Annotated in this window: 39 protein-coding genes and 5 pseudogenes (1 of these 44 running past the window's edge); 25 read left to right on the top strand and 19 right to left on the bottom strand. The window is 42.1% G+C overall.

Annotated elements, in window-relative coordinates; all coding sequences use genetic code 11:
• The 13 genes and pseudogenes from BSAG_RS26145 to BSAG_RS17520 all read left to right on the top strand — a co-directional run.
• Positions 1–145, top strand: a 145-nt coding sequence (locus BSAG_RS26145; protein WP_410491976.1) for a hypothetical protein, incomplete at its 5' end; no start/stop codon positions are given.
• A gap of 101 nt (positions 146–246) precedes the next feature.
• Positions 247–681: pseudogene (locus BSAG_RS25475) on the top strand (conjugal transfer protein TraG); the annotation flags it as partial.
• A gap of 20 nt (positions 682–701) precedes the next feature.
• A complete protein-coding gene (locus BSAG_RS17495) occupies positions 702–1,334 on the top strand; it encodes a DUF4141 domain-containing protein (RefSeq protein WP_004318720.1) in 633 nt (210 codons plus the stop codon).
• 24 nt (positions 1,335–1,358) lie between these two features.
• The gene (gene traJ / locus BSAG_RS17500) at positions 1,359–2,378 is read left to right on the top strand and encodes a conjugative transposon protein TraJ (RefSeq protein WP_004313646.1); all 1,020 of its coding nucleotides are present in this window, start codon (positions 1,359–1,361) and stop codon (positions 2,376–2,378) included.
• Between the two features lie 21 nt (positions 2,379–2,399).
• Positions 2,400–3,023, top strand: a pseudogene (gene traK / locus BSAG_RS0222710) (conjugative transposon protein TraK).
• A gap of 12 nt (positions 3,024–3,035) precedes the next feature.
• The gene (locus tag BSAG_RS17505) at positions 3,036–3,296 is read left to right on the top strand and encodes a hypothetical protein (RefSeq protein ID WP_004318726.1); all 261 of its coding nucleotides are present in this window, start codon (positions 3,036–3,038) and stop codon (positions 3,294–3,296) included.
• The gene (locus tag BSAG_RS0222705; protein WP_004308045.1) at positions 3,296–3,484 is read left to right on the top strand and encodes a hypothetical protein; all 189 of its coding nucleotides are present in this window, start codon (positions 3,296–3,298) and stop codon (positions 3,482–3,484) included. Before BSAG_RS17505 ends, BSAG_RS0222705 begins: the two co-directional genes overlap by 1 nt.
• Entirely contained in the window at positions 3,485–4,603 is a 1,119-nt protein-coding gene (traM, locus tag BSAG_RS0222700; RefSeq protein WP_008771112.1) for a conjugative transposon protein TraM, read from the top strand.
• A 33-nt stretch (positions 4,604–4,636) separates the two neighbouring features.
• Entirely contained in the window at positions 4,637–5,536 is a 900-nt protein-coding gene (gene traN, locus BSAG_RS17510) for a conjugative transposon protein TraN (RefSeq protein WP_004313783.1), read from the top strand.
• 2 nt (positions 5,537–5,538) lie between these two features.
• On the top strand, positions 5,539–6,123 hold the full coding sequence (locus BSAG_RS0222695) for a conjugal transfer protein TraO (RefSeq protein ID WP_004308048.1): 585 nt from the start codon (positions 5,539–5,541) through the stop codon (positions 6,121–6,123).
• A 10-nt stretch (positions 6,124–6,133) separates the two neighbouring features.
• Positions 6,134–6,622: a hypothetical protein gene (locus tag BSAG_RS0222690; protein WP_004308049.1), complete on the top strand. Its 489-nt coding sequence runs from the start codon at positions 6,134–6,136 to the stop codon at positions 6,620–6,622.
• 51 nt (positions 6,623–6,673) lie between these two features.
• Complete coding sequence (locus BSAG_RS17515) at positions 6,674–7,138, top strand: TraQ conjugal transfer family protein (RefSeq protein WP_004308050.1); 465 nt, start codon at positions 6,674–6,676, stop codon at positions 7,136–7,138.
• An 11-nt stretch (positions 7,139–7,149) separates the two neighbouring features.
• The gene (locus BSAG_RS17520; protein WP_004318733.1) at positions 7,150–7,635 is read left to right on the top strand and encodes a hypothetical protein; all 486 of its coding nucleotides are present in this window, start codon (positions 7,150–7,152) and stop codon (positions 7,633–7,635) included.
• A 78-nt stretch (positions 7,636–7,713) separates the two neighbouring features.
• On the opposite strand, the gene BSAG_RS17525 is transcribed toward BSAG_RS17520, so the two are convergent.
• The 5 genes and pseudogenes from BSAG_RS17525 to BSAG_RS17535 all read right to left on the bottom strand — a co-directional run bounded on the left by BSAG_RS17525 (position 7,714) and on the right by BSAG_RS17535 (position 10,381).
• The gene (locus BSAG_RS17525) at positions 7,714–8,487 is read right to left on the bottom strand and encodes a phage antirepressor KilAC domain-containing protein (protein WP_004308051.1); all 774 of its coding nucleotides are present in this window, start codon (positions 8,485–8,487) and stop codon (positions 7,714–7,716) included.
• Positions 8,488–8,535: 48 nt separating this feature from the next.
• The gene (locus tag BSAG_RS26025; protein WP_240346886.1) at positions 8,536–9,252 is read right to left on the bottom strand and encodes a hypothetical protein; all 717 of its coding nucleotides are present in this window, start codon (positions 9,250–9,252) and stop codon (positions 8,536–8,538) included.
• A pseudogene (locus tag BSAG_RS26020) lies at positions 9,134–9,601 on the bottom strand (DNA cytosine methyltransferase); the annotation flags it as partial. The pseudogene BSAG_RS26020 and the gene BSAG_RS26025, both read right to left, overlap by 119 nt.
• A 99-nt stretch (positions 9,602–9,700) precedes the next feature.
• Positions 9,701–10,048, bottom strand: a complete 348-nt coding sequence (locus tag BSAG_RS17530; protein ID WP_004313787.1) for a hypothetical protein — start codon at positions 10,046–10,048, stop codon at positions 9,701–9,703.
• 12 nt (positions 10,049–10,060) lie between these two features.
• A complete protein-coding gene (locus BSAG_RS17535) occupies positions 10,061–10,381 on the bottom strand; it encodes a helix-turn-helix domain-containing protein (protein WP_004308054.1) in 321 nt (106 codons plus the stop codon).
• Between the two features lie 642 nt (positions 10,382–11,023).
• On the opposite strand from BSAG_RS17535, the gene BSAG_RS17540 reads away from it, so the two are divergent.
• Positions 11,024–11,674, top strand: coding sequence for an HAD family hydrolase (locus tag BSAG_RS17540; RefSeq protein WP_008018244.1), 651 nt, complete (start codon positions 11,024–11,026; stop codon positions 11,672–11,674).
• Between the two features lie 23 nt (positions 11,675–11,697).
• Here BSAG_RS17540 and BSAG_RS17545 read toward each other — a convergent pair whose 3' ends face one another.
• The 4 genes from BSAG_RS17545 to BSAG_RS17560 all read right to left on the bottom strand — a co-directional run bounded on the left by BSAG_RS17545 (position 11,698) and on the right by BSAG_RS17560 (position 14,594).
• Positions 11,698–12,099: a HEPN domain-containing protein gene (locus BSAG_RS17545; protein ID WP_004313789.1), complete on the bottom strand. Its 402-nt coding sequence runs from the start codon at positions 12,097–12,099 to the stop codon at positions 11,698–11,700.
• Positions 12,096–12,419 carry a nucleotidyltransferase domain-containing protein gene (locus BSAG_RS17550; protein WP_004301671.1) on the bottom strand — a complete coding sequence of 108 codons (324 nt, stop codon included), beginning with the start codon at positions 12,417–12,419 and terminating at the stop codon, positions 12,096–12,098. The genes BSAG_RS17545 and BSAG_RS17550 overlap by 4 nt, the downstream gene beginning before the upstream one ends.
• A 149-nt stretch (positions 12,420–12,568) precedes the next feature.
• Complete coding sequence (locus BSAG_RS17555; protein WP_004313791.1) at positions 12,569–13,003, bottom strand: hypothetical protein; 435 nt, start codon at positions 13,001–13,003, stop codon at positions 12,569–12,571.
• Between the two features lie 46 nt (positions 13,004–13,049).
• Positions 13,050–14,594, bottom strand: coding sequence for a right-handed parallel beta-helix repeat-containing protein (locus tag BSAG_RS17560; protein ID WP_004313792.1), 1,545 nt, complete (start codon positions 14,592–14,594; stop codon positions 13,050–13,052).
• A 260-nt stretch (positions 14,595–14,854) separates the two neighbouring features.
• On the opposite strand from BSAG_RS17560, the gene BSAG_RS17565 reads away from it, so the two are divergent.
• Entirely contained in the window at positions 14,855–16,825 is a 1,971-nt protein-coding gene (locus BSAG_RS17565; RefSeq protein ID WP_008997388.1) for a rhamnogalacturonan lyase, read from the top strand.
• A 96-nt stretch (positions 16,826–16,921) separates the two neighbouring features.
• Here BSAG_RS17565 and BSAG_RS17570 read toward each other — a convergent pair whose 3' ends face one another.
• The 5 genes from BSAG_RS17570 to BSAG_RS17590 are packed head-to-tail and all read right to left on the bottom strand — an operon-like array spanning position 16,922 to position 27,620.
• Positions 16,922–18,511: a fimbrillin family protein gene (locus BSAG_RS17570; RefSeq protein WP_004308514.1), complete on the bottom strand. Its 1,590-nt coding sequence runs from the start codon at positions 18,509–18,511 to the stop codon at positions 16,922–16,924.
• Positions 18,512–18,532: 21 nt separating this feature from the next.
• On the bottom strand, positions 18,533–19,525 hold the full coding sequence (locus BSAG_RS17575; RefSeq protein ID WP_004316918.1) for a fimbrillin family protein: 993 nt from the start codon (positions 19,523–19,525) through the stop codon (positions 18,533–18,535).
• A gap of 42 nt (positions 19,526–19,567) precedes the next feature.
• The gene (locus BSAG_RS17580) at positions 19,568–22,810 is read right to left on the bottom strand and encodes a DUF4450 domain-containing protein (RefSeq protein WP_008018608.1); all 3,243 of its coding nucleotides are present in this window, start codon (positions 22,808–22,810) and stop codon (positions 19,568–19,570) included.
• Positions 22,811–22,848: 38 nt separating this feature from the next.
• The gene (locus tag BSAG_RS17585) at positions 22,849–24,468 is read right to left on the bottom strand and encodes a RagB/SusD family nutrient uptake outer membrane protein (protein ID WP_004308511.1); all 1,620 of its coding nucleotides are present in this window, start codon (positions 24,466–24,468) and stop codon (positions 22,849–22,851) included.
• Between the two features lie 11 nt (positions 24,469–24,479).
• Positions 24,480–27,620 carry a SusC/RagA family TonB-linked outer membrane protein gene (locus BSAG_RS17590; protein WP_004312561.1) on the bottom strand — a complete coding sequence of 1,047 codons (3,141 nt, stop codon included), beginning with the start codon at positions 27,618–27,620 and terminating at the stop codon, positions 24,480–24,482.
• 302 nt (positions 27,621–27,922) lie between these two features.
• Here BSAG_RS17590 and BSAG_RS17595 point away from each other — a divergent pair, with 302 nt between their 5' ends.
• From BSAG_RS17595 to BSAG_RS0222675, 5 genes are all read left to right on the top strand, one after another.
• A complete protein-coding gene (locus BSAG_RS17595) occupies positions 27,923–32,281 on the top strand; it encodes a hybrid sensor histidine kinase/response regulator transcription factor (protein ID WP_004312562.1) in 4,359 nt (1,452 codons plus the stop codon).
• A 124-nt stretch (positions 32,282–32,405) separates the two neighbouring features.
• Positions 32,406–33,185 carry a hypothetical protein gene (locus BSAG_RS17600; RefSeq protein ID WP_008642253.1) on the top strand — a complete coding sequence of 260 codons (780 nt, stop codon included), beginning with the start codon at positions 32,406–32,408 and terminating at the stop codon, positions 33,183–33,185.
• A gap of 663 nt (positions 33,186–33,848) precedes the next feature.
• On the top strand, positions 33,849–34,925 hold the full coding sequence (locus tag BSAG_RS17605; RefSeq protein ID WP_004312563.1) for a glycoside hydrolase family protein: 1,077 nt from the start codon (positions 33,849–33,851) through the stop codon (positions 34,923–34,925).
• Positions 34,926–34,964: 39 nt separating this feature from the next.
• The gene (locus BSAG_RS0222680; protein ID WP_004308507.1) at positions 34,965–35,474 is read left to right on the top strand and encodes a DUF4450 domain-containing protein; all 510 of its coding nucleotides are present in this window, start codon (positions 34,965–34,967) and stop codon (positions 35,472–35,474) included.
• Complete coding sequence (locus BSAG_RS0222675; RefSeq protein ID WP_008642250.1) at positions 35,440–38,610, top strand: DUF4450 domain-containing protein; 3,171 nt, start codon at positions 35,440–35,442, stop codon at positions 38,608–38,610. The genes BSAG_RS0222680 and BSAG_RS0222675 overlap by 35 nt, the downstream gene beginning before the upstream one ends.
• Positions 38,611–38,678: 68 nt before the next feature.
• Here the strand turns inward: BSAG_RS0222675 and BSAG_RS17610 are convergent, their stop codons facing one another.
• A complete protein-coding gene (locus tag BSAG_RS17610) occupies positions 38,679–40,142 on the bottom strand; it encodes a glycoside hydrolase family 28 protein (protein WP_004312564.1) in 1,464 nt (487 codons plus the stop codon).
• A gap of 220 nt (positions 40,143–40,362) precedes the next feature.
• Here BSAG_RS17610 and BSAG_RS23900 point away from each other — a divergent pair.
• From BSAG_RS23900 to BSAG_RS17625, 5 genes and pseudogenes are all read left to right on the top strand, one after another.
• Positions 40,363–42,268, top strand: a pseudogene (locus BSAG_RS23900) (rhamnogalacturonan lyase).
• 14 nt (positions 42,269–42,282) lie between these two features.
• Positions 42,283–44,954 (top strand): annotated as a pseudogene (locus BSAG_RS0222660) (glycoside hydrolase family 2 protein).
• A 71-nt stretch (positions 44,955–45,025) separates the two neighbouring features.
• Positions 45,026–45,274, top strand: coding sequence for a DUF3791 domain-containing protein (locus BSAG_RS17615; RefSeq protein ID WP_004308502.1), 249 nt, complete (start codon positions 45,026–45,028; stop codon positions 45,272–45,274).
• A complete protein-coding gene (locus BSAG_RS17620; RefSeq protein ID WP_004308501.1) occupies positions 45,271–45,795 on the top strand; it encodes a DUF3990 domain-containing protein in 525 nt (174 codons plus the stop codon). The genes BSAG_RS17615 and BSAG_RS17620 overlap by 4 nt, the downstream gene beginning before the upstream one ends.
• Complete coding sequence (locus BSAG_RS17625; protein WP_004308500.1) at positions 45,792–45,998, top strand: DUF3791 domain-containing protein; 207 nt, start codon at positions 45,792–45,794, stop codon at positions 45,996–45,998. The genes BSAG_RS17620 and BSAG_RS17625 overlap by 4 nt, the downstream gene beginning before the upstream one ends.
• A 70-nt stretch (positions 45,999–46,068) precedes the next feature.
• Here the strand turns inward: BSAG_RS17625 and BSAG_RS17630 are convergent, their stop codons facing one another.
• The 4 genes from BSAG_RS17630 to BSAG_RS17645 form a co-directional block, all read right to left on the bottom strand.
• Positions 46,069–50,361 carry a two-component regulator propeller domain-containing protein gene (locus BSAG_RS17630; RefSeq protein WP_008771105.1) on the bottom strand — a complete coding sequence of 1,431 codons (4,293 nt, stop codon included), beginning with the start codon at positions 50,359–50,361 and terminating at the stop codon, positions 46,069–46,071.
• A gap of 225 nt (positions 50,362–50,586) precedes the next feature.
• Positions 50,587–50,901, bottom strand: a complete 315-nt coding sequence (gene rhaM / locus BSAG_RS17635; RefSeq protein WP_004308498.1) for an L-rhamnose mutarotase — start codon at positions 50,899–50,901, stop codon at positions 50,587–50,589.
• Between the two features lie 19 nt (positions 50,902–50,920).
• The gene (locus BSAG_RS17640) at positions 50,921–52,330 is read right to left on the bottom strand and encodes a glycoside hydrolase family 105 protein (RefSeq protein WP_004312571.1); all 1,410 of its coding nucleotides are present in this window, start codon (positions 52,328–52,330) and stop codon (positions 50,921–50,923) included.
• A gap of 3 nt (positions 52,331–52,333) precedes the next feature.
• On the bottom strand, positions 52,334–52,386 hold the final stretch of the coding sequence (locus BSAG_RS17645; protein WP_004312572.1) for a rhamnogalacturonan lyase. The gene runs 1,789 nt beyond the window's last position; the window shows 53 of its 1,842 coding nt (coding positions 1,790–1,842); its start codon lies off the right edge, out of view; its stop codon occupies positions 52,334–52,336.

Here is a 52,386-nt window from a genome sequence, read left to right as displayed (position 1 = left end):
CGACCTTGTTATGCACCATGTAAGGAAACTAAAGAACTTGCAGGGAAAGGAAAGCTGGGAACGACACATGATTGCCCGTAAACGCAAGACGATTGCCGTGTGCAGGAGTTGTCACAAGAAGATACATGACGGAAAGATAGACTGAAATTAGTGGAGAGCCGGATACGCTGAGAGGTGTAAGTCCGGTTCGGGGGCGAGCATTTGGAAACCTACCATAGAAATATGATAAGGCGCTGGGTGCTTAGCCTACACAAAACGGTTAGAAAGTATTTTGGTGAGGCCGTTGTCGTCACTCAAGAACTGGACGATATTGTATCAAGTCCCATTATCAAAGACACCATTATCAACAATGCCGATTGTAAGATTCTGCTGGATCAGCGAAAGTATATTAACAAGTTTGACTCCGTACAGTCCCTGCTCGGATTGACCGACAAAGAGAAAGGGCAGATATTGTCTATCAATCAGTCCAACGATCCGGCACGGAAGTATAAGGAGGTTTGAATAGGCTTGGGAGGTGTCCGGTCCGCTGTCTATGCCACAGAAACCTCTGTCGAGGAGTATCTCACCTATACCACGGAAGAAACCGAAAAACTGGAAGTCACACAAATGACAGAGAAGCTGGGCGGCAATATGGAGCAGGCTATCCGAATGTTGGCAAGTGAGAAGAAAAAGAAAAAATAAACGATTAAAATAAAGAAGCAATGAGAAAGAGAATTATAAGCATGTTGTTTGTCCTGTCGGCCTTTATAGTACCGGCAAGCGTACAGGCACAGTGGGTGGTGTCCGATCCGGGCAACCTCGTCCAGGGTATCGTGAACAGTGTCAACGAAATAGTGGAGACCTCGGAAACGGCGCAGAATGCCCTCTCCACATGGAAGGAGACCTCAAAGATTTTCGAGCAGGGGCGTGAGTATTACGACAAGCTGCGCAAAGTGAACGACCTGATCAGCGGCAGCGAGAAAGTCAAGGAGTCCGTCCTGATGCTCGGTGATATCTCCGAGATTTACGTGAACAATTTCGGCAAGATGCTAACCGACAAGAATTTCAGCCAGCGGGAGCTGAATGCGATAGCTGCCGGTTATAACACCATCATGAAGAAGAGCAGCCGCAGCATTACCGAGCTGAAGAATATCATCAATCCCACCGGCATGTCCATGAACGACAAGGAACGCATTGACCTGGTGAACCGGGTATACAGGGAAATGACACATTACAAGGAATTGGCCAACTACTACACCCGCAAGAACCTGCATGTATCCTACCTGCGTGCCAAGGAGAAGAACGAGCAGCAACAGGTATTTGACCTGTACGGCAAGGATGAGCGTTATTGGTAGTCTACAATTTTAAAAGAATCAATTATGGTATTATTATCCATTTCATTTGAAAATATGCACCAGATTCTTCGGAATCTCTATGATACGATGACCAAACTCTGCCACCCGATGATGGACATGGCGATGGCACTCGCTGCATTAGGAGCTTTGTTCTATATCGCTTACCGTGTCTGGCAGTCGCTCTCCCGTGCGGAGCCCATCGATGTCTTTTCGATGTTACGGCCTTTTGTCCTGGGCATGTGTATCCTTTTCTTTGACGTGATGGTGCTGGGAACTCTCAACGGTATCTTTAGCCCCATCGTTCAGGGAACCGGAATGCTGCTCCGTGACCAGACCTTCGACTTGCAGAAGTACCAGCAGGAGAAGGACAAGCTCCGTGCGGACATGATGGCTAAGACGATGATGACCGGACGTGTCTTTGCTTCCAATGAGGAGCTGGATGCGGAACTGGATAACATGGACTGGAGTGAGGAGGAGCATACGGCCTTGCAGACCATGTATGAGGTTTCGTATGCCTTCTCCCTGCAAGGTATTGTCCAGATGGTCATGCGCAAATTGCTGGAGATTCTCTTCCAGTCCGCTTCGCTGGTCATCGACACGATCCGTACCTTTTTCCTGATAGTCCTAAGCATTTTGGGACCGATAGCCTTTGCCCTGAGTGTTTTTGACGGACTGCAGAACACGCTTGTCCAATGGCTGGCACGCTATATCAGTGTCTATCTCTGGCTACCGGTGGCTGATCTCTTCGGGGCGATGCTTGCCAAGATACAGACGCTAATCCTGCAGGAAGAGATGAACCTGATGGCCGATCCGATGAGTGTCATTGACGTGGACGGTTCCTCGGCCATCTATCTGATATTCATGGTCATCGGCATTATCGGATATTTTTGTGTGCCCACTGTTTCGAACTGGATTGTCCAAGCGGGAGGTATGAGTGCCTATAACCGGAATGTCAACAATACGACATCCAAGGTGACCAATGTAGCCGGTGCTGCGGCGGGTGCTTCGACGGGAAATGTCGGTGCCGTATTATTGAAAAAGTAGAAATTGAAAAAACATAAAATTATGGAATTTAAAAGTTTTAAAAACATCGAATCCTCGTTCAGGCAGATCCGCCTGTTCACGTTGGTCTTTCTGGGTATTTGTGCCTCACTGACTACGTATGCCATCTGAAAGTCCTACCTCTTTGCTAACCAGCAACGGGAGAAAGTATATGTATTGGATCAGGGCAAGTCACTCATAGTGGCGTTATCCCAAGATGCGGCATTGAACCGTCCGGTGGAGGCCCGCGAGCATGTGCGCCGCATGCATGAACTGTTCTTTACGCTGGCTCCCGATAAGGCCGCTATCGAATCCAATATCAACCGGGCCATGTATCTGGCGGACAAGAGTCTTTATAGTTATTACCGGGATTGGAACGAGAAAGGCTATTATAATCGTCTGATCAGCGGTAATATTAACCAGACTGTCCTGGTAGACAGCATGCAGTGTGATTTCGATAACTATCCGTACCGGATCACCACCTTTGCCCGGCAGATGATTATCCGAAACAGCAATATCACCGAGCGTTCCCTGGTCACCCGTTGCTTCCTGCAGAGTACGGTCAGGTCGGATAATAATCCGCAAGGCTTCATGGCGGAACGCTTTGAGATTTTGGAAAACAGGGATATAAGGACCGTTGAACGCTAATATATTAAGGTAATGAAAAGCAGGAAGATAAAGACAGAGATCAGCGAAAAACTGAAGAACGTTTGCGAGGAGCTGTCCGAAAAAGAGCGTAAGGGAGTGCTTGTGGGCATGCTGGTTACCAGTACCGTTCTATGTGGTATCACCGTAGCACGCGCTTTCGGGCGTTTTCTCTCTCACGGCACACAAAAGGAGTTGCCGTTTGTCCATCCGGTGGACTCCCTCCACCGGGCGGATAAAGACAGTATAATGTATCACCCTAAAACCAACGAGTAATGGAAGATAAAGATTTGGAAAAGCCCGAAGCGGCAGAAGAAACGGCGGTACAGCCGGAAAACGGCAGAGCCTTGAAGGAAGAACCTGAAAAAGAGAAGAAGGTGCTCACACCGGAAGAGATGGAAAAAAGAAGGAAGTTCATTGTGATTCCGGCCTTTGTGCTGGTCTTCCTGGGAGTCATGTACTGAATATTTGCCCCCTCCGGCAAGGAAAACGAGACGGAAGCCCCCGGAAATTCAGGATTCAATGTGAACGTACCCGAACCTACCACTGCCAAACTGGTGGATAAGAAGACCGCTGCCTATGAGAAGCAACAGGCGGAAGTGGAGGAAGAAAGCCGGATGAAGTCGTTGGAGCAGCTTGCCGGGACATTAATGAACGAAGGAAAGGGGGCATCCGATACCGGTGAAAAAGAAAAGGACGGAGACCGGTTGCAACAGTCCGTTAATACCTACGAGCAAATCTCCGGGCAGTTGAATGACTTCTATGAGACTCCCAAAGAGACGGCAAACAGCGATTTGGAAAGAAAAGTAGATGAACTGAACAAAAAGCTGGAAGAGGCGGAAAAGGAGAAGAACAAGACGGCTACCCGAGAAGAACTGATGGAGCGGTCCTACAAGATGGCGGCAAAGTATCTGAACCCGGATAAGGATACGGTCCAGGAGAAAGCTGTCGGAAAAGAACCCACGGAAACTGTTCCGGTTCAGCGGGCGGAGTATCAGACGACCTCCGGCCTTTCACAACCTGTTACGGATTCCGCCTATATCGCTTCGCTTACTGTCGAGAGGAATTACGGTTTTAATACTGCTGTCGGGAACAGCTACCAAATGGGGACGAATACCATCGCCGCCTGCATTTCGGAGAACCAGATCATTGAACAGGGAGGCAGGGTAAAACTCCGGTTGCTGCAACCTCTACAAGCCGGCAACATTACCGTTCCGGAGAACAGTCTGGTAACAGGTGCGGCGGTCATACAGGGAGAGCGTCTGGATATCCTGATCAGCAGCATCGAGTATGCCGGGAATATCATTCCTGTTCAGTTGGCGACTTACGATATAGACGGGCAGAAAGGTATTTTCGTTCCCGGATCGGAAACCCGCAATGCGGCAAAGGATGCGGCTGGAACGGTCAGCGAGAGCATGGGAAACAGCGTTTCGTTTGCACGTTCTGCCGGACAGCAGGTGGTCATGGACCTGACGCGCGGAGTCATGCAGGGCGGCACGCGGTTGATCACCGGACGGGTTCGCGCGGTCAAGGTGACACTGAAAGCCGGATATAAGGTGCTGCTGGTCACAAAGAGACAATAACGGATTATTCACTTTAATAAAAAAGACAAGACAATGAAAATAGTTATAGCATTCTTGATGGCTGTTCTGGCCTCGGTATCCGGTTTTTCACAGGAGGAAAGGCCGGTAAATCCCGTCAGGATTCTGACGGCGGGCCAGCATATCATCCCTTATAAAATAGAGGTCACTTTTGGGAAGACGGTGTATATCCTCTTCCCTTCGGAAGTGCGCTACGTGGATTTGGGCAGTAACAATATCATCGCAGGCAAGGCTGACGGAGTCGAGAACGTGGTACGTGTCAAAGCGGCGGTGAAGGAGTTTCCGGGAGAGACGAACTTCTCCGTGATTACAGGAGACGGCTCTTTCTTTTCCTTCAATGTCGTTTATAAGGAAGAGCCTTCCACACTGAATATCAATATGGACCAGTGGATGAACCCGGACGAGGGAGAAAAGAAAGGAGGCAGCTCCATCCGTGTCACGGAACTGGGCGAGGAAGATCCGACGGTCATTGCCAGCGTGATGTACACCATCCACCGGCTGGACCGTAGGGACGTGAAGCATATCGGATGCAGGCAGTTAGGGATGCAGGCTCTTTTAAAGGGCATTTATGTGCATAAGGACCTGATCTTCTTCCATGTTTCCCTGACGAACAATTCCAATGTGCCTTTCGATGTGGATTTCGTGCGATTTAAGATAGTGGATAAGAAGATAGCCAAAAGGACGGCTCAGCAGGAAACTTATATTGAACCGGTACGCACGCTCAATGCCCTGACACGCATCGAAGGAAAGAGCACGGGACGGATCGTGTATGCCTTTCCGAAAATTGTCATTCCTGACGACAAGTTGCTGGAAGTGGAAATTTACGAGAAAGGGGGAGGCCGTCACCAGCGGTTCTATATTGAGAACAGTGACCTGGTGGACGCGCGTATTGTGAATGAATTAATCGGTGAGTAATCATGAAAAGAGTTTTATTTATTTTGTTATGCATTTGTCTGCCCTTTGTGGCAGGCAAATCTTTTGCCCAGCGTTACCTGCCGGGGCAGAAAGGTATCCAGCTTACGTTAGGCGGTGTAGACGACTTCGGTTCAAATGTGAAGCATCTGCATGGTAATTTCCAGGTCGGACTGGCTCTGAGTCGGTATAACCGGAACCATTCCCGCTGGCTGTTCGGGGCGGATTATGTGAAAAAGCACTATTCCTATAAGGATGTTGCGATCCCCAAAGCGCAGTTTACCGGGGAGGTAGGTTATTTCGTGCCGTTCATCTCGGACCGTGGTAAGAACGTGTTCTTCTCTGCCGGTCTTTCCGCTCTGGCGGGTTATGAGACGACCAACTGGAACTGCAAGCTGCTCTATGACGGGGCGACTTTAAAGAATGACGGATGCTTCATTTATGGTTTTGCCCCGGCTTTCGAGATGGAGGCGTTCCTTTCCGACAGGCTGGTTTTTCTTTTCAATGTCCGCCAGAGGATATTCTTCGGATCATCCGTGGGGAATTTCCACACGGTGGCAGCTGTCGGTGTCAAGTACATTTTCAATTAGCGGCAACAGTATGGAACAAGGCAATTGGAACGTGGATGAGATGCTTCATTGGCTGGATATGAAAATAAACCGGGAAGACCGGAACATACGTGAACAAAGCAAGAAGATGAATGAGAATTTCCTACACTTTTTCGAATGGAATGCGGAGAGCCTGTATAAGTCTCATTTTATGTCCGGGTGTTATAAGATACTCCGGCAGGCGGTGGACGGGGCAAAGGGCATGGATACGGTTTGGAATATTGTTGAGGACAACATTGCTTACTGTGAGAACAAACTGTTGAACGGTCAGGTGGATTGTAACAGTTCCAGCCGGACAACGAATGTTGCCCATTTCCTGAAGTTGGAGTGTATGCAGCAGTTAGTTAGGGATTACCGGGAATTCGCGAATATCCTTGCGCAAACGCCTCCCGAAGAGAATTTGCAACAGACGGCTAATAAAACAGAAAAGAAGAGAGAAGAGCCGCCTGAAAGAAAGATAAAAACGGGCATCAGGCGTTAGCCGACAACGGACTCAATCAAGTAAATTATTCATTTAGTAATACGTAAAATCATGAAGATGAAATTAATAATAAGTGGTATCATGCTCACATTGCTTTGCCTGCTGGGTGGCTGTGATGATAAATTGGAAGTACAGCAGGCTTATGATTTCTCGCTAACGTCCTGGTATCTCCAGAAGACCATTTCCCCGGATGAGACCGTGGAGATTCGTCTGACACTCAATCGTAGCGGAAACTATGAGGAAGCCGGCTATCAAATCGGTTATATACAGATGGAGGGTAGCGGCGAGGTGTACGACAAGAAGAAGGTCTATCTGGTGAACCGGGAGATGCAACCGTTGGATTCGATAGCGGAGTTGGATGACAGCGATCCCTGCCGCCAGGTATTCACGCTCTTCTATCATAACCGAAGCAGCAAGAATGCGGAAATTAAATTCGTGATAGCGGATAATTTCCATCAGGAAAGAGAACTGGATATATCCTTTCAGAGCGAAACTGAAACGGACATGGAACTATAAATCGGACAACAATGGATAAAAGTGATTTAAGGATCGAACAATTGCAGCAATATCTTGACAAGAAGAAAGGGGTTGTGGAAAGCGATATAAAAGAGTATAACCAGCAACTGGGAAAAAACTATCTTCATTTCTTTGACTGGCATGCCGATGACTTGTATAAGGCCTGTTATATGGATAAGAATTATAAGGCCATTCAGGAGGCGATTGATACCGCTGAAACGCCGAAGGACATTGAAGGCTATTTGAAGCGTTGTACCCTGTATATAGAAGAAGATCTCCTGAACGGTCCGCTTGTCAAGAAAAGTACCAACCCGATGTCGAATATGGCCCATTCCCTGGAGATGGAATGCAAACAGGAGTTACTGAAGGACCTCCGGTATTTAAACAGGCTTCTTCAGAGTGAGACTGTAAGTGAAAGAATAAGGCCGCAAGAAGCACCCCGACAAGAAATTGTGCCTGTGAAAGAAAAGAAGAAAACGGGACCACGGTTGAGATAGTATCAATTGAAAGCAATAAAAAAGCTACTGAATTTTTGTTTCAGTAGCTTTTTTATTTATCCCGGTCTTATATTCCGGCTATACCAGATAAGCCTCAAAAAGATAATGTATGAATAACCGGCCCTTTTCCGTCCAGACCGTCAACATGGCCGTGCCTGTTTCTCCTGTGCGGCTTTCCCATACATGGGTCCGGGTTGCCGTATAGCCTTGATTCTGGTAAGGAGCTTTGAGCAGCCACTGACCGGATTGACGGAACTGGATGCCTGCCCATCGGAGCCGCTTGTTCAACATTCCGGCAGTCATTCCCAATTCTTTCGCTATCTGTGTGGTCGTGTAGGTGCTTTGGGATTGCAGGACTTTGTCGTAATACTGAACTTTTGGGGCCTGTAGCTTGAGTTTCAGGATAGCATAGTTGTTCTCCTTCTCCAATGCTGAAATACGGCTGTCTCGCTCTTTTATACGGTTCTGTGCGAGCAATATGGCACGCGCAAGCAGTTCATTATCCGTTTCGCCATTCTTCTTAAGAAGATAGCCACCGTTCTTTAGTGTTTCGGGAACCAGTTCATCAAATATCCAGCTTTCGAATTTCTCAGCGGAAGGCAGCTTGCTACCGGCAATCAGCCGGTATACGTTTCCTTCGCTGATGTACTTGATTTTCTGGACGGCACTGCGTGTAGGGGTGTCGTAAACCACGACACCCATTGGTTTACAATGTCTTACGACGGCATCTCTCGGATTGGAGTAGCCAAGTGCGGCGGCAACATCCGAGGCGCAGAACCATATTTTCCCGTCAATTTCCAGTGTCCGGATGCGTCCGAACTCGGGATGTTCAAATATCGATACTTTATTCATGACTGTTTAATTTATAGGTTTCTTCTATTGCTTTAAATATCTCGTAGACTACCTGGGGGACGATAGCGTTCCCGTATCCTTTAATGGATGCCTGTCTTCACCGAGAAAAGGAGATACCGTCCAATCGGGTGGAAAGCCCATCATCTCGGCTACAAACAGGGGATTGAGTTGGAAACTCTTTCCAGTCCGGGCGAAGAAATCCGGAAGGCTGTTCTTCTGTGGTATCTTTCCCCGTTTCTTCAGGTTCTCCAGTGAAGGTGCGCCTTTCCAATCCCGCGCTGTCGGTGTCGGCATCACTTGTCCTTCTGCCAGCCATTGTAGGATCGATTCTTCCAGATTGTTCCCGTCCGTGTTTTCCAGCTCAGTATTGTCCGGTATCGGTTCCGGTAGTATCCCGTAAAAGTCCAGAAAATCCGTCAGGCCGTTGGGATTCTTCTCTCCGGCTATCTGGGCATGGGGTGAGGATAAATTCATCGATTTCCATTTCCTGACTCTTTCGGCATGGTGTATCTCTGTTGCCACTGGCGTTGGCAGAAGCATTCCATGGATTATCTCCGGTAGTCCCTGCTGCCTGCTGCCCGGCCCCCTGCGCTTGTAGTCCTGTGCCGTCACGGTGGGCAATAAACCAAACTCTATCCCGTCTGTGAGGTGCACCGACGGAACAAGCCGGTATAAGTACCGGCTGGACGGAATATCCTTCGCGTTCAAGATCACGGCAAATGGTTTCAACAACATATTGCTGTCGTCTTTTAAATACAGGCTCACTCTCTCCGAATAGAGTGGATTGACTTCCCACTTCAGTCTCCTGACCGGGCTGTACCATCGTGAGGATGCCAGCAACGTTCTCACCAATGACCCAATCGGGCCTGATCTTATGTATGGCCCTGAGCATGTGAGGCCAGAGATAGCGGTTATCATCCGCTCCCTTTCTTTGGCCTGCGACGGAGAATGGTTGACAAGGAAAACCTCCTGTAAGGACATTGATTTTTCCTCTCCATTCCCTGAAATCTGTCGTTGTGACATCTGTATAACTTTTCGCATCTTTAAACCAGTAATTTAGAATGGTATTACAAAAATCGTCTATCTCGCAATGGAAGGCATTCTGCCATCCCATTCATTCGGCAGCCAGGTCTGGGGCGCCGAATCCACTAAACAGGGAAGCGTGTACCAGACGCTTCCGCTGTTTCTTGTCTTGCTCTTCTTCTTTCATTGTTTATTCATTATTTAGAGGTTCGAGGTTCATTACTTTTTTGTCGATCTTACGATAGATGCTCCCCATCTCCAGCATATTTTCCAATCGGAGCAGGTCCGTGATTTCATAGACGGTCATCCCTTTCTGTGTCGTGAAGCGGATATATCCTTTCTGTCGCTGTATCTCCACTTCTTCGGGAGTCATGTGCAGGACTTCACAGATTTCCTGCAAGGTCAGGGTAAGGCTTACTTCCTTAACTGTGTAGATGTAAGTCAGGATGTTCAGCATCTGGAGGCATTTGCGGTGTGATTTGACGAGTGCTGCGAATTTGTTTCGTTCTATGACGATTACTTTACTTTGATTTTCCATGTGAATTTTTATTTATGAGTTAATAGAATCGGATATGAAATCTTCGTTTAGACATTCTTCTCTCAGGAATTTATATACGTCAGAAGCCCAGAAGTAAATCTTGCCGCTGAGTTTGAAAAATGGGAGTTTCCCGGAATTACGCCAGCGGATCAGTGTCCGGTCGCATACTTTCAGCATCAGGCGCATATCCCGGCTGTCCAGCATTTGCTTACCGTTGAAACTGGTTACTGCTTCCAGAGCCGTTTCCAGCTTGGCAATCAGTTTTCGTTGTTCCTCAAAGTTGTCCTTTATCATTGCTTTGAGTATCTCAATATCATTTCTGTTCTCTTCCATACAATATTCCTTTGTTCTAATGGGTTATTTTTCTTTCTTCGGTTGCAAAGTTTTCAAAATTAGGCATGAAAAAATAGGGCTGACGGTAACCGCCAGCCCCACATTTTCCTTGTAACTCACTTGGTATCAATGTGAATTTTCAGAATATTTTTTCTTCATCAGGATAGAAAGGGGAATACACGCAATTCTCCTTCTTAAAAAAGAGACTGATAGAATGACAGAGGATATCGGATAAAAAAAGGCTGACAATTAATTGTCAACCCTTCTATAAATATGCTATGATTAACTTGGAAGCATCAAAAACATTGCTTACCTTTGTGTTACAGAGATATTTGAAATTATGCAGAGCAATGCAATGTGTAGCTGAACTTCCACTACTATATCGTTACCTGCATCTTTATAAAAACACTTTTAATCGCTGATTTATAAAAGATTAAAACGAACTACACTCTTTTAAGCAGGGGAACTAATTGTTTCACACCGAGAAACTAAAAGTTCACTACAGTTCCGTGGCAAAAAACAATTCTTTCCAAAGGAGAAGATAAAACCCGGCAAGTAGGAAAGGATTTCTTTATCTTATCTTTTTTACCTATTTTTGTATCGGTAAAAGAGATTAAAGGAGAACAATAAGATACAGTAAGAATGAAGAAACTAGTTATATTTGACCTGGATGGAACATTGCTGAATACCATCGCCGACCTTGCCCACAGCACCAATTATGCTTTAAATAAATTAGGATATCCCACTCATGAAATAGAAAAGTACAACTTCATGGTAGGCAATGGCATCAATAAACTCTTTGAATGCGCATTGCCCGAAGGAGAAAAGACGGAAGAAAATGTACTTCGTGTACGCAATGAGTTCGTTCCTTATTACGATATTCACAATGCAGATGATAGCCGACCTTATCCGGGCATTCCAGCGTTATTATCTTATCTGCAATCCGCAGGTATTCAGATTGCCGTAGCTTCCAACAAATATCAGGCCGCTACCGAAAAGCTGGTTGCCCACTACTTTCCGGAAATTCATTTCACTGCCGTTTTCGGTCAACGGGAAGGAGTCAATGTCAAGCCTGATCCAACAATTGTTTTTGATATATTAAAACTTGCCAATGTACGAAAAGAAGATGTTCTTTATGTAGGCGATTCCGGTGTAGATATGCAAACAGCAGCCAATGCCGGTGTAACTGCTTGCGGAGTGACATGGGGATTCCGACCACGTACGGAACTGGAAGAATTTAATCCGGCATATATGGCAGATGCTGCCGAGAAGATAAAAAAAATGGTCCTTTAATGATGATATCCTTATAAGAATAATTATGATTCGGCAAGTAAAACTTCAATAGTCTCAATAAGTTCTCTTGCCGGAGCTTTTATCGTACTGATTTCATCCTCCGATATTGAATAAATGCAATTATAATCCCCTTTTTGCCGTAATTGTTCCATACGCGCCAAAAAACTTCCCAAACGTGCACTAATTTTGCCTGTTTTTATAAAATTCAAGCCAAAGCAAGCTATCAACCCATCATGGGTTTTACATGATAATCCATTTTGTATTAATAAAGCCTGAACAGCATGAAAACAGGCATAATAATATCTATTGGAAGCAATATCCCAATACTTCATATCAAACATCTCATCTGCTTGTTTCAAAAATACTTTAGCTTTCTCCAGCTGTAATATCACCAAAGAATTACGTTCTTCATCTGTCAATTTCATACTAATTCAATTCCTTCCTGCTCTACATTTTTATAAAATGGCGTAATACAACTTGCAGCCCATTCTTTCATCGTATACATAATCGGATTAATCCGCGCTCCCAAGTCCCATCCCAACATAGTTAAGGGAAAGCTTACCTTATCATAATCTTCAGGCTCCAATTTTTCTTTATCCAAGATAATCAAAATATCCCAATCAGAATCAATCCGTGCATCCCCACGAGCTTGAGAACCAAACAACAAAGCCTTTCCACCTTTTGGTAAATGCTCTGTCAATGCCTGCTTAATAGACTCTAATATTTTATTTGTATGACTTTTCATATTCATTTCTCTTTTGTTGTACTCTTTTCTACAAAGATACAATAAATATTAATTCAAGAATAAGATAACGCTAATATCTATAGTCATTTATTCTCAAACATTTCTAATGCAATCTTATAATGAGACTAACAATCTGAAGAGAAAAGTTATTATTTTGTAAACACAATCTCTCCTTTACGTCCGCCACCACGAAGAAAGATTTCATAAGTATTATTACCTGATTCTTTTATTTCCAACAGATCCAAATCCGTATTTTTTGTTTGTTCTCCGCGTATAACTGTTTTTAATACCCCGCCTGCTTTCCGCCCAGTTGAAAGTCCTCCTTTCCAAGTGAGTATATATTGTTTTCCTTCTGTTAGATTAGTTATTGCTACTTTTTCTGTAGCCAAAGTCATGCACCAGTTATTGGGCTGTTCAAGTTCGACCGCAATATCCCAGATGAAATGAGGAGTTCCGGTTATACCCGTTTCTTCCGTAATAACATCTTCCTTGCTACATGATGCGATAAGCACACAAAGCAACAGGAAAAGCATTGCTTTCCTAAATACATCCAATGGTCTGTTTATGATCGTTTTTCTATTCATATTCTCTTTATTTTATGAATCGGTTTCATAATTCTACATTTCTGCGTTACCTTATCACTTTCAATTTAGTTACGCCACCATTATCTGTTGTCGCTTTCAAATCAATTTCTCCCTTATAGGCCGATAAATCCACTTGTCTATCAGAGAAAGAGACTGCCTTACCATTAATATAGAAGTACACAAATGCTTCTGCGCCATGACCTACTATCTTTGCCACATTTCCCTCAACAAGTATTGCCGCATCTTCCAGCCAATCGTAGCTAGTATCTTCACCACCCCCGGTAAGAAAACAACCCATTCCAGCATTATATAATTTACTATTCGTCTTCAGCCGCAAAAATTCTACATAAGGAAGACTTCCGTCTGACTTACGAGGCAAGGTAAGCTGGGAAGCATCCAAACTAACAAAATCATCATCCGTCACAGCCATGTCTACCGGAAGAAAAGAGTTGTTTGCTATTTCACATTCCGCTTGATTAACGTCTATGATATGTTTTCCCGAAGACCTCGGTGTATGTGACAAGTTATTCATTATAATATGACCATATCCCGGCACATCAACCGCTTCCGACGCAGTCTTCCTGTTCAACATACAGAAATTGGACGGGTTCTGATAACCCGTATTATTATACCACGCTATCCCTCCTAAATGATGATTGGCATAAAACCCCTTATTCTTATTCATATAAGCAAGGCAGTACTGAACAATGTGCATAGGAATCACACTTGGTGCTTTAGGACTATCACTCATCCCATATCCCCCGGACTTAAACCCAGTGCCATCACCAGCTTTACCCCCGTCTTTCGTATATCCATTCAAGAAAGACCAACAGTTATCAATGGTAAAAACCGCCTGGCAGTTAATCAAATCAAAACCATCATCACTGTTATACCACGCACGACACCCCCGGAATACATTGCCCGTATATTGGGGAGAAGTGAGATGTCCACCGAATCCATCTACATTTCCACCTTTACCGCCGTCGGATACAGGATCATAATTATTATAGGCATCGCAATTCAGCACCAGATTGTTCTTACCCGTCACTATATAGAAACCGATCGCCATACCGTCATGCATCGACAGATGTTCGTAGATATTATCACTTCCCCCTTCATTGCGGAAACATTCGGACTGGGTATGTCCCACAATAGTTACTTGTGTTCCCACCACCTCTATATTTCTGAAATGCAAATAAGAGCCACTTACATAAAACACAATAACACGTTCATTTTCCGGCTTTACCGCCGAAAGGTCAAAAACCGGACGCTCATTTTTATAACCGGAGTAACAAATTCGTTTGTCCGGTCCAGTTCCACTCTTTGACATTTTAAACACCCGGCTCCAAGTAGTACTTCCCGCAGTATAATGTTCCATTATCTCTGCTTCCGTCACTCGATATGTACCTTGCCGGATATATACAGTATCTCCTGCCATCACTTTTGATTGTGCTTTACCCAACGTGGCAAAAGGCTTATCAATCGTCCCACTGTTTGAATCGCTTCCATTAGTAGCCACAAAATAATTCGTAGCCGAAAGAGAAAAGAGGAAACATCCTATAAAAAAAAGAAGAAGGCTAATACGTTTCATTGTATATTAAGTATTATGTAGCAGCAAAGCTACTGTTTTTTATACCATAGGAGCTGTAATATCGTACGTAAAGAATAGAATTTTGTCTTTTCTACTTCAATTATCAGACAAATTCCAGCATTAACAATCATAGTTCATAATAACAATAGTTTGATATAAGGATAAAAATGCATCCTTTATATACAAATTTGCAGGTGAATACTCTCCCAATCCACTTCCTTTGTAGAAAGAAAATATTCAATCTTTATAACAATATAATTATGAAAAACTTATTTTATACGCTTACATTTTTTAGTTTTGTCACAGCTTGTAGTGATAATTCAGTCCAAAATCCAACACCACCTCCCGTGTCTGATAATGGTGATAACAATAATATGCAAGTTGTTGAGTTTCTAAGAAATCGTGCTATGGTGGCAAGTTATAACACTATCTTTCCTAATAAAGAAACAGAAAGAATAGAAAGAAAAGGCGTACTACTCAGCTGGAGATGGCTTTCCACCGATCCGGACGATATTGGTTTTGATATCTACCGCAAAGAAGGTAACTATAAATTCCAAAAGCTAAACAAAACTCCGATTATCAATAGTTCTAATTACAAAGATTTAACAGCAAACATTAATAAGATTCTCAAATACGAAGTTCGACAAGCAAATACCAATAATATTTTATGTTCATGTAACTTTACTCCGGAAATGGCACAGAACTTTTACCGGACGGTCCCATTAAACAATAATAATCTGCCATATCCCGATTTAGTATATAAAGCTTCGGATGCAGCTATTGGCGATTTAGACGGCGACGGAGATTATGAATTGGTTCTGAAACGTGAAGTGTCACCTCTTGACAATGGTAGCACGGGAATTGGAATTACTCCCGGAAGTTGCCTGTTAGAAGCATACAAGCTAACAACCGGGACATTTTTATGGCGTATCGATTTAGGCTCTAATATCCGGCAAGGTATTCATTATACTCCCTTCATTGTATATGACCTGAATGGAGATGGCAAGGCGGAGATCGCAGTCCGCACCTCCGAAGGTACCGTTTTCGGGGACGGAACGAAAATAGGCGATGTCAACCAAGATGGAATAACCGACTATGTAGACAGGGCTCCCCAAAGTGCCACTTATGGCAGAATTATCACAGGGCCGGAATTCTTATCTATCATTGAAGGCAGAACCGGAAAGGAAGTAGCCCGAACCGACTATATCTACCGTGGTGAAAAAAATAAATGGGTGACATATTGGGGAGATAATTGGGCAAACAGGATGGATCGTTTTCTGATGGGAGTCGGACACTTCAGATCTCAAAAAGGAATTCCAAGCCTACTCATGTGCAGAGGATATTATAAGAACTACCAGATTGTAGCTTTAGATTTTACTGATAACAAAATAACAGAGCGATGGCATTTTGATACAGCTGACAACTATTCGGATTATATAGGGCAAGGTAATCATAATTTAGCAGTCGGAGATATAGATGATGACGGAAAAGACGAAGTCTTATATGGGGCATGTGTCATAGACCATAACGGTAAAGGGCTATATAGCACAAAATTAGGACATGGTGATGCCATGCATTTGGGCAAATTTGATCCTACACAGGAAGGGTATCAAGTAGTAGTCTGCCATGAAGAACCCAAGGAGTATGGAAATATTGGAACAGAATTCCGGGATGCCAGAACGGGCAGGATATTACATTATATTCCCGGAAACGGCAAGGACGTAGGACGTTGTATGGTCGCAGATGTTGATCCGGACAGTCCCGGATGTGAATATTGGTCGTCAGAACCGGACGGTGTCATGTATTCCTGCAAAGGAAATGAACTGACAGGTAAAAGGGCACCTATAGCCAAAGGTGGTGATACATCATACAATATGACAATCTGGTGGAGTGGATCATTAAACAGGCAAATGCTTGATTACCTCGTTATTCACAGCTATACCGACGGACGTTTGTTCAATGGCAGCGATTGGGGTGTAAAAACAGCCAGCGGAACCAAAAACAATGCCTGTTTTTATGGCGATATTTGGGGAGACTGGCGGGAAGAAGTTATCTTCGTTGATGAAAATGATACAGAGCTAAGAATCTTTACTACTGATTTTGAAACCGACTATCGTTTCCATCCTCTAATGGACGACCATTTATATCGTTTAAGCGCTACACATCAGAACATAGGTTACAACCAGCCCACTCATCCGGGTTACTATATCGGTTCTGACTTGAACAAATAAAAAAGAAAGGCGTGTATGCTTTCCGCAAAGAACATACACGCTTTTTATAAAACTAACCCTATTCAAAACTCTATCATTTCCTTACCTCAATAAATATCAGAAAGCAAATACATATCGGGAGCTTACTCCAGGTCTGTCGTATTTCAATCCATCAACTTTGGTACTTCCACTGCTTGTCAACTGTACTCCAAATATACTTGTATTATTACGCTCTGTAGACGACCAATAATACATGTCATTTTTCAGTCCGTCACTACCTGTTATTTTTCCCAACTGCGTATTCATCGTTTCCCAATTAGTTACCATTGCCCTCAAATCACCGACAGAAGGAATAAACCAACCGGAAGAAATACTCGGAGCAACCAAATTATAGTTATTCAAGGAATTCACTAAAAGTGACTTATTCTTTGCTTCCGCATATTTTTTAATTACTTCCGTGTGATTATACCCTAATCGCTGATCCCTCGACGTACCATTCAATGTTCCGGTAGACGCCGATCCATCCCATCCCATCGGACTTAAATCAATATAGGAATTTCTTTCGGCAAACTCTGTACGATACCAAACTCTTATTTCATCTTTCTCCCCAAAAACAATATTGGTATTCTCTTTCAGCCCCAAAACCAATCCATGGGTACAGCCCGGATGATCACGCAATAATGCATCCTGACGTTCAGAATAAGTAAATTCATTATCTTCTGTAAAAGGATATAACACAGAAGGCATCGGATTACCAACAAAATAAACGACTCCTACACAATCATCGCTAACAGGAGCATTATCGTCAACAGAAGCCAACGCGCCATTAGAATATATCAGATCACCCACTTTCAACTCATGATCCACAGTTTGCAGTCCTCCGTCTATCTCACAATAAATATACTCTCCGGCTTTCAACTTTGTCGCATCTATCGAGTATTTTTTAAGCCCGTTGTCTACTGAACTGATAAAACTTCCTCCTATTTGCTCTACTTTTTTTGTCGGATTTACCAAAACACGGTAAGTCGTTGTTTCCTTATCATAATAAGGAATGATCACCTGCTCACCAATAGAAAATTTCACCTCTCTCAAAGATACACTGTAAGATGGCAGTTCAGGAGAAACCTCATTAGTGAAATTATAAGTAACAGAAGGCAGTTCGGCTACCATCAAGGCCATCCGATGATTCATTACAAAAGTTATTGTACTTCCGTCTGCTGAAGCCTCCCCTGTCATTAAATCATTATTTGTATATCTGTCACCACTCAGATCTGTGTCAACAGTCCAGTTCCCCACAATCGTTTCAAACGGATCCTCCTTCGTCATATCTATAGTTATATTTTCCTTATAAGGATAATACGCATAAAAAGTCACGGTTTCCAAATCTTCCGTACACGAAAGACGTCCTCCGTCAATTCCCCATATTCCATCATTATACGTCGCAAGGACATTTTTAATGAAAACTTCCTTATCACTATTTACCGCAAAAATACCAATCGCATCCCCGTCCGAAAAAGTTGTCTTGTAAGTCACATCAGTGACAGCACGACTTACATTGCCATTTTGTTGAATACTGGAATCAACCACCTCAATCTTTAATATATTACTATTGACGGCCAGCTTGGCATCCTCATCCTGCGAACATGCCACCATCAGAAAAGAACCGAGCAATACATAAATTACAAAAATGAATTTACAATATCTCATAATATTTCTTCTTTTAAATGTTTAATTATCATATAACTCCATACTTATTGACCTGCCCCCCTGACTCACAATAGTTTGAGTATTTCCCCCATCCCATTGTACATCTCCTGGTTCAACTCCTGTAATAGTATTACCGTCACTTGTATTAATTTCCTGACGATCTCCTTCAACCCATCCCTGAACTTCTCCTGATTCGACAGTTACATAAATCGTTTCATCCCTCTCACTGATTATTACAGTGTACGGATGTATGTGTCCGGGAACCAGGTCCATCTCACCAATCTTCTTGATAAAAGATTTCCCGCCCATTTCTATCTCAAAAGTAACCTCTGAAACTTTTTGAGGAAATACAATCAATGAAGTCCGCATATTTTCACCGGCCATAACCTTCTGAGATAACGCCAAAGCCGGTGCATCTTCGACAACAGCGGTCGTGCCGTCTATTGTATTGAAAGTTCCTTTAAGTTTCAAGCCAATCAACGTATAAGTTATGTCATCCAACGTCAAACCGTCTTTTCCTTCAAAAGAAAAATCAATCCTGCTCATCTGATGCGAAAAAGCAAAGTTGACATCCGGATTGTTCCGTCCGGCTTCCGTAGTCGCATAAAGAAAATCAATGGACATTTGCTTTTCCTGTGTTTGTTTATCCGAAGTCGTTTCCACTGTTATACAATCGGCAACCATAACGGAAGTCTCCGTAAATGGATAATAGGCGGACAATACATGTTCCTGTTTTCCCAGGAAATAAATAGACCGATTCTCGTCAAATGCTGCAAACGAAGATAAATTTCCTGTATATTTATAGGAAATATTTACATCATCTTCACAAGTTACCCCTATACGATCACCATCAGTCCACGTAGTACCAACAGTCCGGGACTTCTCCACAACCTCCGTGATTGTTCCCGAGATTGCCGCTTTCACCCCGACGATATCATCGCCGGAGTAATCATAGCTGCTACATCCCCAACATAAGATAGACAATGCAGCAATAAATGGCATTTTTCTTTTCATAAGACTATAATTTAACAAGTTATATTTTCGGAATAAAGACTGTTATTGTAATGTTACGCTCATCAATCCAATCACTACATCATTAGCAACGGTTTCCAATGTCAGTTCTTTCAGAGTCTTATTCTTGTCCAACGGAATATCCAGCATGACACCGGCGCCACCTTCAAATCTGCGGTCGGCAGATCCGCGAAGTTTCAAAGCCTTTCCCAAATCACGACTCACGATTCCTGTTTTTAAATGAAACCGATACGGGCGAGGTCTGGGAGCATCAAAAGCAAAATCATCCAGATAAAAGTCCTGCTCAATCGGACACCAATTATCAGGGTTTACCAATTCCAGCACCTCTGAAGTTCCATCTGTATAATATACACGTACAATTCCGTTGGCTATCCGGCACTGCATATGATTGGTGCTCCCTACAAGCAACAAATAAGCATGGGAAGCTTTTCCAGAGAGAGGAACCTTCACCATATCCGGATAATTATCCCATAAAGAAGTGTAAGCGATATTGTTACCTTCTTTCATTACACGGAAAGGAATACCAAGTGAAGTTTTATACATATTATCCTTCACCAAGCTACGTAAGCCGGAATCATCAATTTCAGCAGTCAGCAATGGATGGCACCATTCTCCAATTCCCTGAGTCGGTAACTGCAAAGTTGTATAAGGAGAACGTGGAGATAAATACTCATTTTTAAAAATATCCGCTACAGAAGAATTAAACTGCTTATCCATGTTTACCACACGACATTTACCAGTTTCAATATTTTCAAATCCATTGTATACGACTTGAGGAACATTGACATAGACATTGACAGGTTGCCACCATTCCATATTCCCTTGACGAGTGTACACAAAGAAAGTATGATGTCCTTTCTTATCTTTATTCACTTTCGACGAAAGCTTGGTTGTGTTTACCTTCTTCGTTACCAGAACATTTTGCGGGTCATATACTTTAAGAAACGAAATACCCTGAGGAGCGTTCAAGTCTACCTGTCCTTCCAGCGTAGTAACAATTTCATCATTTGCAATCTGTTGTAAGACATTACCTTCCCATTGAATCTCGATTTCAGCTTTGGTGACAGCCGGTACAGAAACAACAATCAGAGGATACCCATTCGCAGCTTCTTCCGTCTTCCATTTCACAGCTTTTCCATTCACCTTTACCAAACGGATCTTATCCTTCACTGCATTCACTTGCAACGTCAAGGCCAATGGTTCTTTGAAACGTTGTGTCACATTATAAATATCCATATCACCCTTACGTAAGAATTCATAAGCTAAATCAGCCATTGACATAGACGCCTTATCCCACGCCATAGGAAATCCCGGGCGGATCACCAATTTTCCATTCAGAGCATCCGGCGAAACGCCATACAAGCCCTGTATCAAAGTGCGGGATGTTATACCTATTTGGTCTGCAAAATCACGGTAAGTTTCCCGGCGAACAGCATCATACAAACTTATTTGTCCGAAATTGCCAGGACTTTTCCCAAGGTACATCCCATCCAGAATAGAACCTTTCAACAAATTAAAACCATCGTCTCCACGCCCTGCCTGAAAAAAAGCAAGCGCAGTATGCATCACCTCGGCAAACGCCACATTATTCACACTCCACACATAAGGCATCCAGTTCGTAGTGGATAATGTTTCATAATCACGATCCAACCCATCTGCAAATACCGGAATATGCGGAATAGAGGTATCGACATACCGGGTTGCCTGATAAGCCTGGAAAGGATCGGCTGTTTCACTATCTATCGCGTGATAGATAGTCCACAAACCAGCGCTTTCATGTAAACGCTTATGCCCCATGAAATCTTGAAACTCGGCCCAATGCCCTTTATCTTTTATCCAAAGCCTTTCATTCATCGCTTTCAATATCTTATCCGCCTCTTTTTCATAGGGAGTAGCATCTTCCCCTATCTTTTCAGCCAGCATAGCGGCCAATTTATTAGCACGATAGTTATACGCTGACGAATGAGTTACAGCTCCACTGTTATAATAAAGTGCATCACTGGCCCAAATACAGCAATAAGCATCATACAGCCCGTCATTATCAGGGTCATAATTCAATTTTTCCCATGCCAGATGACTAGTCAATACAAGCCACATTTTACGTACATAGTCCAAATCGCCGGTCCAGTTGAAATGCCAGAGCAACTCATCAATGTAGCAAAGATTCATATCATAATGATGCATTTGATCCTTTCGGTAAGGAGTACGGCAAATATACCCGTTACTGTAATGCGGGGTACCCCATTTTTTTACCGAACGTGCCAAATGTAAAGCAGTATCCTGTGTAGGATGAGGTATTGTCGCAGGGACATCCGTAACCTGACTTGCTGCATACGAATCGAAATGCGTACGAGCCCTATCATGCCAGCCAATAAAATCACCGATATAAGCAGCACGCCAGCCATTTAATTGCGAACGCCAGCCAATAGCGCCGTGAAGCCATATTTTGCCATCCCATATTCCATCAGCGGCAGCCGCCAAAGCCCCTCCCAATGGATTAAAATAGGGATCCGGAGTAGAAATCTGAAGAGATGACTCTATCTCCGAACGCCACTTTTCAGACTTATCGTATAGGGAAGTTCCTTCAACAAGAGCTGGTAAACGTAACTCCTGATCTTCCACAACAATATAAGCAGTCGTTCCATCCAAACTCAATTTATAATGTTTCTGTTCTTTCGGAAGTTGGGGAGCATCAAAACTATCAGCACGATCAGCACCCATATCACCATTGCGGCTTAAATTCTTCGCTCTAATCTCTGAAATATAGCAATGTAAAAGAGCCCCCTCCGGCATATCCTTCATTGTAAACCGCCATATCCCTCCTTCTGCGTCAGGAAATGCCAGTACGGAGATATTTAATTCACCTTTGCCCAACAAAGGATCTGTCAGACGATAAGTACGCCTTCCCGCCCTGTATCTGGCCTCACAAAATTTTAAAGAATCAAGGGCTATACTTTGATTACCACATTGCAAGCGAAAACAGATATGCTTACTATCCTTCGGCTTATAAGCAGCAAACACAGGCCGGTCGCTCGTTTCAATCCTAAAGTCTGTAATACCTCCGTACAATGCACGAGTATAGCGATTCTTGCCGTTCACACAAACAAAATCATTACCATCCGGACGATATTGTATAGTACGTTTTATCCCTTTTTTACGTTCAATTTGGGAAATTGTCTTTGTTATATGCGCCCCATCTGTCGCTGCTTGTACAACAAGTGAGAACGCAGAGCACATCAGAAAACCAATCAAACAACTTTTATTCATATTTTCCTATCCTATATTTATTACATTTACTTCAATTTTTAACGATACGCTTCATTTTGTACATACAGCCCCTCTTTCACTTTCATCTGCGAATCGGGAATAGGATAGAGATAAGTTCCATCCTTTATTTGCCGGATATACAATAACAAAGTCGGACGTATGACATTACCATTGGCATCCACTGCATATTCCTGAAATTTATCACGAACAGCTTGAAGATTATTATGACGTACCAAATCATGCCAACGGATTCCTTCACAAGCCAACTCTCTCCGTCTCTCCTTGTCAACACATTCCCGGAATGCAGCCGGTTCCTTTTCGGCATTTGTCAATACCGGTATTCCTGCACGCCGCCGTATCCTGTCGACCATATCAACCCCTTTTGAAGTTGGACCTACAATCTCGGCATACATCAACATCACATCTTCCAAACGAATCAACGGGAAATTCAGAGGGAAATAAGTACGATCCACTATCTGCGCATTAATATCATCATACCCCAATGCTTCTCTTTTCATTTTATGTTCCAGGAATTTGATAAAGAAATCCTCACCTGCATATTTCGTCACACTATTAGGATTGTCATCATTCACAAACTTGGTCGTATCAATAGTAGCCAGACACCGTACATCAAGAAAATGTCCTTCTTCATCTTGTTCCTCTTTCAATAAATTATCAAGCCCCTTCGCACAAGCAATACTATTACCGGACATTTCAAGAGTAACATATTTCGAAGGTAAACGAGGCACGGAGTGAAATACCATCGGATTACCATAATCTTTAGCGACTATATATTGAATTTCAAAGATGTGATATTTATTATCATTCTCATTTATCCACATTCTTTGCCATTCACTTGCATTTTTAGCCCAAAATTTACCGGTTGCATCCGCATAATCAATTACTTCTTCAAGAAGCTCCCTAGCGAGTTCCTTTTTAGTTTCATCATACAGAGGAAATCCCGCCATTGTCAGATAAACTCTTCCTAACAATGCCTTTGCCGCAGTCAATGTTGCACGGCCACTGGCGGATTTCCTTCCTAGATAATCCTTCGGTTCCTCCGTCAGGCTTCCGACAGCATATTCCAAATCAGGAATAATAACCTTCTCATAAATTTCTACAGCCTCCGACTGCGGAGTCGACATTGCTTCTGAAATAGTCTGAGGAACAAGCGTCAAAGGAACACGCCCGTAATAACGAACCAAATCAAAATAAGCTAATGCTCTCAAAAAACGCGCTTCTCCTATTTGTTGTTCCTTTATTCCTTCAATAGTATAATTCACCCCATCTACCTTGGACAAAAACAAATTGGCACGCGAAACAATCTCAAACAAGTCATTCCATGCATCCCGAACTGTTGCAATGGTCGATATATTAGGGTTAAAAGAACTGATGTCCATATAGTCACGCTGTGCCGTACTCAGTTCTCCGCACCATGTATTATCCGAACGAACCTCTGACATAAGTAAAGCATAAGTCGACAACGGAAGCAGTCCGTTATATACTCCTATCAACGCTTGCTCCATTTGCGACGGGGTCGTATAAAAGTTTTCAGTAGTACGGGTATCTACCGGAGTGACATCTAGCCAGTCACTACAAGAAGAGAATAACAATCCCATACTCATAGCTCCACTTAGTATATATTGATATAGTTTCATAGTTTCTTTTATTAGAATGTTACATTTACCCCTAAAGTAATAGTTCTAGCCTGCGGATATGAACCGTAATCATAGTCACTATTCTTTCCGTCATTATTTACTTCCGGAGAATAACCACCTTCATATTTATCCCACATCAGAAGATTTTCTCCCGAAATATAAACACGGGCATAATTAATTATCTTCTTATTTTTGATGGGAATACGATAGCCCAGCGTTACGTTTTTAATTTTAATAAAATCGGTACTATACAACCAGCGGGTATCGTACAGTGAACCTGTATTAGAGTTATTAATACCGGGAGTTTTCCCATCACCCGGCTGTTCCTCGGAAACCCACATATTTTCCCAACGTGACAATACATTGATAGATGCTCCCATACCCGGACGATCCATGCCACGACCGAGCAGACTATATATCATTCCCCCTGTCTGTCCAGTCAGTAATACAGACAGGTCGAAATCTTTATATTTAAAGGTATTTGTCATACCAAAAGTATAATCGGGATCCGGTTTACCAACCAACGTACGATCCTGGTCATTAATCTTACCGTCATCATTCACATCACGGTATCTCACATCACCCTGGATAGAATTGGACATTGTAGGATATTTCCTCAAATCTTCCTTATACTGATACACTCCTACAGCATCATACATATAATATGCCCTCAAAGGTTGTCCAACCATCAATACCTGTGTATTCGATTTATCCCATCCAATGAAAACCGTACTATTATCTTCTCCCAAACTCAACACCTTATTCTTATTATAAGCTATATTCAAAGAAGTAGTCCACTTGAACCTTCCTGTCAAGTTTTGGGTAGTCAGTTCAATCTCAAACCCTTTATTTTTTATACTACCGATATTCCCCCATGCTTGTGTGAATCCCATTGTACCAGGAACAGAAACCTGATATAATAAATCTTTAGTCGTTTTATCATAATAATCGGCAGCAAGAGTTATCCTGTTATCAAAAAATCCCAAATCCAAACCAACATTCCAACTGTGTGTCTTTTCCCATCCAAGTTCTTTATTATCAATTGAACTGGGAGCAAAACCATTGGTCAGGCTTCCACCAATTGAATAGTTGGAACTACCCATCAGCCCGATAGCAGCGTTAGTAGAAATAGAATTATTTCCATTCATACCCCAGCTACCGCGTATTTTCATTTGATTGACCACAAACTTTTCCGGCCAAAACTTCTCGTTAGAGATTCGATAGGCAGCAGAAACAGCAGGAAACATCCCCCAACGATTATTCTTTCCGAAACGTGAAGAACCGTCGCGACGAATACTTGCTGTCAACAGGTAACGGTTATCATATTCATACTGGGCACGCCCGAAATAGGATAATAAGCGATTGGGAGTTGACAAGGTAGCTAACGCAACTTTTATAGCCTCATCACTTTGGTTGAAAACTTCAAGTGAATTATCCGGGAACTGTTGCGCAGACAAGTTTGTAGTGGCTCCCGAAGAACTTTCCATTGAATAACCTGCCATAGCGGCAATATTATGCTTGCCTAATTTCTTATCATAATTTAATACAGCCTGCAACAGATATTTGGATGACCGTATATCTATACGGTTGGCAGAACTATGATACCCTTCACCATCCGTCCAGTTCTTAATTACCGAACTCGGAGTAAAAGTGCGAGTCTGACGGCTTGTAAAATCATACGCACCTTTCACTTCCGCCCTCAATCCGTCAATAATATTGACTCTGATAAAAGCTGAAGAATTCAACCGGGCCGTTTCGATATGATTGGTGACCTGCTCCATATAAGCAATAGGGCTGATTTTTGTACTAGACCATAAATAAGAGGCATAAGGTTCCGCACCGGAATATATCCCAGCATCTGGCTCTGCAACTGGACACATTGTCAAAACCTGATTTGCCTGCTGATCTTTGCCATCCACACGCCCACCATCTTTCCAGTCCATTGACGGAGCCATATTAACGCCTAAAGTGATGCGATCATACAATTTTGTCTCCACATTAGCCCGCAGATTCAAACGTTTGTAAGCACTCTCTATAGCAATACCTTGCTGGTCTATATATCCCAGAGAAAGCCGGTATTGAGTATTCCCTCTACCATTTGAAACAGAAAGCTGATAATTCTGCATCGGAGCCAAACGATAAAATTCATCCTGCCAGTCAATTAGTCTTAATCCACCGTAACCGGGCTGTGTCCATCGCGGGTCATTCATATACTCATAGTTTACCCGATTACCATTCAAGGCATAACGGGTATCCCAATCATCATCTGCCGTAGCTCCTTTTCCTCCTAAAGCAGCAAGGTATCTACTATTGTTATAGGCAGTCCGGAAAGTGATCCACTCTTCCGGGCTTAGTACATCTATTTTCTTTTCCAATTGTTGGATACTGAATGCAGCAGAAAACTGTACCCGGACTTTATCATCCTTATTAGCCATTTTAGTTGTAATCAAAACAACACCATTAGCACCACGAGAACCGTAAATAGCAGAAGATGAAGCGTCTTTCAAAACTTCAATCGACTGAATATCATTTGGGTTGATACTTCCCAAATCATCTATCGGAATTCCATCTACTACATATAAAGGAGTGGCATCCGCATTAATGGAAGCAGCTCCGCGCACACGAATCTGTAATTCTGATCCCGGCGCACCATTAGTTGACCGTACTTCTACTCCCGCCAACTGCCCCTGCAATGAAGAGGCAAGATTGGGTGCCGGACGGTCTTCAAGTTTCGCTGCATCAACTTTGGCAATGGCCCCGGTCACATTCCCCCTTTTGGCTGTACCATAACCGATTACAACCACTTCGTCCATTTGCACGTCATTTTCGCTCATCCTGATGGCAAAAACACTCTTTCCTTTAATAGAAATAGTCTGTGAAGCATATCCCAAATAAGACACCTCAATTGTCTTAGCTTTATCAGGAACTGCAAGAGTAAATTTGCCATCCACATTGGTAATTGTCATTCCAGACTTCCCTTCTGCTACAATAGTTGCCCCGATCAACGGTTCATTTCGTTCATCAACCACCGTACCGGATATGGTACGTTTTTGTGCAAATACTGTGACCGAATGGAGAGCCGAAATCATCATCAAGAAGAAAAATATATATTTTCTTCTCCAACAGCTAATCTCACAAACAGTGCTTTTCATACATTCTAGTTTTCATTTAATAATATTAGTTTTATACAATCTCATAAACCATGGTAATACAAAATCCAGTTATCAATTCAACAGCAAATATAGCGGCATACATGAAGCTGCTCATGCATTTTTCTCCATATCCCATGCACATTTGTCCACCTGAACATTCTTATATAGTCCCTCTTTCTTTTTTTCAGGTTATTCAAGAAATTCAATGCAAAAGTCTGAATTTAAACTTTAAAATTACGTGCTATTTATCTATCTTTACCGCAAATCTAAAAAAACACAATCATTATTATCACTATACAAGTATGAGATTCTTCATTAAAGCTACAATTTTCTTTTTTATATGTACATGTATTATATATCCGGCAAACGCCTCCATAGAAATACATGCTAGGAATCTGACTGCCACTGACGGATTAGCCAATAATTCTATCAGGCATATCTATCAAGACAGCAAAGGATTCATTTGGTTTTCTACTTTAAATGGCCTGAGCCGTTATGATGGAAATTCATTTGTTACTTTCCGTCCCCAGAGCGGTGAAGAACTGTCATTAGCGGATCATCGTATCAGAAGTGTACAGGAAGACTCCGACGGATTCCTATGGATTACAACTTCCGCGGAACAAATCAGTTGTTATGATTTGAAAAAAGACTGTTTTGTAGATTTCACCGGCAAAGGAGAAATGAAAGACCGTTATAATGAAGTCACAATCCTCCCTAATAAGGATATATGGCTTTGGGGAAGGGTGCAAGGCTGCCGGAAAATTACTTATAAAAACAACAAATTCAGTTCGGAAACATATTCTACCGACAACCATAAACTAAAATCCGACAATATACGTTTTCTTAGTGTATTTGATTCAAATTCCATTTGGATTGGTACAGGAAAAGGGCTGTATTTACTTAAAGATAACACGCTCGAATGTATAGATTCGACTCACTACTTCCTTCAAAGCGCAGTCATTGATAATACTATTTATTTCATAACATCAGAGGGATTTATTTGGAAATACAACCAGCAGCACCTCACGAAAGTTGCCAATACTGCCACATCAACTGATTTTTTGCTAACAGGCAATATTGTATTACGTAACGAATGGCTGTTATTTACCAAACAAGGCGGAATCTTATTCAATCCCAAGACCAATACAACCAGAATTGCTCCGGAAGAGCTCAATATCCGTAATGGATTGGTAGTGAAAGATAACCGCAACAACTACTGGGTTCATAATCAGACTGGATACATTAACTATATTCAAAAAGAATCCGGTAGTGTCAAAAAGATTGATGTAAGATCGTCAAAGCTTCCATATTTCATTGATTACGAACGCTATCATGTCTATCATGACTCCAGAGACATTATATGGATAACGACTTATGGGAACGGACTTTTTGCCTATAATCCTACTACTAAAGAACTGGAACATTTTACCGCAACCGCCAATCATACAAATCCCATCGCCTCAAACTATCTTCAATATATAATAGAAGATCACTCGGGCAATTTATGGACAAGTAGCGAATATTCCGGTATATCCCAAATTGAAATCATAAATAAAGGGGCTGCAAAAGTATATCCCGAAGGTGAATTAAATATCGACAGGGCAAATGCCATCCGCTTCATATCCCACATGCAAGATGACGAAGTATGGATAACAACGCGTGCAGGCGGATTATATATCTACGATAATAAACTAACAAAACAGAAAAGCAAAAAGTATTATGATATAAATATCTATTCTGCATGTGAGGATAGTAAAGGTAATATATGGTTGGGAACACGCGGGAAAGGGCTCCAAGTCGGAGACGACCAACACTATATACATCAGGCAACCGATACAAATTCCTTAGCTGCCGATCCAGTATTCTGCATTTTGCAAGACCGCAAACAACGTATGTGGATAGGAACGTTCGGCGGAGGACTTGATCTCGCTGTTCCTAAAAAAGACAAATACATATTCCGGCATTTTTTCAATAAGACTTATGGCCAAAAGGAAATCCGCACTATCTGCGAAGACCGTAACGGATGGATATGGGTAGGAACCAGTGAAGGTGTTTTTGTATTCGATCCTGACCGTATTATAAAAGACCCGAACGATTTTTACCAATACAATCTGGATAACCATGCCCTGAAAAGCAATGAAATAAAATCAATTATACAAGATAAGAAAGGCAGGATATGGATTGCCGAATCAGGTATCGGATTTTGCGTAGCCAATATAAAGAATGATTATAAAGATATATCCTTTACTCACTATACGGTCAATGATGGACTTGTCCACAGTGTAGTACAAGCTTTCATTGAAGATGATGAAGGAAATATCTGGGTATCCACCGAATATGGGATTTCTTGTTTTAACCCGGAAAACAAAATATTCAACAATTACTTCTTTTCTAATGATATATTGGGGAATGTATATACAGAAGGATGTGCCAAATTAAAAGATGGTCGTTTGGCTTTCGGCACCAACCACGGACTTATAATACTCAATACTAAGCAAATTAAAAACAAAGAGAAAATTCTGTCCGTTACATTTACAGACTTAAAGTTAAACGGAATATCAGTCCGTCCTGCCGATATGGACTCTCCATTGACAGCCGCTCTGGCATATACAGATGCCATCAGTCTGAAATATTACCAAAGTTCCTTTGTCATAGACTTCTCCACTTTTGACTATCCAATTTCGACTAATACAAGGTTCAGCTACAAACTTGAAGGATATGACGATGACTGGAGTATTCCTTCTACATTAAACTTTGCAGCTTATAAAAACTTACCGGCAGGTACCTACTATCTACATGTCAAAGCCTGCAGCGTATCAGGTATATGGAGTGATAACGAGGAGACACTTGAAATCAAAGTAACTCCCCCTTTTTGGGCAACCGGATGGGCTTTCTTTGTTTACATACTCATTGCAGGCATTATCATGTATTTTGTATATCGTACTATCAGGAATATTAACAACTTGCGGAATAAAATTAAAGTAGAAAAGCAATTAACAGAATACAAGTTAGTATTTTTCACCAATATCTCACATGAATTCAGAACTCCGCTTACACTAATACAAGGGGCTTTGGACAGAATCCACCGTACCCACAATATCCCCAAGGAGATACGTTACTCTATCAAACTAATGGACAAAAGTACTCAGCGTATGCTGCGTCTGATCAACCAATTACTTGAATTCCGGAAAATGCAGAACAACAAACTCGCCCTTTCACTTGAAGAAACTGACGTTATCGCTTTCTTATATGAAATCTACCTAAGCTTTCAGGATACAGCCGAATCCAAGAATATGGATTTCAAATTTATACCATCCGTCAATTCATACAAAATGTATATTGATAAAGGTAATATCGACAAAATCGCCTACAATCTTTTATCAAATGCTTTCAAATATACTCCTTCCGGTGGAAAGATAGAATTCAGCATTTATATTGATAAACAGAAACAGCTATTAATCATGAAAGTAACGGATACAGGTGTAGGCATACCCAAAGAAAAACGTAATGAGCTGTTTAAACGTTTCATGCAAAGCAGTTTTTCTAGCGACAGTATAGGAGTAGGTTTACATCTTACCCATGAACTGGTTCATGTTCACAAAGGGAACATCTGCTATGAAGAAAATCCGTCAGGTGGTTCTATTTTCATTGTAACTTTACCTACTGATTCTTCCATTTATCAATCTAACGACTTCCTTATTCCTGAAAATGCCATATTAAAAGAAGAAGCACAAAACCATCCTTCGCTTTCTGCTCTTAATGAGGAAAATGCTCACTCTGAATCAGAAGAAGAAATAGATAAAGAAGTAGAAAATATAGAGAAAGAACTAAAAACAGAACTGAACGCATCTGATCAAGAGGGTCCTCTAAACAAACGGAAAATACTTATTATCGAGGATGACAATGACGTACGGGAATTCTTGAAAGAAGAACTGACCCCATATTTCGAGGTTGCTGCCGAAGCGGATGGAAAAAATGGTCTGGAGTATGCCCATAATAATGATATAGACCTCATTATCAGCGATGTCATGATGCCTGGATATAATGGTTTCGAGATAACCCGTAAACTAAAAAGTGACTTTAGTACCAGTCATATTCCTATAATCCTACTTACAGCCCTGAATGCAGCGGAAAGCCATCTGGAAGGAGTGAAAAGCGGTGCAGACTCTTACATAACAAAACCTTTCAGTACCAAACTGTTACTGGCAAGCATATTCAAACTGATAGAACAGCGGGACAAACTAAAGGAGAAGTTTTCCAATGACTTGTCAGCCAAACGTCCTGTGATGTGTACATCGGATAAAGACAAGGAGTTTGTCGAAAATCTGACCAAGATAGTGGAAGAACAACTGACTAACCCTGAATTTACTGCCGATGATTTTGCTTCTATGATGTCACTGGGTCGCACCATCTTTTACCGTAAAGTGCGTGGAGTGACCGGATATACTCCCAAAGAATATCTTCGTATCATGCGAATGAAGAAAGCTGCTGAATTGTTGTCAACCAAGAAATATACCGTATCTGAAGTAACTTATATGGTCGGCATCAATGACCCGTTCTATTTCAGCAGATGTTTTAAGGCTCAATTTGGCATCTCTCCTTCCAGTTATCAGAAAAGATACCAAGAGGGCATAAGAGAAACAGAAATAAACGAAGATTAATAAATATATTTATGTGTTTGTGAACATATGTACATGTTTAATGGAATTTTTTCACTAGTCGGAATAAAAAGTTCAGACTAATTTTGTCTCAGAAAAAATTATCAACACATTTAATTATAGCATTATGAAAAGATCAGTATTAATTTTAAGCCTGGCAGCCTTTGTATTATCAAGCAACGCACAAGTATTAAAAAGCAATCTGCTAAATGGATATAAACAAGGTGATAAATTGGAAAAAGCTACATATAATAAAGCTGATGCTCCGATAAAAATAGATACCTGGTGTGAAGCATTCTCTTCCCAAACTGACAAGAATGCCGGTAGTCCCATTACCGGACAAGAGCTCAGTTATGAGGGATATACGGAAAAAGGAGTATCTATCAAAATAGGAGAACTCCCGGAAAATGTGAAAGGTTCAAGATTTAGCGTATATTCCATTTCTGAAAAGAATGACTATTGCAGGGGAACTTTATACCTTTCATTTTTGGCAAACTTTTCCTCCGTCGCTTCCAGTCGCTTAGGCGATTTCATTGCTCTTTCCCCTGTTCATACTGGCGGTAATCTGCGTGCCAGAGTATATGTCGGTAAGATAGACGATGAACATATCCGATTCGGGACTAATCTGTTAAGAGTTAATGCAGAATCCTTCAAAAGCCATGCGCTTAATAAGACGCATCTATTGGTTCTCAAACTGGATTATAAAAAGAACGAGGTTTCATTATTTGTAGACCCAGCCTTAACAGCAGAAGAACCTCAACCCGATGTGGTAGCGAAGGGGGACGAAGATAATAACAAATTAAAAGGGGGGATTCGTTCTATTTCATTTAGGAACCGCGATGATTTGACCGGAAATGTCGGTAACTTCCGCTTCTCTTCCAGTTGGGCAGGTGTGATAGCTCAATAAAAATCTATTTTTATTATTGCATTATGATGTAATATGGAGCATTGAATTGTGTACAATGCTCCATTGTTTTTACAATCATGTCACTTAAATTCACTTCTGTCATTTTACATCATAATAAGTATTATCCTCCTCCTTCACATAAAGAAAAAAAATGACTTATCTTTAATAGACAAGCTTTCTGTTTTTAATAAACTATTGAGGAGTTTATTAAAAACGGTATCCAAGTTTATTATAAATTATAAATTTCGATTTTAAGGTTCTCCCTGTACTTTTTCATAACAAAAAAGACTGCGAACCTTATAAAGATTTGCAGCCTTTAGCTTATACGGTAAGTCTCACAGCTTAACTATTGTAAGGAGCTTCTGATATATTGTTATAATATTGTACTATTCTATTTTCATTCTTTTTTAAATTCTTTATCCATTAATCTTTCCGCTTGCAAATATACAAAATTAAAAAGGCTTTGTCAAGAGTGCGCTACTATAAGAAAAAGTATTTGTAACAAAGTTCCATATCTAATACCTTACAACCATAATATCGCTATTTGTGGATAAAACTACATACAAAATGGAATTTTTTCATCATAGCTATTTGCAGAATCAACCTAATTTTGTCATACAGGTCTAAAAGAATTATTAATCATATATAAATATCACAGAAATTATGAAACACATCCTTTTTTATGCATTATTCTTTATTTTAAAGATTGCGTCGGCACAAGCCCAAAGTCTTGACCAGCCGAAGAACTATCCAGCAGATGCTATTTCTTCTTTTGCTGAACGTCTGGAACCTATGGGACGCATCTTGGAAGACGATAATTATTATGTGTGGTGTTGTGCACCAATTATAGATGAAAAGAATAAAGTACATGTATTTTATTCACGTTGGGAAAAAAAGTATGAAATGAAAGGATGGCTGGGGCATTGTGAAATCGCACACGCCGTAGCCGACCAACCGGAAGGCCCATACAAATATGTATCAACAGTACTGTCCCCCCGCCCGGGCTATTTTGATGGTAATACATGTCACAATCCAAGCATTTATAAAATAGACGGTCGTTACTGGCTATTTTACATGGGAGCAACCAATGGTAAATTTGGAACGAAACGTATCGGATACGCTGTAGCAAACTCTATTTGGGGACCGTGGGAAAGATGCGAAAAACCATTATTAATGCCTGGAAATACAGGTGAATGGGATGATTATATTACCACTAATCCAGCTTTCTTAAAACATCCGGACGGAAAATACTGGCTTTATTATAAATCTTGTAATGAAAATGAATATGTGAACCAACATATCAATGGTATTTCAGGTAACCGGAAATATGGGGTAGCTTTTGCAGATAAAATCACAGGACCTTATCGACGATATGAAAAAAATCCGATTGTCGATTTCTCCGGTTTCGGAGAAAACAGGCAAGTAGAAGATGCGTATATCTGGTATGAAAACGGTATATTCAAAATGTTAATGAGAGATATGGGGTTCTACGACCATACAGTGGGGCTCTATTTCGAATCCAAAGACGGGCTGAACTGGCAAAACCCTCAAATTGGTTGGTTTGGAGCAGAGCATTATATCAAACAACCACCCGCTCCTAAACATCTCAAACGTTATGGACGTTTCGAACGCCCGCAAGTACTAATGAAAAATGGAAAACCGGCTTACCTTTTCACGGCTTCCCAAGGGGGAAAAGCAGAAACATCTTCAGGTTTCGTCTTTAAAATCAAGCCCGAATAAACGAACATAGAACTTAAAGTACACTTATAAAAAACTGTTATGAAAAAAATTATATTGATATTATTTACCTTGTTGCAATTCCCGGCAAACGCAAAAGACTTGCCTCACTCCTCCTATTGGCACGGAGAAGAAAGAACTCTTCGATATAAACCCGAAGGAGAAGAGTTTGTAATAACCAATGGAAATAAAAGATTTACTAGAGCTATTTATGGAACTAATACCGGCTTTCGTTTTGAAACCAGTGACTTCCCCGAATTCGGACTTTACATGCCTAACCTCGGTGGAAGTGTATATATGGCTATATCTACCCCCTCAAATATTACTTGGATAAAAGATATGGAATTCATTGAATCTCGTTTTAAATCCGGGCAACGCACCTACATTGTGAGAGACAGGAGACATCTAGGAAACGGCAGTCTGACAATTGATGCTGTAGCTATGTCCGATGGCGATGGATTAGTAGTAAGATACAAAGCCAAAGACATCCCTGCCGGCACTAAAATCTTGTGGATATATGGGGGGAGCCAACAATCAGAAATTCGGACGTGAGGGAGACTTGAATTCCGACCCAGCCGATTGTTTTTTCATTAAAGCCAACAATTGTTCCGGAAATATATATCAAATTAATCAAAACAAATTTACGATACAATACGGGCACCACACCAGCAACAGAGCCTCTCAACATAAAGTAATGTCCATAGCAGGAACCTTTCCTATCGGAACTGATATAAAAGAAGTGGATGGAAACCTTATTGACCAATTGGACGAACTTATCACATCCCGCAAATCAAACAAACCGGTTATCATAGCAAAATATCCGGTTAGTACCATTCCTTTCTATATTGAACTGCACAACCCTAAAAGTCATAGTGAGTTTCAATATAATGATCTCAGTAATGTTTTCAACAAAGGTGTTGAGTTCAGAACCCAAATAGCTTCCAGAATCAAAATAAAAACACCTGATCCATTTCTGAACACATTAGGAGGCACCTTCTCTGGAGCGGAAGATGCTGTATGGCAATCTCCATCGTATCTACATGGAGCCATCTGTTTCCGCGAATTACTTCTTACCGGTTGGAGAGGGGCTTATCTCGCAGACTTGATGGGATTAGAAGATAGGGCAAAAACTCACTTTAACGGTTATCTTAATTCGCAAGTTATAGATGTTCCCGTCACATTACCCCATCTTCAGGACACAGCCCTAAACCTCGCACGGTCTGCAAAAATATGGGGAACCCCCATGTATAGTAATGGTTATATAGGAAGAGTTCCTAATAGAAGAGACGTCATGCATCATTATGATATGAATCTAGTCTTTATAGACCAACTGTTGTGGCATCTCAAATGGACCGGAGATCTTGATTACGCACGAGAAATATATCCTGCCCTCCAACGTCACTTTACATGGGAAAAAAAACTATTCGACCCCGATAACGACGGGTTATATGATGCCTATGCTTGTATCTGGGCTTCAGACGCATTACAATACAATGGCGGTAAAGTGACACATTCTACTGCATATAACTACCGGGCAAATAAAATAATGGCAGAAATATCCGAAAAATTAGGAAAAGATCCAAGCATATACAAAAAAGAAGCAGAACTTATATTATCTGCCATAAACAAAGAATTATGGATAAAAGACAAAGGATGGTGGGCGGAGTTTAAAGATAATATGGGAAACCGGATACGACATGACAACGCTGCCATATGGACTATTTATCATGCAATAGATTCTGATATACATGATCCCTTCAAGGCATATCAGGCAACCCGATATATAGATACGGAAATCCCCCACATCCCCGTCATGGGAAAAGGTTTGAAGGATACTGCCAATTATGTGATTTCAACAACAAACTGGCAACCTTATATGTGGTCTATCAACAATGTCGCTTTCGGAGAAATCTCACATACCGCCCTTGCTTATTGGCAAACAGGACGTTATGAAGAGGCTTTCAAAATGTTCAAAGGAGCTGTTCTGGATGCGATGTACCTTGGTTCAGGTCCGGGAAATGTCACACAATTGTCATTCTATGACGCAGCCCGCAGAGAGACATATCGTGATTTTGCCGATGGAATAGCGACAGGGGTACGTGCTCTTGTACAGGGTATGTACGGTATCATGCCAGATCTTATTAATAATAGACTAACGATAAGACCCGGATTCCCCGATGATTGGAATTTTGCAGAAATTGAAACTCAAAATATGGCATATACTTTTGAAAGGAAAGGCAATATAGAAAGGTATTCTATAACTCCTAATTTACTCAAAAAAGATGTCAGCTTGTCAATGGAAATAAAAGCTATAAGAAACAAAATTAAATCTATCAAAGTAAATGGAAAAGATACACCCTATACTTTACTTACAACCACTATTTTATCTCCAGAAATTAAGTTTGAGGCAGGAATAGCTGACAAATACGATATCACGATAGAATGGGACGGAGAAAAAATAAACAGAGACATGATATCTGTCAATGTAGCCAATGGCAGCCAGTTCAGACTAAATATTCCTTATAAATCAGGAAAAATATATGACCCGCAAAACGTTCTGCGTCATGCAAACTTAAAGAATGACATACTAACCGGCACTATAACCGCTCAAAACGGACATCGCACTGTATTTGTCAATATCACCAATGGAAATATGAATTATTGGCTTCCCATAGATATAAATGTCAACAATCCGCTTGATATCGTTTGTGATTCTGAATCTTCTTCTCTTATTTTTACCTTGAAAAACAATATGGATAAAGTGATAAAAGGTGATTTGTATATCAATGGTAAAAAGGTGAATGAAAACATCAATATAGAAGCTCATGGAAAAAACAACTATGAATTTGATATTCCCATTGCATCTTCAGGAACTAATAGAATAAAAGTCAAATCCGGAAAAGACACTTACTCTTTTCGAGCCATCAATTGGAATATCTCTGTACCGGAAAAATCAGTTTATAAGACGGTAGACATGAAGAAAATATTTAATGACAAAGTAAGTAATATATTCGCTTATGGAAAATATATGTTCCCAAGATGGAAATACACCACATTACAAGTTCCGACCCAAGGTATGGGACAATGGTGTCATCCTCAAAGTATTTCTGTTATTGATGACCGTGGAATAAGAAATAAGGCTTCAAGAAATAACAATAGATTCATTATGCCACAAGGAATACCTTTCAGTACTCCAGGAGAAAAAGAATATAATAATATTGCATTCACCACATTATGGGATAACTACCCGACTTCCATTAATATACCACTAAACGGTAAAGCTTCTAAAGCCTATTTCCTCATTGCAGCTTCCACTTATTATATGCAATCTCATATAGTAAATGGCGAAATCAAAATAGAATATACAGATGGACAAAAAGAAGTACTGAAACTTATATTACCAGATAATTTAATTCCTTTAGATCAGGATATATTCGTAGATGGATATGCTTTCAACACTAAAGATCCACGTCCGTGGAGAGTACGCCTTAAAACAGGTGATGTAAGCAAATATCATGCAGGCGAACTTGGAAAAACAATATCGAACAACCCGATATCTATTGATGGTGGTATGGCTACAATGCTTGATCTGCCACTCAATCCAGTTAAAGAATTAAAATCATTATCTTTGGAGACGACAGCCAATGAAGTCGTGATAGGATTGATGGGAGTAACGCTAGTCAAATAGCCACAGAATGAGGGTGATCAATGATACACCCTCATTCTATATATTTCTGGACACTGTCCATAATATTCCTACTGATAACTGATTTCTATTTTACTATCAATATTGTATTCTTGTCTTACTTGACTCTTATCTTCCACTTCCAAATAAATTTCACTTAATCGAACTTTTTTTCCATACACTATCTTTCCCGCTGTTTTCACTTGTGCTCGAATATTAAATAGATAGAAGTTCTCAATACGTAAACTATCATTCCACCCCGAAGCTGTAATGAAACATTTAGATCTTTTCGCTCTTACATGAGAGAAATAAACATTGCGAAAGTGTGGATACCCTTTTTCTTTAGGTTCTACTGGAGTCAGCATTATTTTCCAATGTGCAGGAATCTCCCTACTTTCATATTCTACAGGTAATTTCGAATAACTATATTTTGGATGCCAGTTCAAATCCACCTCCAATACATTAGATACACTATCAGCCTCAACTCCTGTGACATAAATATTCTCTACTGTCCCACCACGATTCATAGACGATTTAAGCCGTAATACAGATCCTGTGCCATACGCTATCAGATCATGAGCCAGTACATTACGAATAGAACCGGAAGTCTCACTTCCGCAAGTCAGTAACCCTGCACCTTTACGGGCAATACAGTTACGAACCACCACATTCTCCGTGGGACGATTCACACGCAGTCCGTCGGCGTCACGCCCTGCCTTAATACAAATATTATCATCGTTGCAATCCACATCACAGTTTTCTACCAGAATATTGGTAGATGAATCAATATCAATGCCATCCGTACTTGGTCCGTGACCTCCTACATTATTATTAATAGTAAGTCCGCTCACCGAACAATGATCCGAATACAAAATCTGACAAGCCCAGAATCCCGTACGCACCAACGTAAAGTCTTTCAACGTGATATGCTTGCTGTTGGAAACCAGTACTCCCCTCACCCGCTTGCAATCATAATCCACAATCCAACGCAGATTCTTCTTCTCATATTCCTCCCGCATCGCCCAATATTTATCCCAGAATACTTTTCCGCGGCAATCGATAAAACCTTCCCCCGTAAGAGCGGCATTTTCCGCATCCATTATATTGATAACGGCCGAAGGCCATGTCATTTCGATACCGGCAATGCGGGAAGGAAATTCCGGATAGTCCTGAATATTATCACTCGCAAGCAAGGTAGTACCTTTACTAAGATGCAGATTCACACCACTCTTGATAAACAAAGCACCTATTTTATAATACCCCTGGGCAACAACTACCGTACCTCCTCCCTGTTGGTGACAAGCATCAATAGCGGCCTGGATAGCAGGAGTACTGAATACGGAAGTGTCATTCCGCAACCCGAACTTTCCGGCATCCCATTCTGTGTTTTCCGGAGTCCTCTGCGCCCCCACCTGATCGGCCCACGACAAATCCGGCTCTGCAGATACACTTCCCCAATCATAAGCAGGAATCGTCTTTTTCGGAGTTGTAAAACCAATCAAGGCCAATAGTACAATAGATAAAAGATACTTCATAATTACTTCTTTTAGTTCACGTTGCAAAATTATCGCATATCATCAAAGAGGTAATGGACAGATGTACGCAAAAGATAGAATATTATATCATACGGACAATTAACTTGAAAGGGTGCACAATTGTATATAGTCTTTGTACATTTCTCCATTTCATACATCACAAAAAGGAGTAATTTTGCGAGTGAATAAATACAATAAGGTCCAAACCGATAAAACAAATATGAGAAGAATTGCAATTTATCTATTGTGCATATTCATGTTACTGCCTGTTGTAACAATGACAGCACAACCTGGTTATAACTACTCAAAGTTACAACGGGAGAAACTAAACCGCGGCGTAGTTGCCATTCGCGAAAACCCTTCAGAAGTAATCGTTTCGTGGAGGTATCTTTCTTCCGATCCGATACAAACCGGTTTCAACGTATACAGAGACGGGAAGAATTTGACAGACACTCCCATCACTGTCAGCACCCTGTTCCGTGATAAGAATAACAGTCAGAAAACGGCTGTTTACGAAGTGCGTCCTGTTCTAAAAGGAAAGGAGACGCATCACATTGACGGTACATACACATTCCCGGAAAACGCGCCTCTCGGCTATCTGGAAATTCCCCTGCAAAAACCGGCAGACGGAATAACTCCGGCAGGTGATACCTACACGTACAGTCCCAATGATGCTTCCATCGGTGACGTAGACGGTGACGGCGAATACGAAATTATCCTCAAATGGGATCCCAGCAATTCACACGACAATGCACACGAAGGTTATACAGGCGAAGTATACATCGATTGTTACCGAATGAACGGAGAACAACTATGGCGTATCAACTTGGGTAAAAACATACGTGCAGGAGCTCATTATACTCAATTCATGGTGTACGATCTGGATGGTGACGGCAAAGCGGAAGTAGTGATGCGGACTGCCGACGGAACAGTGGACGGAAAAGGAAAAGTAATTGGAAATGCTGATGCAGACTATCGCGAAGCCGGTACTTTTGACCCAAGCAGGAATCAAATGATGAAGCAAGGACGTATTCTGAAAGGCAAAGAATACCTGACTGTTTTTTCAGGAGACACCGGTGAAGCCTTACATACATACCATCGACTATATCCCTGCCCGCGGCAACGTTGCCGACTGGGGAGACGCAAAAGGTAACCGAAGCGACCGCTTCCTGGCTTGTGTAGCCTATCTTGACGGAGTACACCCAAGTGTTGTCATGTGCCGAGGCTACTACACACGCACCGTTCTGGCGGCCTTCGACTGGAACGGAAAAGAACTGAAGAACCGATGGGTATTCGACAGCAACCATCCCGGATGCGAGCAGTACGCCGGACAAGGAAACCACAATCTGCGTGTAGGCGATGTGGATGGTGACGGATGCGACGAAATCATTTACGGTTCCTGTGCTATCGACCACAACGGCAAAGGACTTTATTCTACCCGAATGGGACATGGAGACGCCATCCACCTGACACATTTTGACCCTTCCCGTAAAGGTCTGCAAGTATGGGACTGCCACGAAAACAAACGTGACGGAAGTACGTACAGAGATGCCGCCACCGGAGAAGTGTTATTACAGATAAAAAGCAATACCGATGTAGGACGTTGTATGGCCGCCGACATTGACCCGACTCATCCGGGTGTGGAAATGTGGTCAGGAGATTCACAAGGAATTCGAAACGTAAAAGGAGAAATCATAGCCCCTAAAATGAGAAATATGCCGACCAATATGGCTGTCTGGTGGGATGGAGACCTATTACGCGAACTATTGGATAGAAACATGATTATTAAATACGACTGGGAAAACAAAAAGTTTGTTCCGCTTGTCAAATTCACAGGAACTCTTTTCAACAATGGAACGAAATCGAATCCTTGTCTCCAAGGTGACATTATAGGCGATTGGCGGGAAGAAGTACTCGTACGCTCCGAGAACAACGCTGCTCTCCGGCTCTACGTTTCGACTATTCCGACCGAATACAGATTCCACACCTTCCTTGAAGAACCGATATACAGAATCAGTATCGCTACCCAAAATGTAGGCTATAACCAGCCAACACAACCGGGATTCTATTTCGGACCGGACCTTATAAAAATGAAAGGTACTTTCAGAGGATATCAATTCAAGTAAGTTAAGAGACTATCATGAAACACAAATTATTTCTTTTCACATTTCTCCTGGCTATACTGTCCGCCATTAATATACAGGCATCCGAACGCAAAAAATACAATTTCAACAGCGAATGGAAGCTGCGGATAGGAGACTTTCCTAAAGCCAAAGATACAAAATTCGACGACAGTAAATGGAAACAAGTAACTTTGCCCCATGCCTTCAATGAAGATGAAGCATTCAAACTTTCCATTGAACAATTGACAGATACAGTGGTATGGTATCGCAAGAGTTTCCAGATTCCGGAACTGAAAAGTAATCAGAAAGTATTCGTCGAATTTGAAGGAGTACGCCAACGCGGAGACTTCTATCTTAACGGACATTATCTAGGCAGACACGAAAACGGTGTTATGGCGGTAGGGTTCGACCTGACTCCACATATCAAAGAGGGTGAGAACGTGATTGCCGTTCGCACCGACAACGACTGGATGTACAGAGAAGAAGGAACTAACTCTAAGTTCCAGTGGAACGACCGCAGACGGTAAAAGCATCTGCCATCCTTCATAATCTTCACTTCTGGAGTTGGGGATATGGTTACTTGTATACGGTAAAAACCGCTTTGAAAGATGATAATAATCAGATATTCGACGAAGTCAGTACCCGCACCGGCTTCCGCAAGACCCGCTTCGCGGAAGGAAAGATATGGTTGAACGACCGTGTTATCCAAATGAAAGGGTATGCACAGCGCACCAGCAACGAATGGCCGGCAGTAGGTCTGTCCGTACCTGCCTGGTTGAGCGATTTTTCTAATGACCTGATGGTGAAAGGAAACGCGAATCTGGTTCGCTGGATGCACGCTACTCCGTGGAAACAGGATGTAGAATCCTGCGACCGTGTAGGTCTGATACAGGCAATGCCTGCCGGAGATGCAGAAAAAGACCGTGAAGGACGTCAATGGGAACAACGGGTGGAGTTGATGCGAGACGCGATTATCTACAACCGTAATAATCCGAGTATCCTGTTCTACGAATGTGGCAACAAAGCCATCAGCCGCGAACACATGATAGAAATGAAAGCTGTCCGCGACAAATACGACCCGTTCGGCGGACGTGCCATCGGATCACGTGAAATGTTGGATATCCGCGAAGCGGAATACGGTGGCGAAATGCTGTACATCAACAGAAGCGAACATCATCCGATGTGGGCGACCGAATATTGCCGCGACGAAGGTTTAAAAAAGTACTGGGATGAATATAGCTATCCTTTCCACAAAGAAGGTGACGGACCACTTTATAAAGGACAACCGGCCACTGACTATAACCGCAACCAAGATGAACTTGCCATCACCATGATAGCCCGCTGGTATGATTATTGGCGTGAGCGTCCCGGAACGGGTAACAGAGTCAGCTCCGGCGGTACTAAAATTATCTTCTCCGACACCAATACCCACTACCGGGGTGCGGAAAACTACCGAAGAAGTGGAGTGACGGACGCGATGCGTATCGAAAAAGATGCTTTCTACGCACATCAGGTAATGTGGGACGGATGGGTAGATACGGAAAAAGACCAGACCTACATCATCGGACACTGGAACTATCCGGATAATACGGTAAAACCTGTGCAGGTAGTATCTACCGGAGAAGAGGTGGAGCTTTTCCTGAATGGTAACTCCCTGGGTAAAGGCAAACGCCAATACAATTTTCTCTTTACTTTCGACAACGTAGCCTTCAAACCGGGCAAACTGGAAGCTGTCAGCTACAATAAAGCAGGGAAAGAAATCAGTCGTTATGCTGTAAATACAGCCGGTGAACCTGCCAGTCTGAAACTTACCGCTATCCAAAACCCCGAAGGCCTTCATGCAGACGGTGCGGATATGACATTGATACAGGTGGAAGTGGTAGATAAAGACGGACAACGTTGTCCGTTGGACAACCGCACTATTCAGTTCACACTCAAGGGTCAGGCGGAATGGCGCGGAGGTATTGCTCAAGGTAAAAACAATCATATTCTTGATACAAACCTTCCGGTAGAATGTGGTATCAACCGCGCACTGATCCGCAGCACGACGGCTGCCGGAAAAGTAACTCTGACAGCACAGGCTAAAGGACTTCTAAGTGCCTCTCTCACATTGGAAACGGTGCCTGTAAAAGTGACCGGAGGTTTGAGTACCTATCTTCCGCAGGCCACTTTGAAAGGCAGACTGGATAGAGGAGAAACACCTTCTACCCCTTCTTACAAAGACAGCAAAAAGGGTGTACGAATCGTTTCGGCAAAAGCCGGTTCCAACAATAATGATGCTGAAAAAAGCTACGATGATATCGAACTGACCGAATGGAAGAATGACGGTAAACTAAGCACTGCATGGATTACCTATACATTGGAAAGAGATGCCGAAATAGACGATATATGCATCAAACTGCAAGGATGGCGTTCACGAAGTTACCCGCTGGAAGTATATGCCGGCAACACCTTGATTTGGAGCGGAAACACGGATAAAAGCCTGGGATATATTCATCTCAATGTAGAAAAGCCCGTACGTGCTAATACGATAACCATCCGCTTGAAAGGAAACACCAGTGACAAAGATGCTTTCGGACAGATTATCGAAGTAGAGGCTATAGCGGCCAATACAATGGAATTGGAAAAAAGCAGTAGCAAACACCAGTTGAGAATCATCGAAGTTGAGTTTCTCGAAACAATCAAATAAAAAAGTTCCGGCAATGTTGTTTATTTGCCTGCCATCAAGTATCTTTGTTCATAAACTGAATTTTAACGCTTATGTGTAAACAACCGGATATCCTAGAAAGTGAAAAGATTCACTTTGCAGTCATGGCAATAGAAGCTGGAGCACGCGAAATGGGAATTTCTCCTATGGAAATGCGCCGACGTTTAGAGAAAATGAATCTAATCAAACGTCTTCTACTGGACAATTACGAAGTGATGCACACACAAAGTCTAAAACATGTAGGCGAGGATGTGGTCGAGGCTTTGAAGAACTGGGAGGCACAGGAGGGCGAGAAGGGATGAAAATAACACTTTATCATGGCTCCACCCTTTCTATAGAGCATCCCTTAGCCAAAGTGGGACGTGCCGATTTAGATTTCGGTAGAGGTTTTTATCTAACCTCACTACGCTCACAAGCAGAACAGTGGGCTGCCCGCGTACAACTATTACGGGCAAGTACTACTGCATGGATTAATGTATACGAATTTGATATGGATGCAGCTATAAAAGCTGGATTCAAGCTACTTCGTTTTGATGCTTACGATCAGCATTGGTTGAATTTTATTGTCGCTAGTAGGAATGGAAAACAGCCTTGGAAAGATTATGATATTATAGAAGGAGGCGTAGCAAACGATCGGGTTATTGACACCATAGAAGATTACCTTAACGACATTATCACCATAGAGCAAGCCCTCGGGCAATTGGTATATGCACAACCTAATCATCAGATATGTTTGCTCAATCAGCAACTCATTGATACATATCTACATTTTGATAATAGTTTTCCACTGGATACTATGGACAGAAAAGGAGGTAACAAATGAGAGAACAAGTACTTTGGAGAAAAATCAGTCGCATCGTCCTATTATTATCAGCCCGATTGGAGATAAGCCCGGAAAGAGCATTAAATCTGTTTTATGAAACGAATGTATGTGCCATGTTACATGACTCCCGTTACGGACTGCATCTAATGAGTGATACTTATATTATAAATGATGTATTGCGTGAATTACAAGACAAGCAGTAATTTTAGAATATATTATGATACCAAGCAAACAAAATCTCTTCTTTTCATACCGTTCCTTTTTGAATCCTTATCACTCATTTTTTTCATTTATTCCTTCATTATTCACACCACGCTGATAAACCGATGGTGCTACCCCAAACTGTGCTTTAAAGCATTTACTGAAATAGAAAGGATCACTGATGCCTACCTTGTAAGAGACTTCCGCAACCGTCAGATTATCTTCTGACAGCAACAACTCCGCCGCTTTCTTCATTCGCACCACACGCAAATATTCATTAGGCGAATATCCTGTTACACCGCGCAATTTCCGATAAAAAACGGTTCGTCCCAACTTCATAAGCTGCGCAAACTCGTCAATAGAAAATTCCGGGCGGGCAAGATTCTGTTCGAGAATGGCAGCCAAACGGTCTGCAAATTCTTTATCCCGGTCGGTAGTACACATAGCCGGACGCACAATACCCGGTTCGCTGGAGAACTTCTCACGCAATTTATCGCGCTGCTCGATCAAACGGAATACACGTGCCAACAGCAGTTTAACGCTGAATGGTTTGGCGATGTATGCATCCGCACCTGCCTCAATTCCTTCCAGATGCTTTTCCGGTGAGTTCAACGCAGTCAGAAGGATAATGGGAATATGACTCGTATCAAAATCTGTTTTTAGTTTCTTGGTTACTTCAAATCCGGTCATACCCGGCATCAGAACATCACAGATAATCAAATCAGCATCATACGTACGGGCCTTTTCAAATCCGGACGTGCCGTCGGCAGCCACTTCCACTTCAAAGTATGCGCCGATTTCTTCCCGTAGAAACTCACGGATATCATTATCATCTTCAATAATCAGCACTTTCCGTTTATTCAAAGGAGCAGCCATCTTTTCCGGGTCAGGAAGCTCTTCCGAAAGCTGTAATAAATGATGTGCATGACCGTCTGCCTCTTTCAGCAATACGTTGCCCGGAACAAGGAAGTCTTTCTCCGAATACACCGTCTTATCTGTCGGAATACATACGATAAATACAGAACCGCCACCTTCATTGTCTTTATACTCAATCGTACCTTTATGCACCTGCACCAGTTCGTGGCTCAAATGCAGACCGACCCCAATACTGTCACCGGAAAAATTACTCTGCATAAACCGCTTGAACAATTCATTCTGTTTCTCTTTAGGAATCCCTACTCCCGTATCCGAAACCTGAATCTGCAATGTTTGTTTCCCTTCGTCCACATTCACCGAAAGAATAATCGTTCCGTTGGAAGGAGTATATTTAAATGCATTTGAAAGCAGGTTATAAGTCACCTTATCCAAATTTCCTTTATCAATAAACATCTTATAAGATGGCACCGAAGGCAAGAAACGGAAGTTCATATTCTTCTGTTCCGCCACGTCGCCGAAGCTCAAGAATATTTCATAAAGGAAAGAGATGACATCTGTTTCCTCTAAAGAAAGCGCCAGTTTATTATTCTGCATCTTTCTGAATTCCAGCAATTGGTTGATGAGTCTCAACATACGTTGCGTACTCTTATCCATTGTTTTCAGAGGATATATCAATTCGCGCGGAATATCCGTGACACGCTGGATTTTCTCCAAGGCTCCCTGGATTAAAGTAAGCGGCGTACGGAATTCATGAGAAATATTGGTGAAGAAGACCAGCTTATATTCAGTCAGTTGCTTCTCTACGTTAATACGGTTACGCAAACCATTAAAGTTGCGGACGATACGGAAGGCAAAATACAAGGCTACCATCAATAACAGAACATAGCACAACATTGCCCAGGTAGTCTTCCAAAACGGTGGGACGATTACAATCTTCAGTGTAGTCTCACTGTCGTTCCAGATACCCGACCCATTGCTGGACTTGACATGAAGTATGTAGGTTCCCGGATTCAGGTACTTAAAGGAAGCGAAATTCAGTGGAGAAGGAGCACTCCATCCCTGGTCATAGTTTTCCAACCAATACATATATTTCGTATGTCCGCTATCCGAATAGTCGAAAGTGGAGAAATCTATCAGGAATGAGTTTTGAAAATATTTCAGCGTAATTTCATCCGAATAAGCAAGAGACTGTTTTAGAGGAGAATCCTCCATCTGCGGATTCATCTGGGTTCCATTGACGTACAAATCAGTGAAAACAACCGGAGAAAACGTCTCACTATCTTGTATCTTTTCAGGGTCGATCACAATTAATCCATAGTTTGTACCAAAAAGCAATTTCCCGTCTTCACGCATACAAGCACTATTCTCGCTATATACATTACCTAAAGTATAGGAAGAAAAGAAATAGTTCTCAAAAGAACGGGTGGACGGGGTGAACTTGGAAATTCCATATTCAGTCGCTACCCAAAGGTTTCCTTTTCTATCTCCCAAAACAGACTGGATTACATCGTTGACCAACCCTTCGGAAGTTCCGTAATGCTCATATTTCAATGAATGATAGTCGTCCTGCGGCGTACAGAGGTTCAATCCCGAACCGGAAGTACCAATCCACATACGTTCTTTCGTATCACGATAGATACATTTGATTTCATTACTGCAGAATTTTCCGTTTGTATAACTGAAGAGATGATAATTATCGCCATCCGCAATCAGTGAGTCCGGATGAAAGATACAAATCCCCTCACTGGTTCCTACCCAGACCATTCCGTTTTCATCTTCTTCTATCACACGCACCATCCTCATTCCGAACGTTTGCTGGAAGAAATGCCGGAATTTATATTTCCCGTCAGAAGTGGGTTCAGCCAATTCGAGCCCTCCGCCGAATGTACCCACCCACATACGGTCTTTGCGATCGCGATAAATAGCAAAAACGTTATTATCCGACAATGAAGTCGGGTCGGACGGGGTATTATAATACCAGGTATCTCCCACCTTCAATCCATTACCACGGGTTCCAGTCCACATCTGTCCCTGGCGATCTTCAGCGATTGCATAAATATTGGAATGAAAATATTGATTCGTCATTTTCGACTGAAGATTCGCGTCAAAGGTATAAAGTCCGCCTTTACGCGTACCTACCCAAATATCGCCATTAGACATCTTGGTCAACATACGGATGGTATTCGAACGGTCGAACAGTTCACGGGATTCGGGATAGATGCGGGAAGTTCCTTCATTCAACACTGAAATGCGGGATAAACCCGAATATTCCGAAGCTACCCAGATGCCACCGGCACGATCTTCCATGACATATTGCAGGAAATCCGAACTGATATGACTTTGATCGTTGATGTTGGCAACGAAATGTTCCAGTTTATCTTCGGCTGTGTTATAAACAAAAAGCCCATTCCCATAGGTAGAAATCCAGATGATTCCGCGGGAATCATGTACGATATGATAACGTTCGAAGTCAATGTAGCTGATCTTGTCTTGAGGGATCAACTGGAAATCTTTACTTTCACCGGTTGCGGCAATCACATAGGTGAGGCGTCCTGTATGATTATATATCCAATAGTCTCCGTGGTTGTCGCGAATCAGTTCGCCCTTTTTAATATTCAGACGGGGGTCAGCGGCTACTTCTCCGGTCGTAAAATCATAAGTATATACTCCGGTCGTAGTCAGAATCATCCATTTATCTTTCAACAAGAAATTTCCGGTAGGCGACGTCTGCCCTGCAACGGTTGAAAGGGCAGCCAGCTTCTGCATCTTCTGCGTAGCCGAATGGTAATAATAAATATCTCCATCTGCCGTAAGGAAATACATGTCATCCTTATAAGCCAGAGAAGAAGTGAAATGAATCAACCGGTCTTCTATCCGATATTGTCCGTTGGAGACAGAAACCAATCCGCATTGAGTGCCTATCCAGATACGTCCACTGGCATCTTCATTCACGAATTTCACCCGGTTGTCCGGCAGGTTTCCACGTTCTGTCCTGAATACGGTGGATGTCATTTCACCGTTTTTCTGATGCACCATACGTCGGCAACCATTGCCTTGATGTGATAACCATACGTCTCCGTTGGCTGTAACAAATACAGTAGAGTAATTCTGCCTTAACTCGCCGCAACCCGTGTAATCAACAAAACGGGCACGTTGCAAATCATAGCAGCTATATAGTTCAGGTGTAGTGGAAATCCATAAAAAGCCATCTTTATCTTCTGTGAGATCGTAAATCCGGTTGTCGGCCAAAGACACTTTATCTCCGGCTTCCGGACGAAAGGTCAGGAAAGAGTTGCCGTCATAACGACTTAATCCGTTCAAGGTAGCCAGCCACAAAAAGCCTTTGCTATCCTGATAGATGTATCGGATAGAGTTGTTGGGAAGACCGTCACTAGTTCTCATTTGTGTAGAACGAAGCTCTATTGCACTATAGGCATTCAGTACAAAGCTAACAAGGAAAGTGAAGACTAAAAGGTGTCTTTGCGTCATATAGATTCCAAGATTAATAATAAATGTAGGACAAAAATAATCAAGATAGTTGAGATAATAAAAGAAACACTCCATTAAATAGTAGGAAGTGAATATGCTAAAGGACAATTATTACCATTTTTTAGACGCGGATTACATGAATGACGCGGATTTTTTATTCTTAAATCTGTGTCATCCGTGTAATCCGCGTCTAAAAAATTACAGACTGATAGAATTACTGAAAACTCAATCCATGTGGAACACTTCCGGCAAAGGAATGGATACCGGTGAGTTGTCCGGATTCACTTCCATGATATCCGCCATATAGTCCCACCATTTCTGTACGATTTCCGTATTGCCTAAATCCTGCGAACCTGCTCCCCCTTCCGTTTTTTGGAAAGCAAACAGGATATTTGTTTCTTTATCCCAGTAAATCGAATAGTCCGACACTCCATTCTGTGAAAGCAGCGCTTTCAGTTCGGGCCAGATGGCAGCATGTCTTTTTTCATATTCGGCTTCACATCCGGGTTTCAAATACATTTTAAATGCTTCTCGTTTCATGGTTTCAATCTATTTAAAGTTAATCTTTCTTTTCTTCCGTGTCGACAGCAAAAATAGGTGCTGTCGTCTTTTGTTTCACCTGGTAGTATTGAACGGCACTGTCATTCATCTGTGGATATTGATTTTTCAACAAGCGAATCATTTCCGCACCTGCCCAAAGAACCGGTCCGTAACCATGTGCCGCATATACATTGACCGGACGGTAATAGTAAAAAGCAGGGTCGAAAGCCATTCCCGTACCGACACAGGTTCCTTCCACTTGCCCCTCCGCATTTATCTTGCCGGCTACGGCATGCCATCCCAGATGAGCAACCGGTCCGTAAGCAATGGCGTCAATCCATCCTTTATTGATGGCGTGTGCCAGGCAGTATACATATATCGCAGTAGCGGAAGTTTCCAGGTAAGAATCATTCCGGTCGAGCAGTTGGTGCCAAAGTCCTTCTCCACTTTGCAAGGCTGTCACTCCACGTACATGAGCCCGGAAATAATCCATCACTTTCGCACGTTGAGGATAATCTTCCGGTAGAACGTCGAGCAGTTCGCAAGCCGTCAACATAGCCCAACCGTTGGCGCGCGCCCAACAAAAAGCAGGATGATCGCTACTGCTTTCCACCCATCCGTGACGATACAGTCCTTTTTCGGGGATAAACATGCGGTCGGCAAATTGTAGGAATTGTCTCACCGCTTCTGCCAGATATTTATCTTTTTGCTCCTTGTCATAATAACTCATTTGTGCTACTGCCGGAATACCCATAAACATATCATCCAGCCAAAGAGTGTTATGCTGCGGACGGTTGCGTGCAAAAGTTCCATCTGCCAGACGATACTCTTTATTAATGATGAAATCAAAATAATTACATATCAGTTCATCCACAGGAAGCGAGGGATCTTTCAAACGGACTTTCACCATCGCCGCGCATACGGCTCCTGCGTCATCCAGTGCGTGCGGAGTGAGGATTTGAAGCAACTGCGGGTCCGTTGTCCCCTTTTCTTTATAAACACGCTTGAAATGCGGTGCTACTTCGGCCAGAAAACGAAAACGATTCTGTACATAATCCATATAGCGTATGTCGCCCGTAGCTTCGGATGCCGCTATCAAGGCAGAGTAGGTCACTCCCCATTCATAACTTGCCAAACGAAAAGCTCCACGCTCCAGTTGTGCCTCCTCTCCCATCGTTGTATAGTCGGTAATCACTTTACCCGTATTCTTGTCTACCACACGGGCGGGAGTCTCCTTATCTATATAAGCAAATACACGGTCTACCTCTTTCTTTACCTGTTCCGGTGTCAAATCACCATACGTGCCCTGATAAGCAGGTTGCAATAAATGCAAAGGGGTGTTTGAGTCATTCACTACAGTTTTCTTTTTCTGTGCGCTGACAGGCAAAGCTATCAGCAACAAAGTAATGGCTATGATACGAATATTCATATTTTATTTTTTAGGTATTTTACATCCTCTGAATAGGGTTCCCTGCAAATCCGGCC

Source organism: Bacteroides sp. D1 (assembly GCF_000157095.2).
Lineage (GTDB): Bacteria > Bacteroidota > Bacteroidia > Bacteroidales > Bacteroidaceae > Bacteroides > Bacteroides xylanisolvens.
The sequence above is the reverse complement of the archived record's forward strand: the minus strand, read 5'-3'. Positions and strand labels throughout refer to the sequence as shown.

Bases quoted from the DNA above. Each gene is read 5' to 3' on its own strand.
- BSAG_RS17495 (WP_004318720.1), top strand. From the start codon at position 702: ATGAGAAAGAGAATTATAAGCATGTTGTTTGTCCTGTCGGCCTTTATA.
- traJ (WP_004313646.1), top strand. From the start codon at position 1,359: ATGGTATTATTATCCATTTCATTTGAAAATATGCACCAGATTCTTCGG.
- BSAG_RS17505 (WP_004318726.1), top strand. From the start codon at position 3,036: ATGAAAAGCAGGAAGATAAAGACAGAGATCAGCGAAAAACTGAAGAAC.
- BSAG_RS0222705 (WP_004308045.1), top strand. From the start codon at position 3,296: ATGGAAGATAAAGATTTGGAAAAGCCCGAAGCGGCAGAAGAAACGGCG.
- traN (WP_004313783.1), top strand. From the start codon at position 4,637: ATGAAAATAGTTATAGCATTCTTGATGGCTGTTCTGGCCTCGGTATCC.
- BSAG_RS0222695 (WP_004308048.1), top strand. From the start codon at position 5,539: ATGAAAAGAGTTTTATTTATTTTGTTATGCATTTGTCTGCCCTTTGTG.
- BSAG_RS0222690 (WP_004308049.1), top strand. From the start codon at position 6,134: ATGGAACAAGGCAATTGGAACGTGGATGAGATGCTTCATTGGCTGGAT.
- BSAG_RS17515 (WP_004308050.1), top strand. From the start codon at position 6,674: ATGAAGATGAAATTAATAATAAGTGGTATCATGCTCACATTGCTTTGC.
- BSAG_RS17520 (WP_004318733.1), top strand. From the start codon at position 7,150: ATGGATAAAAGTGATTTAAGGATCGAACAATTGCAGCAATATCTTGAC.
- BSAG_RS17525 (WP_004308051.1), bottom strand. From the start codon at position 8,487: ATGAATAAAGTATCGATATTTGAACATCCCGAGTTCGGACGCATCCGG.
- BSAG_RS17530 (WP_004313787.1), bottom strand. From the start codon at position 10,048: ATGGAAAATCAAAGTAAAGTAATCGTCATAGAACGAAACAAATTCGCA.
- BSAG_RS17535 (WP_004308054.1), bottom strand. From the start codon at position 10,381: ATGGAAGAGAACAGAAATGATATTGAGATACTCAAAGCAATGATAAAG.
- BSAG_RS17540 (WP_008018244.1), top strand. From the start codon at position 11,024: ATGAAGAAACTAGTTATATTTGACCTGGATGGAACATTGCTGAATACC.
- BSAG_RS17545 (WP_004313789.1), bottom strand. From the start codon at position 12,099: ATGAAATTGACAGATGAAGAACGTAATTCTTTGGTGATATTACAGCTG.
- BSAG_RS17550 (WP_004301671.1), bottom strand. From the start codon at position 12,419: ATGAAAAGTCATACAAATAAAATATTAGAGTCTATTAAGCAGGCATTG.
- BSAG_RS17555 (WP_004313791.1), bottom strand. From the start codon at position 13,003: ATGAATAGAAAAACGATCATAAACAGACCATTGGATGTATTTAGGAAA.
- BSAG_RS17560 (WP_004313792.1), bottom strand. From the start codon at position 14,594: ATGAAACGTATTAGCCTTCTTCTTTTTTTTATAGGATGTTTCCTCTTT.
- BSAG_RS17565 (WP_008997388.1), top strand. From the start codon at position 14,855: ATGAAAAACTTATTTTATACGCTTACATTTTTTAGTTTTGTCACAGCT.
- BSAG_RS17570 (WP_004308514.1), bottom strand. From the start codon at position 18,511: ATGAGATATTGTAAATTCATTTTTGTAATTTATGTATTGCTCGGTTCT.
- BSAG_RS17575 (WP_004316918.1), bottom strand. From the start codon at position 19,525: ATGAAAAGAAAAATGCCATTTATTGCTGCATTGTCTATCTTATGTTGG.
- BSAG_RS17580 (WP_008018608.1), bottom strand. From the start codon at position 22,810: ATGAATAAAAGTTGTTTGATTGGTTTTCTGATGTGCTCTGCGTTCTCA.
- BSAG_RS17585 (WP_004308511.1), bottom strand. From the start codon at position 24,468: ATGAAACTATATCAATATATACTAAGTGGAGCTATGAGTATGGGATTG.
- BSAG_RS17590 (WP_004312561.1), bottom strand. From the start codon at position 27,620: ATGAAAAGCACTGTTTGTGAGATTAGCTGTTGGAGAAGAAAATATATA.
- BSAG_RS17595 (WP_004312562.1), top strand. From the start codon at position 27,923: ATGAGATTCTTCATTAAAGCTACAATTTTCTTTTTTATATGTACATGT.
- BSAG_RS17600 (WP_008642253.1), top strand. From the start codon at position 32,406: ATGAAAAGATCAGTATTAATTTTAAGCCTGGCAGCCTTTGTATTATCA.
- BSAG_RS17605 (WP_004312563.1), top strand. From the start codon at position 33,849: ATGAAACACATCCTTTTTTATGCATTATTCTTTATTTTAAAGATTGCG.
- BSAG_RS0222680 (WP_004308507.1), top strand. From the start codon at position 34,965: ATGAAAAAAATTATATTGATATTATTTACCTTGTTGCAATTCCCGGCA.
- BSAG_RS0222675 (WP_008642250.1), top strand. From the start codon at position 35,440: ATGGGGGGAGCCAACAATCAGAAATTCGGACGTGAGGGAGACTTGAAT.
- BSAG_RS17610 (WP_004312564.1), bottom strand. From the start codon at position 40,142: ATGAAGTATCTTTTATCTATTGTACTATTGGCCTTGATTGGTTTTACA.
- BSAG_RS17615 (WP_004308502.1), top strand. From the start codon at position 45,026: ATGTGTAAACAACCGGATATCCTAGAAAGTGAAAAGATTCACTTTGCA.
- BSAG_RS17620 (WP_004308501.1), top strand. From the start codon at position 45,271: ATGAAAATAACACTTTATCATGGCTCCACCCTTTCTATAGAGCATCCC.
- BSAG_RS17625 (WP_004308500.1), top strand. From the start codon at position 45,792: ATGAGAGAACAAGTACTTTGGAGAAAAATCAGTCGCATCGTCCTATTA.
- BSAG_RS17630 (WP_008771105.1), bottom strand. From the start codon at position 50,361: ATGACGCAAAGACACCTTTTAGTCTTCACTTTCCTTGTTAGCTTTGTA.
- rhaM (WP_004308498.1), bottom strand. From the start codon at position 50,901: ATGAAACGAGAAGCATTTAAAATGTATTTGAAACCCGGATGTGAAGCC.
- BSAG_RS17640 (WP_004312571.1), bottom strand. From the start codon at position 52,330: ATGAATATTCGTATCATAGCCATTACTTTGTTGCTGATAGCTTTGCCT.